Here is a 56,401-nt window from a genome sequence, read left to right on the forward strand (position 1 = left end):
AGCGCCATCGTGTTCGTGCTGTGGCTCGGCGCGCAAGCAGTACTGGCCGGGCGGATGACAGCGGGCCAGTTGTCCCAGTTCATTCTCTACGCGGTGTTCACGGCCGGCGCGGTGGGCGCGGTTGCCGAGGTGTGGGGCGATCTGCAGCGCGCGGCCGGCGCTACCGAACGTCTGCTGCAACTGCTGGCGGCGCGCTCGCCGGTAGTGCAGGCCGAGACCACGGTCGCGCTGCCTGCGCGAGGCGAGGGCATCCGCTTCGACAACGTCAGCTTCTCGTATCCGTCGCGCCCCGGCATTGCAGCGCTTTCCGCACTTTCGCTCGATGTCCGTCCGGGTGAGCATGTCGCCCTGGTCGGACCGTCCGGTGCGGGCAAGACCACGCTGTTCCAATTGCTGCTGCGCTTTTACGATCCGCAGTCCGGCAGCATTCTGATCAACGGCGTCCCGACGCGTGATGTGCCGCTCGTCGAACTGCGCAAGGAAATCGGCGTGGTGCTGCAGGAGTCAGTGATCTTTTCCGGCAGCGTGCTCGACAACATCCGCTACGGCGCACCGGATGCCACGCTCGAGCAAGTGCAACGGGCGGCCGAGATGGCCGCCGCGGCCGGCTTTATCGACGAACTTCCGCAAGGCTACGACACCTTTCTCGGCGAGCGTGGCGTGCGACTGTCTGGCGGACAGCGCCAGCGCATTGCGATTGCTCGCGCGATCCTGAAGAATCCGCCCATTCTGTTGCTGGACGAAGCGACCAGCGCGCTCGACGCCGCCAGCGAACGGCTGGTGCAAAAGGCGCTGGACAATGCCGCGCAGAACCGCACCACACTGGTTATCGCGCACCGTCTTGCGACCGTACAACAGGCTGATCGCATCGTCGTACTGGAACACGGCCGCATCGTCGCGCAGGGCCGTCACGCAGAGCTTCTTTTGAGTTCACCGCTCTATGCGCAGCTTGCCGCTTTGCAGTTCGGCGAGCAGTTGGGGCATACGGTGCAGCGAGGCGCGGTGAGCGATCCGATTGACTCGGTGTGACAAGCCAACCATACGCAACCCTGTTCATTCAGAGAAAAGCGCCGCGCAGCTATCGCGCGCTCGGCCCGGTCGATTGCCTGAGCTGGAATAGCGCACGCACTTCGTGTCCGTGCTGCGGGCGCTTGCCGTCGAGCACATCGAGCAGATACTGCGCGGTAAGACGCCCGATCTCGTACGTGTCGACTCGCATCGTCGTCAGCGCGGGGCGCAGCTCTTTCGCGATCTCGAGATCGTCGAAGCCCGTCACGGATAATTCACCGGGAATCTCGATACCCAGTTCCTCCGCCTCGCGCAGGACGCCCAGCGCGATGTGATCGTTGCCGCAAATGATCGCGGTCGGGTGCTCGCATGGCGCTTGCCAGATCGAGCGCAGGCAGCGTCGGCCGAATTCGATCGTTGATTTGCCTTCGAGCATGTGCTCCGGCCGCACCGCGAGGCCATGGCGTTCGAGTGTCGAGCGGATGCCTGCCACGCGCGCCTGCACGCGATCGTTGTCACGCGTCGGCTGAATGCAGACCGCGAACGAGCGATGCCCGAGGCCGATCAGATGTTCGGTGATCTCCGTGTAGGCCGCGTGATTGTCGAAGCCGACGCAGATATGTGGACTGTCCTTGCGATACGCGTACGTGACCGCATAAGGCACGCGATAACTGCGCAACGCCTCGAACAGTTCGGGCGGATGAGCCTCACCCACCACGGCCATCGCCTCGACACCGCGCGCGAGCATGGCGCGCACCTGCACGAGCGCCTGCGCCGGATCGTAGTTCGAGCAGCCGAGCACGAGTGTGATGCCGCGTGCCGCGAACGCAGCCTGCATGGCGCTCACTTGCGAAGCGAACACCTGGTCGTCCAGCGTTGGAATGATGATGCCGGCAATGTGACTGCGCGTCGACGCAAGCGCGCGGCCCGCTGCATTGGGAAACCAGTTGAGCGTGAGCGCGGCGTGTTCGACACGCTCGCGCACGTTCGCCGAGACCTTGTCCGGCTCGTTGTAGACCCGCGATACGGTCGCCGTCGATACGCCCGCGAGCTTGGCTACATCGGACAGCACGGTGCGGCCCGTGTTGCGGCGGGCGCGGTTCGTCGGAGTTCGGACGGTGGCCGAGGACGCGGGGGAATCGGCGGAATCGGGCATTGGATCAGAAAACGAAGAGTGAATCGGAGAGCGCCCGACATCTTACCGCCGCCTGCGCGCGCGAAGCGCGGGCAAACATGGCAGTGGGGGCTCGCGTTCCGGTCACTGGGTGTCTCTGACGGCTGATGCCCGCGAGCCTAACCGCGTTGACCGAGTGCGGCAATGCGCGAGCGGAAATGCTCGGTGCCGGCGACGATCTTGTCGAGTACCGCGTCGAGCGCCCAGAAACGTTCGCGCACGTCATAGTCGATCGCGCGGCAGCGAATCGAATCGAACGTACCGATGCGCTGGTGATAGATCTTTGCAAGCGCGGGGTAACCGAGCGCTTCGGATACGGCGGAGAGCACGAGAAACGTCGCGAGCTCCTCCGCGAGAGCCGGGTCCTGTGCCGCGTCATTGCGCAGCCAGTCGTACAGATCCGGGTGGAAGTTCGTGAACACGCCGTTGAAGCCTGCGGAGCCGGCCTTCATGGCGTCCCACGCGATGGCCGCGTTGGCGTTCAGAATCTTCAGCGGCGAGCCCTGTGCAAGCGCGACGCGCCGTTTGACGGTCGGGAGATCGCAACTGACGTCCTTCAGCATGATGAAGCGGCCGGTGTCGATGCACAGCTTCAGTTCATCGTCGGACAGCAGCCGGCGGTAGGGCGCCGGGCATTCGTACAAACCGAGCGGCATGTCCGAAGGAAGTCGCGTGAGGAGCCGCTTGAGATTGGCCGCGAAGGCCTCCGTTCCCTGACGATTCGGATCGAGCCGGTTCGTCACGAGCACGACGCCTTGCGCGCCGGTAGACGCGGCGACGTTCAGCTCTTCGGCCTGGGCATCGGCGTCGTCGCTGATGTGGCCCGAGACCACGACAGGAATGCGGCCGGCGACCTTCTCAACGACGAAGCGTCCCAGCGCGCCACGCTCGGCGAGCGTCAGAAACTGCATTTCACTCGATTGGGCGACGGCGAACAGCGCGTCGGATCCGTGCGCGATGTACCACTCGATCAGGCGTTCGAGTCCGGCGTAGTCGATAGCGCCGGAATCGTCGAACGGCGTCAGCATCACGGGAACGATGCCCTCAACTGAGGTCGTGGCTTGCTTGGCGGTAGTCATGTTGTTGATCTCCGGGGAAGAGTTCGATGAGAGGGCGCAGCGGCCGCCTTCAGGCGGGCGCGCGCAGGTTTTCAGTGGAGACGGGCTGGTCGTCGATCGGTTTGCGTACCAGCAGGAGGTAGCTCATGGCGCCGGCAAACGCGATGCCGGCGGCCGTCAGCAAAGCCGGGACGAACGACCAGGTCTGCGCGATATAGCCGGTCAGGATTGGTGCGAGGGCGCCGCCCAGAAAGCCGCCGAAGTTCTGAATCGCGCCGAGCGAGCCGACGCGGTTCGGCGGCGCGGCGGCGGTGGCAAGCGCCCATGAACTGGCGGAGGCGGCATTCGCCAGAAAGATCACCACCGAGATGCATACGATCGCGATCGTGTTGCTCTCGACGAGCGCCGCCGGAATGGTGAACGCGACCATGCCGAGCATCGCGATCACCACCGCATTGCGGCGGCTGGTGACCGGGTTCGAGCTGCCGCTCGTGATGAGATCGGAGAACCAGCCGGCCGTGAGCGAGCCCAGAAAGCCGCAGAAGAACGGTATCGACGCAGCAATGCCCGTATGCATCAGGCTCATGTGCCGCTCCATCGTCAGGTAGCCCGGCAGCCACGTGAGGTACACCCAGTTCAGGTAGACCGAGCCGAAGAAGCCGATCAGCATGCCCCAAGTGGTTCCGTGAGAAAACAGCGAACGCCAGTCGGCGAACGTGACCGCGGGGGCCGGCTTGCGGTCCGCTTCGTCGCCTTCGAGATAGCGCCGCTCTGCTTCGCTCATCGTGGCTTTGACGGGATCGCGATACACCGCGAGCCATACGACAGCGACGACCAGACCCAGCACGCCCGTCACGATGAAGGCCCAGCGCCAGTGAAACTGAACCACGATGATCGACAGGCAAAGCGGCGCGAGCGCCGTGCCGAGCGGGGACGCCGAGTTGAAGATACCGGTCGGCTTGCCACGCCCACGCAGCGGAAACCAGTTGCTGACGACACGCGCTGCCGACGGAAACTGCGGCGCCTCGCCGATGCCCAGTACGATTCGCGCAAGGACGAACCAGCCGAAAGTCGAGACGAATCCGCCGGAGGCCTGCGCGATTGACCAGACGATCAGGCCGATGCCGAGCAGCTTGCGCGGTCCGATCCGGTCGACGAGGCCGCCCACCGGCAACTGGAACAACGCGTAGCTCCAGGAGAACGCGGACAGCAGCAGGCCCATCTGGCCGAGCGAGAGCCCCAGGTCATGACGGATCAACGGATTGGCGACTGCGAGCGTTCCACGGTCCAGATAGTTGACGATGCCGCTCACCATCAGCAGCGTAAGCGCCACGATCTGGGCGCGGCGGATTTTCGGTGGGGCCTGCTCGAGGTTCGGGGTGGCGCTCATGCTGGTTGTCTCCGGTTTAAGTCTTTGTTTGGGGTGGGGCGCGCTGATGCGGTGTCAGGTTGCCGGGAGATCGGGGTTCTCCAATTACCATTACTCGCGCTATGTTAGCGCTTACATATTGGCGTGTTGACCGTGTATTAGGCGGTCATTTCAGCTAGCTAAAGCTGCGTGCTTAAAATGATAGCGCTTACATTTTGAGCCACATTCCGACGAAGTGGCAAGTGTCAGAGTGGGTTTGGCGGGTAAACACCAGTCATTCGCGGCTGAATTCCGGCGTTCGCGGCGGCGCAGGCGCCGCCGCGAAGCCAGGCGCGGTGTTGAAACGCTAAAGCGTCAGAGGCGTCAGAGCGGGCAGGTTGCCCGTTGTCACTTCACGCCGTGCTTCGCCTGCCAGCGTTGCATGAAGGCGATCTCGTCGTGTTGCGCCTTGATGATGTTTCGGGCGAGACGCTTCAAGTCGGGATCTTTGCCGTATTTCAGTTCCACCTGCGCCATTTCGACCGCGCCTTGATGATGCGGAATCATGTGGGCGACGAAGTCCTTGTCGGCATCGCCCGTGTAGGCGGGCGCATCCATGGCCTGCATCATTTTCTCGTCGGCGTCCTTGAACGCCTGGGTCGATGCGCTCGCCCCGGCATCCGCTGAACCGGACATGTCCATGCCGGGCATCGACGCAGCCTGCTGGGCGTAGACGGGCGCCGTGGCGACCGCAAACGCAATGCCGCTGAAAAGACAAAGGGCACGGAATGCACGAAGGTTTTTCATATTGGGTTTTCCGTTGGGGAAACAGTGATAGCGGGTGACCGTGATGCTGCGAACAGGGTGCTTAGCTTAATCGATAGACACATGCTTCATGTGATCCGCTTAGCGCTTGAGCGAGGGGTGAAACCCCGCCGCTTCGATTACCTCGATCACGCGTTCCGGCGGCAAGGTCGATGCGACCTTCACGATTTTAACGGCGACATCGATGTCGAGCTTCGCCTCTGGATCGATGCGAGTGACTGCACGGGTAATGGCGTTGGCGCATCCGCCGCATGACATATCCGGGATCTGGAATTCCATTTCTTGCCTCCGATGAGAAATCAGAATTTAAGCTTGGACCTTCCCACTGAGGGAAGGTCAAGCATATACGTCCATGTTGTTTATTCTGCCGCCAACCGTAGCCCTATCGACGCAAAAAACCGCCACAGACTGTAGCGGTTCCAGCCTTACGTTCCTCTTAAACAGCGTGCTAGACTCCGTACCCATGTCTTACTGGCGCAAACTCTTTCTCGTCGTGCTGCTCGTGATGAGCCTTCCGGTTCAGTCGTTCGCGGCCGTCTCCATGAAATGCGAGTCCTCGCATGTTGGAGGAGGGGTGTCCACGCTCCATGAGAATGCTGGCGAGGCGACTCACCACCATAACCATGCCGCGATGATGGCCGATAGCGCCAATGACATCGCCGGTGATCACTCGCAAAACCACGGTCACCCAGGCGGCGCGCATCATGCGCATGCCTGCTCGACCTGCGCGTCGTGCTGTTTCGGTGGCGGCTTGCCGGCCGCTCCGGTTGCGGCGGTATCCGCTGACGCAGTCCATTTCGCTGTACCTCTTGCTCCCTCTGTTCGTGTCGCGTCATTTCTGACTGACGGCATCGAACGACCTCCTCGAATCTCTTTCGTCTAGTTCCTTCGCAGCGTGATGCTGCGATGTTCAATTTCGCCTTGATGGCCGCACGTTGCACGTCGGCCGTCCGGGTGGCATACGACGAGAAAATCAATGCGAACGTTTATTGCAGCGCTGCTCGGCGCGACGGCAGTATTGCCGGCGCTCGTGCACGCCATATCACCACCTCCTGATCCGGCGGATGCCGCGGCATCGGTTCCGGCGGTCAATGTGCCGTCTGCCTTCGCGGACTATCGGCCGTATCGGGAACAGAAGGCCCCAAGCTGGCAAGCGCTTAATCGCGCGGTGGCGAGTCCATCGGGCAAGCTGCAGATGGACCACGGTCAAGTGCATTCGGGCGATGCGAAAGCGAGTGCCAACGCTGGTGCCAACCGCAACTCCGACCACGGCTCCAACCCTCACGCCAATCACGGCGGCCACGGTGCCCATCAAGAGGGCCCGGCAGAATGAAGCAGCCTCTCTTTCCCACCGGCCGCGTCATTGCTGCCACTACTGCATTGGCGTTCCTCGCCGGCTGCACGACCTTTTCGAAGGACGGCGGCTTCGACACCGTGTCCACCACAGCATCGCAGCGGCTCGGCAAAGACGCTGTACTAGTCAAGACAGACGAAGACCGAAACGCTGTCGTCAAACGCACGCAGGAACTGCTATCCCGACCACTCGGCATGGACGACGCGATCCAGATCGCGCTATTGAATAACCGCGGATTGCAGGCATCGTATAGCGAACTCGGCATTGCCGAGGCGGACCTGGTGCAGGCGGGACGACTGCCGAATCCCGGCTTCACATTCAGCCGCACGCACGGCGGCAACGATCTGAGCATCAGCCGCACATTTACGCTCGGCTTGCTGAACGTGCTGACGCTGCCGTTGGCGACACGCATTGAGAGTCGCCGTTTCGAGCAGACCCGGCTGCTCGCAGCGGACGCCATGCTCAAGGTCGCCGCCGATGCCCGACGCGCCTATATCGGTGCCGTCGCGGCGAAGCAGTCCGCTGTCTACGCAGAGCAGGTGAAGGACTCGGCAGAAGCCGGCGCCGAACTCGCGTTGCGTATGCAGCAAGCCGGCAACTTCAGCAAGCTCGACTATGCACGTGAGCAGGCCTTCTACGCGGAAGCTGTGGCGCAACTAGCGAAAGCGCGGCAGCAGTCGATAGCCGCGCGAGAAAAACTCACTCGCACGATGGGCCTATGGGGCTCGCAAGCGCAGTACGACCTTCCCGAGCGTCTGCCTGACCTGCCTGCAACGAGGCCCGAATTGCAGGACCTCGAACACTTCGCGATGCAGAATCGCCTGGACATCCAGGCAGCAAAACTGCAAACGCAGAGCGTTGCAAGCTCACTGGGCCTAAGCCGGGCAACGCGATTCATCAATGCGCTGGATGTCGGGTATCAGAACAATTTCACGACCTCCGACGGCCGTGAACAGGGCTACGAGATCAGCGTCGAGATTCCGATTTTCGATTGGGGCGCCTCGAAAGTGGCGCGCGCCGAAGCGATCTATCTGCAGTCAGCGAACCGCGTCGCCGAGACCGCGATCAACGCGCGCTCGGAGGTTCGAGAATCGTATTCGGCTTATGTGACCGACTACGACGTTGCGAAGCACTATCGCGACGAGGTCGTGCCGATCCGCAAAACGATTTCGGACGAACTGCTGCTTCGCTATAACGGCATGCTCGCGAGCGTGTTCGAACTGCTCGCCGATTCGCGCGACCAGATCGGCGCGGTGAATAGCTATATCGACGCGCTCAAAGACTACTGGCTCGCGGAAACCGATCTGCAACAGGCGCTCGGTGGCCGTCTGCCGCCTCTCGCGATGGCCGCTGCGCCATTTACATCCATGACGCCGCAAGCGTCATCCACAGATTCCGAAGGTCAATGACATGGTGTCTCGTCGAAATTTTCTGGGCGGCTCTGGAGCCGCGTTGTTGGGCGCGGCGCTCGTCAGCAAGGCCGGCGCCGCGTCATTGCCTGAAGCGCCCACGATGGCCAAGGCCGCGATGCAGGCGCCGCTTGCGCCTCCAAATGGCCGGCCCTATGCACCCGTCGCCACGTTGAACGGCTGGTCACTGCCATGGCGTATGAAGAACGGCTGGAAGGAGTTTCATCTGATTGCCGAGCCGGTAGTGCGCGAACTGGCGCCGGGCATGAGTGCGAACCTGTGGGGCTATAACGGCCAGGCGCCAGGGCCGACCATCGAGGCCGTTGAAGGCGACAAGGTGCGCATCTTCGTGACCAACAAGCTGCCGGAGCACACCACGGTTCACTGGCACGGCATGCTCCTGCCGTGCGGCATGGATGGCGTCGGCGGTCTCACGCAGCCGCACATTCCGCCGGGCAAGACCTTCGTCTACGAGTTTCAACTGGAGAAACACGGCACCTTCATGTATCACCCGCATGCCGACGAGATGGTACAGATGGCAATGGGCATGATGGGGACATTCATTGTTCATCCGGAAGACCCGGGCGTCATGCAGGTGGATCGCGACTTCGTATTCATCATGTCCGCATACGATATCGACCCGGGCAGTTTCACGCCGCGCGTGAACGAGATGACCGACTTCAACATGTGGACGTGGAATGCGCGCGTCTTTCCAGGCATCGATTCCTTGCCGGTACGCGTCGGCGATCGCGTGCGCATCCGTGTCGGCAATCTGACGATGACCAATCATCCGATCCATCTGCACGGCTATCACTTCGAAGTGGTGGGCACGGATGGCGGATGGATTCCGCCGTCCGCCCGCTGGCCCGAGGTGACCGCGGACGTGGCCGTCGGCCAGATGCGCGCCATCGAGTTCACGGCGAACCGTCCGGGCGATTGGGCGTTTCATTGCCACAAGTCCCATCACACCATGAACGCGATGGGTCATCAGGTCCCGAACCTGATCGGTGTGCCGCAGAAGGACCTCGCGCAACGCATCAACAAGCTGGTGCCCGAATACATGGCGATGGGCAGCACGGGCGGCTCGATGGGCGGAATGGAAATGCCGCTGCCCGACAACACGCTGCCGATGATGACCGGCACGGGGCCGTTCGGCGCGCTGGAGATGGGCGGCATGTTCACCGTCGTGAAAGTGCGGGAGGGATTGGGGCACAACGACTACCGCGATCCGGGGTGGTTCAGACATCCCAAGGGGACGGTGGCCTATGAGTACACCGGCGATATGCCGGAGGGTTGAGCCGGCAGTGCGGCGCGGCCATCCAGGGAAAACCTTACCGATCCTTTGTACGCTAGCTCACCAAGATGAGCCAAACTTTACGTGGTCGTGCTTTTGAAATGTTATGCTCAACCGTCCCTTCCTTCGCAGCAAACAGGTCCGTGCCATTTTAAAAAATACCTAATTAATTAGGAGTCAGGCATGTTGAGAAAGGTAGTCGATCGGGCGAAACAGATCCGACGTAGCGAGGGATTCAAGCATAGCGTGGCCACGCCGCGCCGGATTTCCCTCCATGCAACACAGCGTTTGAATAGGGGCATTTTTTCCATCGAGATTCAGGAGAACTCCGGTTTCTTCTCCGTGATGCAGATGGTCCTGTTTATTCTGATGTATTGCGACGAGAAATGTCTCACCCCGTGCATCAGTGCACGCGGCGGGCTGTATGGTGATGCCGAAGGGAAGCTGGACTGGTTCTCGGCCTTCTTCGAGTCCGTGCACACCACCTCCGGAGTCACGATCACTCATAAGATCAGAACGTCGACAGTGCGCGACCTGGTTCAACTCGGCTTTCGTCAGCGTTATGAAGCGCGGCTTCGACTGAGGAGTGCAAGCGAGCTTTTCTTCGCGCACTATCGTCCGGCCGCGCATATCTGCGAAGAAGTCGATGCGATCTGCCAGAAGCTCGGGCTCGGCCCGTCGACCCTTGGCGCGCATTTCAGAGGGACCGACAAGGCGCAGGAAGCCATCCCGGTTTCGTGGGGAAGCTTTTGCCGGCAGGTGGAAGCCTCGCTTGCTGAAAACCCGCGCTTGACCAATATTTTTGTCTCGAGCGATGAACGGGCGTTTATCGATTATTTTGTCGCCTGGCCATTCAGCAAGCCGGTCAGAGTCGCACCGGCAAAACATCTCGCCCGTGGCAGCACGCCCGTTCACTTCAGCGGCTATCCGGGACTCGAAATCGGCCGCGAGGCGCTGGTGTCCTGCCTGCTCCTGGCCAATTGCGGCTTCCTCGTGAAGACGCCGTCCTATCTGTCCGCATGGTCGAAGATATTCAATCCCTCACTTCCGGTGAAGCTCGTCTCGCCGCCGCGCCCGGACGCGTTCTGGTTTCCCGATAGCCGGCTCTGGATCGAACAGGCTGCGCGCGAAGCATCTCAAGCCGCTCAGGTGGCGCAAGCAGTTCAAGCGAGTAAGGCGGCCAAGGCGGCTTGAGCCCTTTAAGTCTCTTAGGCCGCTTAAGCCGCTCAAGCGCCAGCCGTTTTCAAACAGCAGTACGAAAGCCCGAAAGTCCCCCAGCAAGACCATACCGCTGCGTTAACCGAGCGCTCTCCCGCACCACGTCCATCGTTTTTACGAAACCGCGCGAAGTATTAACGCTGCGTTTACGCGGATTTTCCTAAATTTCACGGTGCAGGAGTCCCCTGTGGGAGACCGGACCATGGATCTGCTTTACCTCATCGCCATCATTGCATTCAGCGGCCTCGTCGCGGGCTTCGTGATTGGCTGCGACAAGCTTCACCGCGCCCCCGGAGGCCGTCCATGACCACCTGGATGACCTGGCTCGCGGCGGCCTCGACGCTGATTCTGTTCGCTTACCTCGTGTATGCCTTGCTACGCGCGGAGGCTCTCGAATGAACTTCAACAACCTGTTTCAGCCCGGCCTGTTTATCGTCGTGCTGATCGCGCTCGCCATTCCGCTCGGCCGCTACATGACCGGCGTGGTGGACGGTTCTTCGGTCGTCGTGCGCCGGATAGGACGGCCGATCGAAACCGCGCTCTACAAGCTCGCTGGGGTCGACCCCAGCGCCGAAATGTCGTGGAAGCACTACGCGCTGGCCGTGCTGGTCTTCAACACGCTCGGCGTGCTCGCGGTGTACGGATTTCTGCGTTTGCAGCAATGGCTCCCCGCGAACCCGCAGGGCTTCGGACCGATGACGCCCGACGCCGCGTTCAACACGGCGGTCAGCTTCGTGACCAACACGAACTGGCAGGACTACACGCCGGAATCGACGGTCAGCTATCTGACGCAAATGGCCGCGCTGACGGTGCAGAACTTCCTTTCGGCCGCCACCGGCATTGCTGTCGTGATCGCGCTGATTCGCGGTTTCGCACGCCATACGGCCGCGACGATCGGCAATTTCTGGGTCGATCTGACGCGTATCACGTTGTATATCCTCGCGCCGCTCGCGACGGTCATTGCGCTCGTCCTGATCAGTCAAGGGGTGCTTCAGAACTTCAAGTCATACGAAGACGTGCCGACGCTGCAGGTGACGACGTATCAGACGCCGAAGACCGATGCCCAGGGCAATCCCGTCAAGGACGCCAAGGGTAACCCGGTGATGGTGGACAACAAGGCCGACAAGCAGACCATCGCCATGGGGCCGGTTGCGTCGCAGGAAGCGATCAAGATGCTCGGCACCAACGGCGGCGGCTTCTTCAACGCCAATTCCGCGCATCCGTACGAGAACCCGACGCCGTTCGCCAACTTCGTTCAGATGATAGCGATGCTCGTTATCCCTGCTGCGTTGTGCCTGGTGTTCGGCCGGATGGTGGGCGACAAGCGGCAGGGCTATGCGGTGCTTGCCGCGATGACGATCGCGTTCGCGGTCGCCTGTTGGGGCGAGATTTCGTCTGAGCAGAACGGCAACCCGCTGTATGCGTCGCTGCATGTCGATCAAACGGCATCGGCCACGCAAACGGGCGGCAACATGGAAGGCAAGGAGACCCGCTTCGGCATCGCTCAGTCCGGCATCTTCACCGTGGCGACCACCGCCGCCTCGTGTGGCGCGGTTCTCAACACGCACGATTCGTTGACGCCGATGGGCGGCTTCGTTCCGCTCCTGCTGATCGAACTCGGCGAGGTGATCTTCGGCGGCGTGGGCTCGGGCCTGTACGGCATGCTCGTGTTCGCCTTGCTCGCGGTGTTCGTGGCCGGCCTGATGATCGGGCGAACGCCGGAATACATCGGCAAGAAGATCGAGTCGTACGAGATGAAGATGGTGTCGATCGCCGTGTTGCTCACGCCACTGCTCGTGCTGGTCGGCGCGTCAATCGGCGTGCTGACGGTGGCCGGCGTGGCGGGCGTCTCCAATCCCGGGCCGCACGGGTTCTCCGAGATTCTCTACGCCTACAGTTCGGCCGCCAATAACAACGGCAGCGCTTTCGCGGGCCTCTCGGTCAATACGCCGTTCTACAACAGCACGCTGGCCATCGCCATGTGGTTCGGCCGCTTCGGCTCGATTGTGCCGGTGCTGGCAATCGCCGGATCGCTCGCCGCAAAGAAACGCATCTCCGCGACCGCCGGCACGCTGCCGACGCACGGCCCACTGTTCGTCGTGCTGCTGCTCGGCACGGTGGTGCTGGTCGGCGCGCTGACGTACGTGCCTGCACTGGCGCTCGGCCCGGTCGTTGAACATCTGATCATGGTCGCGGGACATTGACTGAGAGGACAGCATGACTAACGGACTCCAACCGCCGGTTCATCAGCCGGGCAACATCGGTCAGGCGCGCAACGCGGCGCGCTCGATGTTCGACCCGTCGATTGCCCGGCCGGCGCTCGTCGATTCGTTCAGGAAGCTCGCACCACGCCATCAGTTGCGTAACCCGGTGATGTTCTGCGTATACATCGGCAGCATTCTGACGACCATTCTGTGGGTCGCCGCGCTCGCTGGCCAGGCCGAGGCGCCCGCGGGTTTCATTCTGGCGATCGCGCTCTGGCTGTGGTTTACCGTGCTGTTCGCCAACTTCGCGGAGGCGCTCGCTGAGGGGCGCTCGAAAGCGCAGGCGGCTTCGCTGCGTGGTGCGAAGCGCGACGTGATGGCGAAGAAGCTGCAGGAGGCGCATCCCAAGTCGCCGATTCGCATTACGACGGCCACCGATCTGCGCAAGGGCGACGTCGTGCTGGTGGAAACCGGCGACGTGATTCCGGCGGACGGCGAAGTGATCGAAGGCGTCGCGTCGGTCGACGAGTCGGCGATCACAGGTGAATCCGCGCCAGTGATCCGCGAGTCGGGCGGCGACTTTTCGTCGGTGACGGGTGGCACGCGCGTGCTGTCGGACTGGATCGTCGTGCGCGTCAGCGTGAATCCGGGCGAGGCCTTCCTCGACCGGATGATCGCGATGGTGGAAGGGGCGAAGCGTCAGAAAACGCCGAATGAGATCGCCCTGACGATCCTGCTGGTCGCGTTGACGCTCGTGCTGCTGTTCGCAACCGCGACGCTGCTGCCGTTCTCGATGTTCTCGGTCGAAGCCGCGAAAGCAGGGCATGTAGTCACGATTACCGCGCTGGTCGCGCTGCTGGTGTGTCTGATTCCGACCACCATCGGCGGTCTGCTTTCGGCGATCGGCGTAGCGGGTATGAGCCGGATGATGCAGGCGAACGTGATCGCCACCTCGGGCCGTGCTGTTGAAGCCGCAGGCGACGTCGATGTATTGCTGCTCGACAAGACCGGCACGATCACGCTCGGCAATCGCCAGGCGTCGGCTTTCACACCTGCGCCGGGCGTCACGGAGGAACAGCTCGCCGACGCGGCGCAGTTGTCTTCACTCGCGGACGAAACACCGGAAGGGCGCAGTATCGTCGTGCTGGCGAAGCAGCGCTTCAATATCCGCGAACGCGATATGCACGCATTGCAGGCGACCTTCCTCGCCTTTAGCGCACAGTCGCGCATGAGCGGTGTCGATCTGCCCGACCGTGAGATTCGCAAGGGCGCTTCCGATGCGATCAAACACTATGTCGAGGCGCACGGCGGCCGTTTTCCGGCTGAGTTGACGGCGGCGGTGACAGAAATCGCACGGCGCGGCAGCACGCCTTTGGTCGTCGCGCAGCAAGTGCGCGGCGAGAGCGGCGCACGCTGCATGGGCGTGATCGAGTTGAAGGATATCGTCAAGGGTGGCATCAAGGAACGCTTCGCCGAACTGCGCAAGATGGGCATCAAGACCATCATGGTGACGGGCGACAACCGCCTGACCGCAGCAGCGATCGCCGCCGAGGCCGGCGTGGACGATTTCCTCGCCGAGGTGACGCCTGAGGCCAAGCTCGCCACGATTCGCTCGCACCAGTCTGAAGGCCGTCTGGTGGCGATGACCGGCGACGGTACCAACGACGCCCCTGCGCTTGCGCAAGCGGACGTGGCGGTGGCGATGAACACCGGCACGCAGGCGGCGAAGGAAGCCGGCAACATGGTCGACCTCGATTCGAATCCGACCAAGCTGATCGAGATCGTCGAAATTGGCAAACAGATGCTGATGACGCGCGGCTCGCTCACCACGTTCTCGATTGCGAACGACGTGGCCAAATACTTCGCGATCATCCCGGCGGCGTTCGCGACGACTTATCCGCAATTGCGTGTGCTCGACGTGATGCATCTGAGCTCGCCGTCGTCAGCCATTCTCTCGGCGGTGATTTTCAATGCGTTGATTATAGTTGCGCTGATTCCGCTGGCACTCAAGGGCGTGAAGTACCGGCCGCTCGGCGCGGCGTCGCTGCTGCGCCGCAATCTGCTGATCTACGGGCTGGGCGGCATTCTGCTGCCGTTCCCGTTCATCAAGCTGATCGATATGGTGCTGAACGTGTTCGGCTGGGTCTGACCCAATAGAGTGAACATCATGAAAACGCTGATTCGCCCGGTACTTGTTCTGTTCATCCTGATGACGGTGATCACCGGGGTGATCTATCCGATCGTTGTGACCGCAATTGGTCACGCAGCCTTCGCGGCTCAGGCAAACGGCAGCATGCTCGAGAAAGACGGCAAAGTGGCCGGCTCCGCGCTGATCGGTCAGCAGTTCGATGCGCCGTACTATTTCTGGGGACGCCTGTCGGCTACCTCGCCGCAGCCCTACAACGCACAGAACTCGGGTGGTTCGAACCTTGGCCCGACCAATCCCGCGCTCGCTGACGAAATCAAAGGCCGTCTCGATGCGTTGAAGGCAGCAGGCAACGACATGTCGCAACCGGTGCCGGTGGATCTCGTGACGTCGTCGGGCAGCGGCCTCGACCCGGAGATCAGTCCGGCCGCGGCCGCCTATCAGGTGGCGCGCGTGGCGCAGGCCCGCGGCCTGCCGGTCGATCAGGTGACCAATCTTGTTGGGCGCAATACGTCGGGGCGGCAGTTCGGCATTTTCGGCGAGGCACGCGTGAACGTGCTGAAGCTCAACCTGGCTTTGGATGACCTCAAGCCGATGCATTGAGCCTGCGGATGAGCGATCCCACCGTAACAGTCGTTGTGATCGACGCGGACAAAGCTATCCGCCGCTTCATTCGTACTAGCCTCGAAGCAGCCGGCATGAGTGTCTTCGACGCGCAGACCGGCGCACAAGGTTTGGCGCAGGCGGCGACGCGGCTGGCGGACCTTGTGATCATCGATCTGAGTTTGCCGGACATGGACGGCATCGAGGTGATCCGCGAGTTGCGCGGCTGGTCCGCGATGCCGGTGATCGTCCTCTCGGCGCGAAGCCGCGAAGAAGACAAGGTTGCCGCGCTCGATGCCGGTGCCGACGATTACCTCACCAAACCGTTCGGCTTACCCGAACTTAGCGCGCGGATCAGAGCGCATTTGCGCAGGCAGGCCAGCGGCGACAGGGTTGGCGTGCCTCAGGTTCAGTTCGGCCTCGTCACAATCGATCTCGGCGAGCGCAGGGTGGTACGCGGCAGTCGGATCGTCCATCTCAGCCCCACCGAATATCGCCTGCTCTCCGCGCTGGTGCGCCATCCAGGCCGCGTATTGACGCACGAGCAACTGCTCGGCGAGGTATGGGGCCCATTGCAGACCGACAACCACCACTACCTGCGTATCTACATGGGGCATCTGCGGCATAAGCTCGAGCGCGATCCGGCACATCCTGAACACATTGTCACCGAGGCCGGCGTGGGCTACCGGCTGGTCGGCGTGCGGTGATTTTCACAGGATTTTTATATCGCCGGCGGCAATCGATTCTCGGCCTTTACGGCGAGCTCCGTATAGTTCGAGTCTGGCGTTTCGCCGCAAGAAAAATCTGGGTTTTGCTGGAGGGGTGTATGGCAGTCAAACAAACAAAGGGCAACGTGACCGTGGAGGCTTGCGTGTTTTCCGCACCGGGTTTTGACCTGCCATGACGCCCTCAAGACACGCCATGATATTCAGGGGAATGTGCAAGGTCGTCGCCATTGCCTTCGTCACCAATCAGGTTCTCACAACGATTTTTACGTACGTCGCGCAGCAACTCGATGCGACGCTGCCTCACGAAACGATCTGGCTGTTCAGTTGCGTGACATGCGGGCTGCTGACGCTGTGGCTGCAATCCGATGCACGGCGCGCGTTCGGCTTCGCGCGGGCGAAAGGTTTTGTGAAGACGGGCGGTGACAGGAAACAGGAATTGCAGATTGCAGAGGATTGTCCGAAGCGGTGGCTGGTGATCTTGCATATCGAGCTGAATCCGGCTGCGATACAGGCATCGTGAAGATGCCTTTCGTCGCCGTGTAATTTGCGCGCGTGCGTGCTGCAAAAACAGCAGTTTTTTTACACGACATTAATGCCGCTTTCGCTAAGCTCAAAGTACAAAGTACCCGCCAGGAGTTCTCGATGATACGAATGCTGATCCCTGTTCTCGACCACGGCGGCGCGATAGAAGCCGCGCGCTATGCGGCGTTCATGTTTCTGGAGCGCGGCGTAACTGAAGTCGAACTGCTTGAAGTGCTCGAGCCTGTCGATCAGGGGCGCGCTGCAGCCTTCCATACTCGAAGCTCGCTGGTGCGGATGGAAAAACACGCCATGCTCAAGGCGCTGATCGATGCCCGAACGATTCTCGAAGAAGCGGGCGTGCCGTACCACTGGAAGCGGGTATTCGGCCACCGCACGAAAGCGATTGCCGACTATGCGGCAACGACCCAGCCGGATGTCATGGTGATCGACGCGAGCCATATGGGCTTCTTTAGAAGACTGGCCATGTTGGCGTCGCTGTCAAGGCGCACGGTTACTCCAGTAACGATGGTCCACTGAGTCATCCCACGTTCATCGGCAGCAGCACCATCTGTTTGCCATGCTGGTGCAGACGTGTCTGGATTTCCAGCGGTGTGTGATTGTGAAGCCACCGCGTCAGGATATTCACCCGTTTGAAAATCAGTTTGCTGGCGAAGCACACGCTGTTCGGGAACTCCTCCATGGCGGTCCCGGTCAGTCCGACGAATTCTTCCACAGGATCGGTGCCGAAAGCGATCCTGTATTCGGCGGCCATTCCGTGCCGGCGGCACTGCGCCACATAGTATTCGAGCGCTGCTGAAATCGTTTGCCGCAACTGCTCAAGGTGCTCCGCACCTTCGTAGCTTTGCGCGTCCACTTCGCCGACTGCGAGAAATATCACGTTCCTGAAGTGGTCCGGGAACAACCGGTTCACCCATAGCAGGGCATGCATGCTGGCGCCGCGGTGTTTGCCGACGAGCAGAATAGCAGTCGGCAGGGATGGGTCCGGTTTGAGCGCCGCCGCCGCTTCGCTGACTTCGGGCGGAGCGCCGGTGAAGAGGGCATCTTCCTTCGCAATCAGTGCGCGGGTTTCGCTGTAGTGCCGTTTGATGGCGAAACACAGCGCCACCACAGCGCCGGTCACCAGGACCGTCAGCCAGCCACCCTCCGTGAACTTCTCGATCAGCGTGATCACCAGCACGGTGCTGGTGACCGAAAGCCCCAATGCGGATAGCGCGAAGTGCGTCAGCCAGTTTTCGCCTTCATGGCGATGGCCCCACCAGTAAATGCACAGTCCCAGCAGGGAGAGGCTGAAAGTCAGGAACACGTTGATGCTGTACAGCACCACCAGGATCGACACGTCACCGTGCGTCCAGATCAGGATGGCGAGGCTCGCCAGCCCCATCACGACGATGCCGTTCTGTCTGACCAGCCGCGCGGACAGATCACGGAAATGGCGCGGCACCCACGAATCCGACGCCATGTTCGACAGCACAGCCGGCCCATCCAGGAAGCCGGTTTGTGCGCCGACCAGCAGCAGACCGGCTTCGAAGGCCAGCACCGCGGCAAGCAGCGCATGCCGTGCGAACGCGGAGCCGAGCCCGAGATGGTCGATGACACTGCCGAATACCACCGCGTTGAGCGTTTGACCTTCTACCGCCTGAGCATGCCACAACATGTACAGCAGAATGATGCCGCCGGCCGTGAATGCGAGCGACGTGGACATGTAGAACATCGTCGTCCTTCCGTTCGGCACGCGCGGTTCGGCCAGCATGTTGACGTTGTTCGACACGGCTTCGAGGCCCGTATACGTGCCGCCGCCTAACGAGAACGCGCGCATGAGCAAGGCCACCACCACGAGGGGGCCGACCGCGTGCGACATGCTGTGCGCCTCGCCGATCGCGCCCGGCACGACGGCGGCCAGATGATCGCCGTGCACCGCGATGCCGTACACGATGAGGCCGAGATGCAGCACCACGAAGCCAAGGAAGATCGGCAGCAGCACCATGATCGACTCGCGCATGCCGCGAAAGTTGAGGCCCGTCATCAGGACGATGAGGATGAGCTCGGTGGCGAGCTTGAACGCCTGTGCGCTCACCGGCAGCAAGCTGAAGAAGGCATCGACGCCGCTTGCAAGCGAGGTCGCGACGGTCAGGACGTAGTCGACCAGCAGCGCGGCGCCTGACACCAGCCCTGGATGCGGGCCCAGTAATGCGGTCGCAACGCGATAGCCGCCGCCACCGGTGGGGAACAACTGGATGACCTGGTTATAGCCGAGCGCGATGATGAAAACTGTCGCTGCGGTAGCCAGTGCGAGAAACACGGCAAGCGAGGTGTGCTGGCCGAGCGCGAGGAAGGCTTCTTCAGGCCCATAGCATGACGACGACAACCCGTCGGCACCGAGACCCACCCAGGCTAGCAGCGGCGTGACAGCGATCGCGTGACGAGTCCGGGGATCGAGCGGATCCAGCGGCTTGCCGACTATCAGGCGCCAGAAGTTAGCGAAGACGGCCATGTCCCCTCCAGGCCCGGTCAGGCGTGCCGGTGTGACTGCTGTTGTCTATGGTTCGACGCCCGAATGGTTCGGGCGTAAGGAGAATGACAAGTAGCGACCGCGGCTGCGGTCATCGGCGATCGACAACGAAAATGTAGGGCAGTTTCGCGCGGTGTGCCAGTGGACTATACCCGAGAACAGATGTAGTCAGGATATCGAAAGGAAAATGGGCGTGATTTTATCCAGGCGTAATTATTGTCCTGTATAGCCCACGGGTGCTGTGTACTTGCCCTGGATCGCATTGGCGTTCGCGAGCACCACGTAAATCGGCGACTCGGTCAGCGTGAGATTCGCGACGCCGTTCGTGTAGCTCACCGAGCTTACATTGCCCATCATGTCGATGACGCTTACGGTGCCGTTCGTGCCGGTCGAGTTCACGGTCAATGCATACGTGGTGCTATAGGTCGAACTGTAGGTGCCCGATGACGTCGGCCAGTTCGAATTGTTGTGCGTCCAGAGCGCCGCGATCACCGGTCCTGAGTTCAGTTGCTGGAATGCATAGCCATACACCATCGAAGGAAGCCCGTTGAGACGCCCGAGCGTTTGCGTGCCGTCGAGGACGCGCGTTAGTGCGGCGAACGCGAGCGCTTCTGGTTTGGGACTCAGATTCGTCGCGCCATATTGCCCTTGCGGATCAGCGAGATCGAAGAACGTGCCGATGCCCACGTCAGCCGGATAGTCCGAGCCGTAGAAGAAGTAAGTGACCTGTGCACCTTCGCCAAGAATGATGAGGTGCGCGCGCAATGCAACTGCAGCTTGCCCATATAGCTGGTTCGCCGGCGGATAACTCGGCCCATAAGCGGCACCGGAGTCGTAGGTGATGCCGAGCTCGGTCATCCACAAGCGCATGTTCGGCTTGACCAACTGCATCTGCGAACGCAACGACCTCATCTGCTGATCGAGGGCGTTCGCGACGTTCGCGGGATTCGGATCGGTATCGTATTGTTCGGGCGGGTGTCCCGCAAACGTGCCGGCGTTGTAATAGCCGTGCGTCGTCACACCGTCGATGTAATTGCCGAGCCCTAGCGATGCGTAGGTGGCGAGATATCCCTGCGTACATTGCGTCGAGCAGTTGGCGGGAAAGACGTTGGTCGTGCCCATCACGACCGCGTTCGGATCAGTCGAATGCAAGCCTTTATAGGCCGCCGCGTACATCGCGACGAAATTGGCGGTCGAATCGACCCATTGGGGCTCCCACGTCACCTGATAATAGTTGTATTGCTGATTGGGAAAATACTGTTGACGGATCGCAGCGCTGTCGGTGCCCACGCGCGCCATGTAGTTCTGGTAGTAGGTTTCGTTTGACGGTGCGTTGGTGTCGTCCTGAAACGCGCCAGTCGGACTCGCCCACCCGGGAATGCCGTCCAGCCTGATGAGCCGCATGATCTTGCCATTCGTATAGAACGGATCGAGATCCGATAAGGAAGGCGTCCACGTATTCGCCGCATTGGGCTCCATGGCGGACAGTTCACGGTCGTCGATCGTTTGGGAGATGCCGAGCGCTGTGAGCATCGCGCCATTGTCGTTGAAGCCCTGCATGCCGAAGCGGTGCTGCTCCTGATGCGCGTAGCTGACTGCCGGTATGGTGCTGGACAGGTTCGGCAAGATGCCGAACGTGGCGATGCCGGTTGGACGTGTGCCGAATTGCGGCAGCGTGCCGCCTGAGTGCGACAGCGTCGCCGTGATCGCGAAGTAACCCGCCGAGCTGCTCTGGCACGACAGCGTGCTGGTCCGTGTCCCGCTCGCAACGGCAAACGAACCGCTGCCCTTGATGTTGCCTAGTTGATCCTGCATCGACCAGACGACGGTGTCCGCTGATGTCGCCGCGGTGACGAACGACACCTGGAAGCTGCTGCCTTGATTGAAAAGGCGTGTGCCGTTGCTGCTTGGCGTGTCGGTGACGATCAGGCCATTGGCGGTGCCTCCGGCTGCTGACGTCGGTGCTGCGCAGGCGATGGCGGATACCGGCGTAGGCGTCGGTGTTGGAGTCGGTGTTGGAGTCGGTGTTGGAGTCGGCGTCGGTGTGGGCGTAGGCGTAGGCGTAGGTGTAGGTGTAGGTGTAGGTGTAGGTGTAGGTGTAGGTGTAGGTGTAGGCGTCGGTGTTGGAGTCGGTGTTGGAGTCGGCGTGGGTGTGGGCGTAGGTGTTGGCGTTGGCGTCGGCGTAGGTGTTGGTGTAGGCGCCGGTGCAGGTGTCTTCGGAATCCAGCAGAACTTCGAAACCCCGTACGCCGGGTCGGTACCAAAAGCCGTATTGCTGCAAGTCACACCATTGGTGAAAACTTTGCTCACGTTATTGGAAGTCGTACTCGCGCCATAAAGCACGGTCATCTTGCCGCTGAACGAACAGCGCGCGTTCTCGACGGCACACTGCGTCCACGCACCAGAGGGACTCGGCGTCGGAGCAGGGGTGGGGGTTGGCGTCGGAGTAGGAGTCGGCGTGGGCGTGGGTGCCGAAGTGCTTTTGTACCAGCAACTCTTCCCATACCCGAACGCTGGGTCCGTACTCGACACCGCTCCCGTCGAGCACTGCACCCCGCCCGTGAACGGCCCATTGATATCGTATTGAAGCGTAGGCGACGTGGTGCCGTAGACGACGTTCGCCGTGCCTGTGAATGAACAGAATTGACCCTCGGCCGCACAGTACGTGTACGTTGTTCCGCTGATCGTCAACGAGCTTTGCGCGTGGGCAGCGCCAACCAGCATCCCGCCGACCGGCGCAAGCATCATGAGCGCGCGTTTCATTTCGGACTCCGCGAATAGATGTCGTCGGAGATGCCCGCGCGTCAATTGAATGCGTCGAGGCACTCCGAGGCGTGATCACTGCTGGGGAGCGAAGACAACGAGCTTCAGTTAAGGCGATTTGACAGTCCGGTAACGGACAACAAAAAGCTCTTTCCGGCAAAATCGACTTGCACTCACGTTTTAAACGTAGATTTTTCTCGATTAAGTCCTATTCGTATGAATAAATCCGGTAGATAGACGCACTTTTCGGCCACAAAAGCAGCCACGCAAGTAGCTCTTACTTCCAGAAAACGTTCGTTTTGACACTGCTTCAACCTTCTCCCGTCCAGCTTGACAGTGCTTGACTGTCCCTTTTTGCCATCGTCCCGATAATTGCCCCCGGCGCGGTCGGTTTGAGCGCAACGCCATCGCTGAACCCGCCACACACACGGTCTTTCAATACGACGCATTACTTATCAATGGGGATAACCATGAAATTCACGCGCTCAGGCGTTCTCGCTACGGCCATCGCTGCAGCAGCCGCCATGCCGGCCGTTTCGCACGCAGCCGACGGCACCATCACATTCAACGGCCAGATCACCAGCCAGACCTGCACGATCAGCGGTAACGGCGGCGGCAAGAACTTCACCGTTACGCTGCCGACTGTCTCGACCTCGGCGCTCGCCACTGCGGGCACGACCGCGGGCCGCACGCCGTTCAACATCGCACTGTCGAACTGCACGCCGAACTCGGGCAACGTGTCGACTTATTTCGAACCGGGCGCCACGGTCGATACGACCACGGGCCAACTGATCAACGCTTCGGGCACGGCGACCAACGTCGAAATCGGCCTGCTCAACGGCGACAGCAGCGTGATCACGCTGGGTGCGGCGCAGGCCTCGCAGAACTCGAAGGCAGTCGCGCTGGCAAGCGGTGCGGCCACGCTCAAGTACTTTGCGCAATACGTGGCAACCAATGGCGCATCGACGGCAGGTACCGTCAATACGACCGTCATGTACTCGATCGTCTACCAGTAAAAGCAGGACGCTACGGGGCGGTAGCCGGCGCCCGCGAGAGGCGCCGGCTGTCGAGGAGAACAGAGCGAACCACGAGTTCGCCACGAAATCAGGATAACGAAATGGCAATGCGAAAGAATTTATCAAGGGCGATGACGGTTTTCGCATTGTCGTGGTTGGTGAGCAGCGCGCATGCGGGTGTCGTGATCAGCGGCACGCGCGTGATCTATCAGGCAAGAGAGCGTGAAGTAACCGTCAAGCTCAGTAACGAAGGTGACGCACCGGCGCTGGTTCAGGTGTGGCTCGACACCGGCAATCCGAACGCGATGCCGGACGAATCGAAGGTGCCGTTCACCTTGTCGCCGCCGCTTTTTCGCCTCGATCCGAAGAAAGGGCAGAGCCTGCGCCTGATCTACACGCAGGAACCGTTGCCGCAAGACAAGGAGTCCCTGTTCTGGCTCAACGTGCTTGAAGTGCCGCCGCGCGCGGCAGCGAGCACCACAGCGGACGATCCGAATTCGCTGCAGCTGGCGTTCCGTTCGCGCATCAAGTTGTTCTTCCGTCCGGCGGGGCTGCCGGGCAATGCGGACGAAGCGGCCGCGAAAGTCAGCTGGAAATTCGTGCGCAAGGACAACGGCGCCTACGCGCTCGAGGCGACCAATCCGACGCCGTATCACGTGACGTTCAGCAAGATCGTCGCGAGCGAGAGCACGACGAGCTGGGCCAGCGACAAGGGCGGCATGGTCGACCCGGGCGCGAGCGCGGACTTCGACATTGGCAACGTTGCACCGCTCGCCGACGTGCCGGCGCAAGTCGACTACACCTTCATCAACGACTACGGCGCCGGCGTCACCGGCAAAACGCTGCGCGACGGGACCCGCAAGTAATCATGCGCACCCGGGAATATTCTTCGCGGCCGCGAGCCGGAAACTGGTTCGCGCTCAGGCGCAGCCATGCCGTGATGCTCGGCGCGCTGGCCGCATGGGGCGCAACGCCCGCGTTCGCCGACTCCACGATGCTTGCCGATGTGCAGTTCAACAGCGAATTTCTGATGAAGCCGAAAGGCCAAAGCGTCGACGTGTCGCGTTTCGAGCGCGGCAATCCGGTGCAGCCCGGCGAGTACACCGTCGACCTCTACGTCAACGGAAACTGGGTCGGCCACGACACGCTGCGTTTCGTGGCACGGGACGGCGCGGGGAACGCCGTGCCGTGTTTCAGCAAGGCGCTGATCGAGCGCCTCGGTCTGGACTTTTCGACGCTGCCGGACAAGGGCCGCGGCGAACTCGCGAAAGCCCAGGCGGGCGAGTGCGCGAACGTTGCCAATCTCGTCGACGGTGCGTCGCAATCCTTCGACCTGTCCGATCTGCGGCTCGACCTGAGCATCCCGCAGGCGGCGCTGCTGCGCAATCCGCAAGGCTACGTGAGTCCCGAGTTCTGGGACGAAGGCGTGACCTCGGCCACTTTGGGCTACAACCTGAATTCGTTTCGCGTGACGGGTTCGGGCTCCGCGGGGTTGTCCAACACACAGACCTATCTCGGCCTGAATAGCGGCGTCAATGTAGGCAGCTGGCACTTCAGGCAAAATTCCGCGCTGACGTGGCAATCGAACGGACCGCGCACGTATCAGAACATCGCGACCTACGTGCAGCACGATCTGCCGTCGATTCGCAGCCAGTTGACGCTCGGCGATGCCTTTACCGATGGAGCAGTGTTCGACAGCATCGGCATTCGCGGCGTCGAACTCGCGAGCGACGACCGCATGTTGCCCGACTCGCTGCGCGGTTATGCACCGCTGATTCGCGGTGTGGCGATGACCAATGCGCGCGTGAGCGTCACGCAGAACGGCAACAAACTGTACGAAACGACCGTCGCACCGGGCGCATTCGAGATCAACGATCTGTACGCCACCGGCTACGGCGGCAACCTGCTCGTCACGGTCACTGAAGCCGACGGCAGTCAGCATAGTTTCTCCGTGCCCTATGCGTCGGTCGCGCAGTTGCTGCGTCCGGGCATCACGCGTTTCAATGTCGCCGCGGGCCAGCTTCGCGATGCGCAGGTCAATCAGCACGACAACCTCCTACAGGGGACGGTGCAGCACGGTTTCAACAACGTCATCACCGGCTACGCGGGGACGATTGTTGCGGACGGCTATCTCGCCGGGCTGCTCGGCGCGGCGGTCAACACGCCATTGGGCGCGGTTGCGTTGGACGTAACCGAGGCGCGCGCCAACATTCGCGGCGTGACCAACACCACCGGCCAGAGCGTGCGAATCAGCTACAGCAAGCTGGTGCCGGCCACCAACACGAACTTCACTGTCGCCGCCTATCGCTATTCGTCGAGCGGTTTCTGGGCGTTGCGCGACGCCATGCTGGCGCGCAGCGCGGTTGCCGCGGGACAGGATCCGACCTCGGTCGATCGCCAGCGCAATCAGGTCCAACTGACGATGAACCAGAGCTTCGGCAACGGCTGGGGTAATGCCTACGTGGTCGGCTCGACGCTCGACTACTGGAATCGCAGCGGCACCACCACGCAATTCCAGATCGGCTACAACAACGTGTTGCGCGCGCTCGGCACCAACTTCAGCTACAACGTGTCGCTGTCGAGGCAGCGCGACGGCCTGACCGGGCAGATGAACAATCAGATCTTCGCAAGCGTCTCGATTCCGCTCGGCAACGGTCAGCATGCGCCGACCCTCTCGACCAGCTTCACGCACAACAGTCAGAGCGGTTCGTCCGAACAGGCGATGCTGAACGGCTCCGCCGGCGTCGACAACGAATTCACCTATGGCGTGACGGCAAACCATGCGCCGGGCTCGAGTGCAGGCGGCGTGAACGGCCAGTACCGCAGCCCGTACGCGACGCTGGCGGCGAGCGCAAGCGGCGGCTCCGGCTACTCGCAAGTGTCGGCCGGCGTGACCGGCGCGATCGTCGCGCATCCGGGCGGCGTGACCTTCGCGAACGATCTGGGCGACACGATCGGTGTGGTCGAGGCGAAAGACGCGAAGGGCGCCCGCATCACCAACTCGTCCGGCGTGCGCGTCGACAACTTCGGTTATGCAGTGATTCCGTATCTGACGCCGTATAGCCTGAACACGGTCGAAATCGATCCGAAGGGAATCCCGCTCGACGTCGAATTCAGGTCGACCAGCCAGCAGGTGGCGCCACGTGCCAACTCGGTGGTGATGATTCACTTCGGCACGGTGACGGGCAGGGCAGCGGTGATCTCCGCGCGCTTGCCGAACGGCGCACCGTTGCCTTTCGGCGCGACGGTGTACGACGCGAAGGGGCAAGGTGTCGGCGCGATCGGCCAGAACAGTCGCATCTTTGTGCGCGGCGTGGCCGATGAGGGGGCGCTCACGGTGAAGTGGGGGGATGCAGCGGATGAACAGTGTGCCTTCGGTTATCACTTGCCGCCGAAAGGCGAAGACCGCGGCGCGTACGCGCATATCGATGCCGTGTGCGGCGCGGCGGCCGGCATGACGAACCAGGCAGCGGCGGGCTCGTCCGCTGGAGGAAAAGCACAATGAAGATGTCTCTCTCGTACGGTGCCTTGCGCCGATGCTTCGGTATCCTGATGCTATTCGCTGCTGCATCCGCCGGTCTGATCGCCAGCGTACCCGCTCACGCAGCGCTGCAATGCACGATTAGCGGATCGGCGGCGATCAGCTTCGGCACGCTCACCGTGCCACGTGATACGCCAGTCGGCACGGCAATCGGGCCGGTGCAATCGTCGACCGTTTCTGTTAACTGCCCGTCGAATCCCGGGACGGTGCCACCATACAACAACGGCTGGTATATCCAGTACTACCCGCAACTGACGAGCAGCCCGGTAGCGGGCGTGTGGAACACCGGTATTGCCGGCATCGGCATCAAGGTCGTGGACGTGACCTACGGCAATACGACTTTGTCCTCACTGGCTGTCGGCAAGTGGGGTGATTTCGGCGCGCCGATTACGAACACGGCGGCGTTCCAGGGCAGCTTCACGTTCACCTACCAACTGGTCAAAACGGCCGCGCAGGTGACAACGGGTGGCGCGGTGAACATCCCGCAGTTGCTCACGCTGGTCAGCCACAATATCCCCGCCAACATAACGTCGCCGGCTCTCGTGACGATCTCGGTCAACAACACCTCGATTGTCGCGACCACGTGCACGGTGACCACGCCGTCGGTGAGCGTCACGCTGCCTACCGTCAATGCCAGCGCATTGAGCCCCGTCGGCACGACACTCGGTAACACGAACCTCAGCATCGGACTATCGTGTCAGGCCGGCGCGAATGTCTATGTGACGCTGACCGACGCCACTACTCCCGGCAATACGACCAGCAATCTGACGCTGGCGAGCGGGTCGACCGCGACGGGTGTCGCGTTACGCGTGCTCAATAGCGGTGGAACGGCAGTGAGCTACGGGCCGGATTCGGCGGTAGCGGGCAATCGGAATCAATGGCTGGTAGGTGCGTCGTCGAGCACGACTCGCATTCCGCTGACCGCGCAGTACATTTCCACTGGCACGGTAGGGCCGGGCATCGTGAAGGGGCTCGCCACCTTCACGATGAGCTATCAGTGAGGCCTGAAGCTACGGCGCGTTGACTCGCTAATAGAGTGCGGAATCTTTCTAGCCGCGCATACCCAGGTCCGCAAAACTGACGGTTCTCGCTTCGCATGCTTGCGTAAAAGCGGTGTCGTAGCTCGAGAAAAAGACCGTGCGGGTTTCGGCCAGCGTTTTAAACAGATCGACCAGAACGCCACGCGCCGATGCGTCGAGTCCGCCGACCGGTTCATCCGCGATCACGACTTTAGTCTCGCCGAGTACGGCCCCGGTCAGGAAGAATTTCTTGCGCGTGCCAAACGACATCTGCTCGAAGCGCTTGTCGAGATGCGGCTCGAGTCCGAAGCGCAGGGCAAGGTCGAGCGTGTGGCTATCGACTGCTGTCTTTCTCTCCGACGCCACACGCGCCAGATAGTCACGACCGGTCTGCTCCGGATACGTCATGCAGTCTTCGGGCACGTACGTGAGCACGGATTTCGCCTCGCGCGGCGCGGTGCGCAGCGAATGGCCGCCGAGCCACACGTCGCCGGCGTCGGGCTCGATCGTGCCGGCGAGGATGCCCAGCAACGTCGACTTGCCGCTGCCGGATTCATCGTTGAGCGCCACGCATCCTGCCGCCGTGTCGTAATGCAGCCCCTGAAAGATGATGCGTTCGCTATAGCGTTTGCTGAGGTTCTCGAATCGAAGCATGACGTGCGGAGTGGGTCAGCCGAAGAATGTGCCGGACGACGGCAGCGAGGGTTCTTCGGGAAGTTAGCGGTTTGCAAGTGTAGCAGTGCGCTCAGATGCTTTCGCGGCATCCGACAATGACACCACCCGTTGGTGAGGTAAGCGAGGCGACATCCGCGCGCGCGGTGTAAAGTTGCGTCTTTTTGCGCCGTTAAAAAAGGCTTCACCGCAATTCTGCCCATCTCCTGAACACCTCGACGCTTCCCCCGTCGACCGCAATCCATGCAAACAGCTGCCCGCAAAGCGGCCCGACCGTCCCGCGCCGAACTCAGGCGTATCGTCACGGCAATTGTTATCGGTAACGGCTTCGTGGCGTACGACTTCACCGTCTACAGCTTTTCAGCGGTCATTATCGGCAATCTGTTCTTTCCATCGAGCAATCCCGCGTCGTCGCTCTTGCTCTCGCTCGCCACCTTCGGCGCGGGCTTCGTGATGCGCCCGCTCGGCGCGATCATGATCGGCTACATTGCCGACAGCCGTGGCCGCAAAGCCGGCCTCACGGTATCGCTCACGCTGATGACCCTTGGCACGTGGCTGATCGCGTGCTTGCCAGGCTATGCGTCGATCGGTCCGGCCGCGACGGTGTTGATGGTGCTCGCGCGCCTGATGCAGGGGCTCGCCGCAGGCGGTGAGATCGGGCCGGCGTCGGCTTCGCTGATGGAGTCGGTCGCCTACCGGCACCGCTGTTTCATGGTGAGCTGGCGCGGCGCGAGCCAGGGCGCGGCGGCCTTCGCCGCCGCGCTGGTTGGGGCCTGCACGACGGCGCTGCTGTCGCCCGCCGCCGTGCATGACTGGGGATGGCGCGTTCCATTCGTGCTGGGTGGGCTGATCGGACCGGTCGGCTGGTACCTGCGTCGCCGCATGCCGGTGGCCGCGCCGCTGCCGCGTACGCGGCTCAGTCCGAGGCGCATGTTCACGGAGTACCCGCGTCCCTTCGTCTGCGGCCTCCTGATGATGGCGGCGCCTTCGGTGGGCATCTACCTCACTGTTTTCTATATGCCGGCCTACCTGGTTCGTACGCTGCATCGGCCGGCGGCAATCAGTCTCCTGACGGCCTGCCTGTCGGGCCTCGTGATCATGGTGGTGACGCCGCTCGTGGCGCGCGCGGCCGACCGTTTCGTAAGCCGCAAGACGTTGCAGTACGCGGCACTCGTGGCGTCGCTGGTGGCCGCGTGGCCGGCATTCAGGGCGCTGACCCACGGCGTGAGCGACGTTGCCGCGCTCGTCATCATCACGGCGTACGTCGCGCTTGCGGTCAACAATGCCGGTCCGAGTTCCGTGCTGATGATGGAGGCGTTTCCGGTGCATCGGCGCGCGGCGGGAGTTGCGATGATTTACAGCTTCGGCGTCGTCCTGTTCGGCGGATTTTCGCCGTTCCTCGTGACGTGGCTGATCAACCGCACGGGCGATCCGATGGTTCCGGCGTGGTATCTGATGGCCGCGACCCTGCTCACGCTTGCGGCGTTAAGGGCCTTTCCCGAGGCAGAGGCGCCGGATACGAGCCTTGCCGGTGCTTCGCAGCCGCCGGCTTAAACCGGCTTAAATCGGCTTAAGCGCGCTCCCCCAGCGCTCCCTCGTGCCGCGGTGCTGCAGGTCCACGGCGCGCGCCCGCATGTCTTGCGGGCTCATGTCGAAGGCGCGGCGAAACGCGCGTGTGAAATCGGACGCGCTCTGAAAGCCGAGTCCATAGGCGATTTCCGTTACCTGAAGATGCGGGAAACGAACCAGTTCGTCCGCCGCTTCCCGCAAGCGGCGATTGCGGATGTAGGCGCCGAGTCCGCCGTCGTGCTCGAACCAGCGATAGATGGTGGCGCGTTTCAGCTGTAAGGCCTGAACCACGCTGGTCGGTGTGAGGTCGCCCTGATGAAGATTGGCTTCGACGTAACGCCGTACCTGTCCCATCACGGCGGCCTGCATCGCCGCCCGGCTCGCGCCGGTCAGTCGCGCCTCCTTGCGGAAGGCGGCGATCAGCAGTTGGGCGCCGGCATGTAGTGCCTCTGCCGCGCTGGCTGGATCGAGCCTGGGGATTTCCCGGGCGACTGCCGTCATGTGGTCCAGCACAAGACTGGTCAGCGGCGCACCCTGCTGGACGACGCGGCCGTGAATCGCTGTGGCGTCGCGCAGTTCCTCATCCACGATCGCAGCGGGTACGAACAGGCTCAGAAGCCGGCATTCGGGTCGCTCGGCCCGAAACGGTTGATTCAGGTCGAACGCGACGATGCCCTGCACCGAGCCCTGCTCGCTGCGTTTCTTGCGCATGCCCGTGACGTGGCCGACTTCGCCTTCCACGAACAGTTGAAAGGCGTAATCGCGCCGCGAGTCTGTGGAAACCCGCGCGACCGATCGTTCCAGCAGCACCGCGTCCGTGCTGCAGTCCGTAAACACCATGCCGCCGACCGCATAAAGATCGATTTCGCCGCGAAATCCGCCGGCGACCTGTTCCTTCGACGGTGGCACGTCGACCACATGCCCCACGCGCTGGCGCCAGGCCAGAAATTGTTCGTCGGCTGTGAGCGCGTGCGTGCTGAAGCGGCTCGTGGAAATGGCGGAGCGCGATTCGGCTGCGGCGGCAGCAGCCAGGTGCGGCGGTAAGGTGCGCTGGTTCATGGATCGGTTGCTGCGAACAATGCGTGTGATTCCGGCGGGCAGCGGCGGTAACCAGATATTTAACACGCCGTCGTCCAATATTGAGACGGATGGTAAAGCCTAACAAAAAAGCTGCGGTATCGTCGGATGATTAGATGCAGATCGGTTTCATCGACGGCGCCACCATGCGTTTATAACAGGCTCCGCGTTGGAACACGCAAAGCACGCAGAAAGCGCGCCGATTGGCATTCTCGGCGCAATGGGTGCGAGGCCCAGGCTTTTCCGGCGGCCAATTTACGGGGAATCGAAAGATGAGCGGCACGAACAGGCAACCGACCGCCCAACGCGGCGGGCGGCGTCCGTCCAGTCTGGTGGATAGCCAGCTGGAGCATCTTGAGAACATGGTTCAGTACGTGACACGTGGCGACGCGGCTGGCATGCTGGTGCCGCTAGACCATGAGTACTGGGAAAAGCGCATTCGCGTGCTGGAAGAGACTCATGAGCTACTTGCCAGCCAGCGCAAACGCGTCATCAAGCTTCTCGACCTGCTCGGAAGTGATGCGCAGATGAAGCTGAGGCGGCGTACCGCTGCCTGAGTTCAGATTTACTGAAGGGAAAGGTTGCGAGGATCGGGGGTAGTTGCAGGAGAGAAGATCGGTGCCACAAGGTACCGGCAATAAAAAAGAAGGACCTGAGAGTGCGGTAATGATGCGGATGGGCTCACAGAGGTTCGCCGCTCAGTTGTGAAACCGATGGGCGTCTTGCCCATCGGACGTTTGGGGGTGTTGCAACACGCACCTCCGGACTTGGCCGAGCAACCGGCGGGGGATCGCCACGAAAGTGTCGTCCTCGCCGGGCGCTCGCTCGGCTCATCCCTGCGTCATACCAACACCTGCCTATATAGCCGCCAGCCTGTTTGGAAGTGCGCCTCTAATATTCCGCGCTTTACTGCAATATTGACCGCTTTTAAATAGGGCGCGGTTACTTTCAGGTATGCAGAATACGCAGTGAATATAGCGCTGATAAACTGTGCGCCGGAACAACAGGTCATCGCTTTCAAGGCGCCGATCGCTCCCCCAAATTCGACGATTTAAATCGCCGGACTACCCACCGCTACCACCTGTATTTGACCAGTATCAGGGCTCCCTTTGGCCCGTTTTTGGAAGTGACTCATGAAGCCGGGAAAGAACTCGCTTGGGAAAAGACGCGCACGCAAGATCGCCATTGGGGTCAGTGCGGTATTAATCGCGGCATTGCTCGCACTCAGCGTTTGGATTTATCAGCAGCGCGACGTGCAGACAACTCCGGCGCTTACCGGCATCGCGAATCAGATGCGTCACGATCCCTCGGCGTGGACACATGACGAGAAAGACGCGTCGCAAATGCTGCGCGATATTCACGACGCCAACGTGGCCGCGATCGGCGTGAGCCCCAACGCGATTCTCGTGTCGAAGCGCGATGGCGCGAAATACTTCGTCACCGACCATAACGCGACGTTTTCGCACGCACTGCTGCTCGGTGAACCCAAAGCTGGCCAGGCCGCGTCCTACCAGCTCGTCTGGCTGCCCGACGCCGATATTCGCACCGGCGCGTCGCGCTGGGTGCCGGTGTTCAATCAGGTGCGCGACGCGATCAGTTTGCTGTTGCCGCTATTGCTGATCGGCGGCATGGTGTGGTTCATGCGCCGCGAGATGAGAGGCGGCGCGTCGCTTCTCAGCAAGGCGCCTACGCTGCGTTTCGACGACGTGATCGGCGCGGGTGAAGCGAAGGCGGCGCTCGCAGACATCCGCGGCTACCTGTCCGATCCGAAGCAGTTCACCTCGATGGGCGTGCGCGCACCATGCGGCATTCTGATGGTCGGCGGCCCTGGCGTTGGCAAGACGCGGCTTGCCCAGGCGCTCGCCGGCGAATGCGGCGCGAACTTCATTTCGATCACCGGCAGCTACTTCAGTGCGAAGTACTACGGTGTCGGTATCCAGAAGGTCAAACACCTGTTCGAACTCGCGCGCAAGAATGCCCCCACGGTCATCTTCATCGACGAAGCCGATGGCCTCGCCAAGCGTACGGATACCGGCGGCGGTCCCGTCGAAGCCGAGAGCAATCGCATCATCAACCAGCTGCTGGCGGAAATGGATGGCTTCGCTTCGAATGAAGGCGTCATCATCGTCGCGGCCACGAACCATCCCGACAATCTGGACGAGGCGTTGCGCCGACCGGGCCGTTTCGATCGCACAGTGCAGGTCCGTTTGCCCGATCGCGAAGACCGCGCGAAAATTTTCCGCTTCTACGCGGAGAAGCTGAAGTCGAAGGCCGCCGACATCGACTACGACCAGCTCGCTCGCCTGACTACCGGTCTGTCTCCGGCAACGGTCGCGATGGTCGTGAATCAGGCGGGACTGGTCGCGCGCAAAGCCGGTGAGACGGAAATCGCCGCGAAGCATTTCATGGAAGCGATCAAGATTGCGCGCATCGGCGACGTGAGCGGGGCAGAGCGGGCACTGAGCGAAGACGAGCGTACGCGTATCGCGGTGCACGAAGCGGGACACGGTCTCGTCGCCGCGCTGCTCGGCACCGGTGTGCTGGAAGAAGTCACGATCTTGCCGCGTGGCGGAGCATTGGGTGTGGCGCTCATCACCAAGGCGCAAGACAAGCACCTGTACCGCGAAACCGAGATCCGCAACGAGATTCAGGTCCTGCTCGGCGGTCGCAACGCCGAAATTCTCACGTTCTCCGAAGCGTCAAGCGGCGCCGCGTCGGATCTGCAGGAAGCGTCGCGCATCAGTCTCGACATGGTGTCGAAGTTCGGCTTCAACCGCGATGGCGATCTGTTCAGCCTCGCGGCGCTGCCGTCGCAATACGCGGGGCTGCAAATGAAGGGCGCCATCGAGCACGCCAACGTGCTGCTCAAGGAGTTGAACGAGTTGTGCTATGGGCTGCTGCATGCTTATGAGCCCGTGCTGCGCGCCATTGCCGACGAACTGCTCGAGCGGGAGACGGTTCCGGGCGAAGCGGTTTACCGGCTGATCAAAGAGCACAAGAGCGCGCTGAAGATCGTCCACGAGCCGGCTGCCGCTTGATCCGCGTTTGTTCCGTTTTGCCGCCACGAGAGCGGGAACGTCATTTCTTGGGTGGTGGCGTGTCGCCCTTTTGCGGCAGAGGCTGATCGAGACCCGGTTCGACTGGGGTAGGAATGGCGTCGCCGATAGGCTTGGAAACCTCGGTAGGCGGGCTGCCGGGGTCTTCATCCGGCTTGTTTTCGTGCTCGTTCGGGGGATTGGGCAGGTTTGCCATGCTGGCTCTCCGGTGGATTGCTATGAGCAATGAGCAGCAATACGCGTTCCACGGCTGGTGCGCACAGCCCACACCCTTATAAAACCCCGGATTTCCAGACCATTTGCGCAGCGGCTGCCAGAACGAACACCAGAACCAGAACGCGAAACGCTCCCGGCGGCAATCTGTCTCTAAGCGGCCGTACCAACAGTATTCCCGCGATCACCGGCACACTCGCGCAGACCGAAATGACCAGATCGCTCCAGCTGGCATGCGCACCGCCGCTAAACGTGGCAACCAGCGTGATGATCGACACCACCAGAATAATTGCGATCTGCTTGGTAAAGACTTTTCCCGTCGCGCCCGTGGCGATCAGATACATCGCCAGCAAAGGCCCCGGCACCGAAGCGATGCTCTCCATCACCGCCGCCCCGAATCCCAATACGAAGCCCGCCGGTTTCGCCCATCTCGGTGACAGCGTGAGCCGCGGTGAAAGCAACAGGAGCAGCGCCGCAACGATCAGCAATACGCCCGCAGCAGCCTGCGCGCGATGGGGCGCAAGCGAAATCAGTACGCTCACGCCGACGATGTTGCCGATCACCGTACCGATCAAGGGCGCGGCAATGCGCCGGACCGTCGGCAGCATGTCGCCGCCTTCCAGTGCCTGTGGAATATTGCCGAGAATGATCGGCATCGAGAGCAACAGAACGGCCTCCTTGATCGGCATGAACTGGCTGAGAATCGGCATCGCCACCAGCGGCACGCCGATACTCACCACGCCCTTGACCATTCCGCCCAGCAATAGCGCCGCAACAATGCCGACCAGCGCATAAAGGCTGAGCGTCTGCAGGCTCGCGCCAAGCACGCCGTTGGCGAAACTGAAATGAAACATCGTTGAAGTCCGCGAGCCCACCGCGCGGACCAGATGGACCGGAGTTCGCGCGGGCAGTGGCTTGTTTTTATCGTTCGGCCTGTTCAGTGCCTGCGTGTCGCGCAAGGGTCGAAGCAGCCGGCCAGGTGAGGCCGCATGATACCGCGCCCTTACTCATGTCGCATGAAAGCAGAACGTAATGGGTGAGTCCTTCAGGCGGCATCTGAAGCGGTGCTTTTTTCTCTCAATGCATGCCCGTTGCGGGCAGCAAAAGAGGCCGGTGTTTGCGTAGTAGTTGGTGTCGTGGTGTCCAACGGCGCACGCCGTGTTTTCAAGCGAAGAATGGGTGCTTCGATCAGGCGCCAGGACAACACGGCCATCGTCAGTGAAATCACGAATGACGCGACAATTCCGGCGACATGCGCCCACAGCGGCACGGTACCGCCGAAGAACGCCGTGGCGTGGTGGTTGCGGGTCAGGTCCGGAATCAGATTGTGATAGAGATAAAAGCCGTAGCTGATGCGCCCGAAGTTCATCAGCCAGCCGGTTTCGAGCAGGCCGATCACGGCGGCGTTGCGGCAGCACGCAATCGAACACACCAGTGCCGCGATACAGAGGCCATACAAGGCGCTGACCGTCGTGAAGGCAAGCGAACTGTCCAGTTGATTCCACATAGGCTCAGTCGCACAAAAGCCCACCAGGCAAACGCTCAATACGAACAGCGTCATGCCATGCCCGAGCACGATGCGCAAACGGCTCTCGTTCCCGGCGATCATCAAGCCGCCAATCCCGCCCAAGGCGAGCAGCCAGAAGTTGGTCAGCGGATGCGTATAAATCGTGATGTCCTGCCACTGTGCCGCACGCATTGCCAGCAGCGAAACGAGTCCCACCGCGATGATCGCGAGGCACACGGCGCGATGCCGCCGCACCGCAACCAGCAGCAATAGCGGCGCAAACACGAGATAAAACTGCTCCTCGATCGCGAGGCTCCAGAGATGCGAGTAACGCCCCGGCCAGTAATGCAGCACCGAGCCGATCCAGAAGTTCGACAGATAGGCGAAATGAAACGGCATGCCGCTCGCGAGCTCTGGGCTCGCCATCCCGAGCGCCATCAGCACGCACATCACCGCCAGCATCAGGTAGTAAATCGGAAAAATGCGCAACGTGCGGCGAAACAGAAAACGCTTCAATTCCACACTGAACCGGCTGCCGTTTGTTTCGATGCGTGCGCGTTGTGCGGACAGAATACCGATGATCAGAAAGCCGCTTAGCGCGAAGAATATCCACACACCAAGATGACCAATTTCGCCGATGTCGCCGAATAAACGGTGCTGAAAAAAGACCATAAGGACTGCGATCGCGCGCAATCCGTCGAAGCCTGCAATTCTGTTATTCATGTGGTTATCTTCCAGTGCGAAGGCGGTGCGCAAAGCGCTGCCGTTCAGGGCGAGAGTGGAAGGACCGGAACGTACCGGTGACGGCAAAGTCAACAACGGCAAAGGGAAAACGTCGCAATGACGCTCAGCAAGCCAGGAGATCGAAGATCAGCCCGGCAGCGTGTCCGGTCCACATGAGTGGCCGCCGTCGAGGGGGGTATCGCGGGAAATGCGCGAGGTCCGACGGGCGTGCATTAACCCATCCTACGATGAAAAAAAGCGAAAAAAATCGCGCATCGCAATCAGTGATTTTTTTCAGTGACCTTTACCGATCGTGTTTGTGCTGGATGGTTTGAAAGTCGCAAAACTTGCTGCAAGACTTTCCGCTAACCATGGCACGACAACTCAGTATTACTGCATGCCGACATCTGATTTTCAGATTGCTGGCACTCCGAATGCATTTAGAGGGCGGTTGTCAGCGCGTGTCGAGTTGGCGCACGGTCTTGCTGGGAACGTTTTATTCTCATGGAGTTCCTACATGGAACTCCCTGTGTATGACCGCTTTTCACGGCGCATTGCACGCACGCGCCATCTTGCGAGAACCAGAATGGACACCCGCCGCGGACGCTCGATCGAAGTGGATTTCTTCCGCGGCGTCGTGTTGATCGTCATCGTGCTGGACCACATTCCCGGCAGCACGCTGTCGCATCTGATGTTGCACACGTATGCCCTGTGCGACTCGGCGGAAGTGTTCGTGTTCCTCGGCGGCTATGCGTCGGCGGCAGCGTTTACAGCGGTACTCGCGGGCCGTGGCGAGAGTGCGGCGAAGATGCGTTTCGTGAGGCGCTGCTGGGAGATCTATCGCGCCTATCTATTGACGGCCGTATTGACGCTGCTGTCCGGCGCCGTCCTCGCGCTATTGCATCTGAATCAGCCGATGGTCGACCTGACCGGCTGGCAGCCGTTCGCGGTTCAACCGTTGCGCGAAGCATTCGATATTGCCGTGCTGCGGCGCCAGCCGTATTTGTCGAGCGTGCTGCCCATGTACGTGATCTTTGCGCTATTCGTGCCATTCGTGGTGCCGTTGGCGCGCCGGTCGTCGCTCGCGGCGCTGGGCCTGAGCGTGACGATCTGGGCGCTTGCCCGGCCGCTGGCCGCGCTATTCAGCATTGACGACGTGGCCGGCTGGGCTTTTAATCCGTTTGCATGGCAATTGATGTTCGTGCTCGGTATTCTGTGCCGGGTGCAGCCCGTCAGCGAGCGCTTTCACGCCACCCGCACGGCGCATTGGTTCACGCGTGCCGCCGTGATCGCGGTGCTGGGGTTCGCCATTGTTAAACTCTTTGTATTGACGCAGCCGCTGCCCGGCTTGAATAAACAGAACCTTTCCGTGGAACGCGTGATCAACTTTCTCGTCATCGCCTGGCTCGCTGCGCAGTTCGTGCGCACGGGCAGCATTGCGTGGCTCGCGCAGCGCTTGCCGGCCGTGGTGACGGTCGGTCGTACCGGGCTTGTGTGTTTTGTCGCCGGCACGCTGGTGTCGTTGATCGTCGATACGGCAACGCCGCATACGTTCCACGGCTTTCGCGGCACGCTGATCGGACTCGGCGGCGATCTGGTCGCCATCGGCGCGGTGCTGATGATCGCGCGCGGCTGGAACGACTGGAGAGGGCCGCGCTCGCGCGCGGCTGTCAACGGCGCGGGTTACGGATGAGGGCGCGGGTGCGCCATGTCCGCCATAGGCTTTCTAAGGGGCGTTCACGCACGGCCGTCACGGTGGCCAGCGCCGTGCTATGGCTGACGAACGCCTCACAGGCATTCGCCGCGCCCAAGGATGCGCCGCTCGCCATGCGTTGCGCGGAATTCGCGGGCGCGGTGTTGCCCCCGGAACTGATCGCTTTGCCGACTGCTGGCGTGCAAATCGAAAGTGCGGCGATGGTGGCGGCCACCGCGCTCGGCAATCAGCAAGGCGGCGAATATTGCCGTATCACCGGGCGCATCAAGGCGCTCAAAGCCACCACGCCGGATATCCGCTTCGACCTGAATCTGCCGCGCCGCTGGAACGGCCGCGCGTTGCAGATCGGCGGCGGTGGTTATAACGGCGTGGTGGTGAGCGGGACGGGCGTGATGCCGTTCTCTCCGGATCGCGCACCACTCGCGCAAGGCTATGCGACCTTCGGCGACGACTCGGGGCATGTGGGTGATTCATCGCTCGCGGTGTTCGGCCTCGTGGATGAAGCGGTGACGAATTTCGGCTACGCGCATCTGAAGAAAACGCACGACGCCGCGCTCGCATTGATTGCACGCGCTTACGGCCGGCCGCCGCAACGGATGTATTTCGCCGGCGGCTCGACGGGCGGCCGCGAAGGCTACACGGTGATGCAGCGCTATCCCGACGACTACGACGGCGTGATCGCCAATTCGCCCGCGCTCAATTTCTCCGGTGTGCGTTTGATGGGCGTGAAGCTCGGTCAGGCGGAATACGCGACGCCCGGCGGTTTCGTTTCACCAGTATTGCTCGAGCACGTGTATCAACGCACGCTCGCGGTCTGCGACCGGCTCGATGGCGCGGCGGACGGTGTGGTCAGCGACGTCGACGGGTGCAAGGAACACGAAGCGGAAATCATCGCCTCGTTGCGCTGCGCCGGACGCGCTCCCTCGCATGACGAGTGCCTCACCGACACGCAGCTCTCCACCTTGCTGCTGATGCGCGACGGCCTGTCGTTGCCCTACAAGCTGGCGTGGAATGTCAGCGGCTACAGCGGCTATAACATCTTTCAGGGCACGCGTCTGACCGGCATGCTCGGTCTCGGACATCAAGCCGGGCGACTGCCGGTGCCGACCTTCTTCGCCAACGGCTATCTGTTCGCGCAGGGCGACGGCTACGTCCGCTACTTCGTGGCCCACGATGCGGAGTTCGACTCGCTCAGGTTCGACCCGCTTCATCCCGGCAAATATCGCGGACAGCTCATCGCGCTCTCACAGACGATCGGCGCGATGAACCCCGACCTGGCTCGCTACATCGCGAAGGGCGGCAAGCTCATCACACTGCAAGGCCTCGCCGACGAAGTCATCAGCCCGAACCAGACGATCGCTTACTACGATGCGCTGATCGATCGGTTCGGCATCGACCAGGTCGATGCATTCATGCGGCTCTACATGGTGCCGGGTTTCCAGCATGGCAGCGGCGTGTTCATTCCGTCGGTGGATCTGCTGGGCGCGCTCGACAATTGGGTGACGCGTGGCGTATCGCCCGAAACGCTGACCGCTACAGATATCGCGGCCGCGACCAACGGACGCTCGCGTCCGTTGTGCCGTTACCCGCTGTTTCCCCGCTATAGCGGCAAGGGCAATGTGAATCTCGCCAGCAGTTTCACGTGCGCCGAACCGTGACGGGCACCGGCCTGTCTGGCAAGAACTCGGCCGGCCCTGAAAGGCTGACACGCTTACCGGCGGTATCCGCTCCTCCGAAATCTCGCGGTTACGCTGCAGGCTTTCCCACTTTCAATTACATTGCGGGTGCGGCGGCGTATTCGTCCCGCCCCCTTTTAATCCAATACCGGTGTCTGCCATCGTCGAATCCATGCAGCCTATCGTTTCGGTTACGAATCTGTCGAAAACCTATGCCACGGGTTTTCATGCACTCAAAAACATCAATCTGGCGATCAATCGCGGAGAAATCTTCGCCCTGCTAGGGCCCAATGGGGCGGGCAAAACCACCCTCATCAGCATCATTTGCGGCATTGTCAATGCGAGCGTTGGCAGCGTGATGGTGGACGGCCGCGACATCGCGACGGACTATCGCGGCGCACGCTCGCTGATCGGCCTCGTGCCGCAGGAGCTCACCACCGACTCGTTCGAAACGGTCTGGGCGACCGTCTCGTTCAGCCGCGGGCTGTTCGGCAAGCCGAAAAACCCCGCTTACATCGAGAAGGTCTTGCGTGATCTGTCTCTGTGGGAAAAGCGCGATAACAAGATCATTACGCTGTCGGGCGGCATGAAGCGCCGCGTGCTGATCGCCAAGGCGCTCTCGCACGAACCGCGCGTGCTGTTTCTCGACGAACCCACGGCCGGTGTCGACGTCGAGTTGCGTCGCGATATGTGGAAGCTGGTGCGCTCGCTTACTGCAAGCGGTGTGACGATCATCCTCACCACGCACTACATCGACGAAGCCGAGGAAATGGCCGACCGCATCGGCGTGATCAATGCGGGCGAGATCATGCTGGTGGAAGAGAAGACGGAGTTGATGCGCAAACTCGGCAAGAAGCAGTTGACGCTGCAACTGGAGAGTTCGCTCACTGAAGTGCCGCCGGCGCTGGCCGGATATGGACTGGATGTCGCCAAGGGTGGCAACGAGTTGATCTACACGTATGAGGGCGACGGCGGGCGCACCGACATCATCGCGCTGCTCAAAGCGCTCGACGATGCCGGCATCCGCTTCAAGGATCTGCATACGACGCAAAGTTCGCTCGAAGACATCTTCGTCAGTCTGCTCCGAGGTAATCAATGAATATCTACGCAATTCGCGCGATCTATAAGTTCGAGATGGCGCGCACCTGGCGCACGCTGATGCAGAGCATCATCGCGCCGGTGATTTCGACTTCGCTTTATTTCGTCGTGTTCGGCGCGGCCATCGGTTCGCGTATCAAGGAAGTGGACGGCATCAGTTACGGCGCGTTCATCGTGCCGGGTCTGATCATGCTTTCGCTGCTGTCGCAAAGCATTTCGAATGCGTCGTTCGGAATTTACTTTCCGCGCTTTACCGGCACGATCTATGAGTTGCTATCGGCGCCGGTGTCGTATCTCGAGATCGTGGTGAGCTATGTGGGCGCGGCCGCCACCAAATCGATTCTGCTCGGCTTGATCATTCTGGCGACTGCCGGCCTGTTTGTGCCGCTGCAGGTGCAGCATCCGTTCTGGATGATTCTGTTTCTGGTGCTCACCGCGGTCACGTTCAGTCTGCTCGGTTTCATTATCGGCATCTGGGCGGATAGCTTCGAGAAGCTGCAACTCGTGCCGCTCCTGATCATCACGCCGCTTACCTTCCTCGGCGGGAGTTTCTATGCGGTCAATATGCTGCCGCCGTTCTGGAAGGTCGTGACGCTGTTTAATCCGATCGTTTACCTGGTCAGCGGTTTTCGCTGGAGCTTCTATGGTCTCGCCGATGTGGATGTCGGTGTCAGCCTCGGGATGACCGCGCTGTTTCTGGCGGTGTTTCTCGTGATCGTTGCCTGGATCTTCAAGACCGGGTACCGGCTCAAGAGCTAACGGCGCTCATGATTCAAGCGCACGCGGCCGGCTCGACATGCGCGCCGGCCGCAGTGCTCTTTAGTCCCTTCCTTAAGTCACATACCCCTGCGCCACATTGATCAGCTGCACGCGATTGCGCACGTTGAACAACTGCCGCAAGCGCCGCAAGTGGTAGTCGACGTTATGCGGCGACAGCCCGAGGAAGTAGGCGATTTCTTTGTCGCGCTGTCCCTGCACAACCGCCTTCAGCACTGCATGCTGCAATTCGCTCAGCGAGACGCGCTGCTGCTGCTCGGGTGCGATCCCGATCACGCTTTTCGCGTGCATCCAGATGAATTCATGGATCGTGTGCGCGAACATCAGCGTTTCGGCCACGATCGATTCCGTCATCCAGCGCGGGTTGCCGATCTCCGAGTTGAAGCACAAGCTCGCGCTCAGCTCCGGCTCAGGCAGCGGCATCTGCGTGAGAATCCCGCTTTTGCGGCCGTTGGCCTCCAGCATGTCGATCAGCCCGCCGAGCCGCTCGCTGCGCATCTGCGCGCGCGGCAGGTCGGCGCGCATGTCGGCGGTGTTCCAGAGGAACGGCATGCCGGTCGGCGACGCCAGCGCAACGCGCGGATCGAGCTCGAAATAACGCTCGCGGAAATAGCGCGTGAGCCATGTCTGCGACTCGTAGCTGGTCAGCACGAACATCGACTTGTGATGCGCGGTGGTGCGCGTGGCCGAATAGCTGAACGAGTCGAAGCCGAGTTGTTTGATGCGCCGCCGCACGAATTCGATGCGGTCCTGCGCACTGCCAAAACGCACCAGCGGACTGATGACTGGCGCTGCACGTCGTGCGGCAGGCGAGGGCGTGCCGATCTCCTCTTCGGTGAAGAGAGTCAGGAAACCGCCAGCCGATATGCCTGACGCCATGCGGGTTGATGTCCTGGATGCTTCAGCCGCGTGGGCTGAATTCTCGAGTTGCCGCGTGCCGGCCGGGTAAGCCGGTTGTGCGGTAACCGCTGAGTTGTATGCCGCCGACACGTGGCTGGCCTCGCCTTGCGGCGAGCCCGTCAGCCAATGCGGCAACGTATCGCATTCGTGTTCCATGAAACGGTAGCTCCGGCGTTCGAAACGCGTGAAAGACGACAACCTGGATGATTAACTATTTCCAAATATTACGGTAGCCGGTTCCTTGCTATCATTTTTGAGATCTTGCGCTGACCTCTAACCGGCGACGCGGGTGCGGCAGGGTTTGCTCATGTGCATATAGGACCTCCCTGAAAGAGATGTGATGGCAAAAATTCCAAAGCTGACAACGACGCTTGCCTACGACCGCTATATGGCGGGCCAGAAACTGGTGTCGAGCGTGGATCGCCCGTGGCGGCACCTGGTGCTGCGCTCGTATCTCGAACCTGACGAGCAGGAACTGCTGGAGGCGCCCGGCCTGCAGGACGTCACGCTGATGACGCTCGGCAGCGGCGCCGAACACCTCGAGCGCAACCTGGACGGACGCTGGGAGAGCGCCGACCTGCGTATGGGCGACGTCTGGTTCGTGCCGCCCGTGCCGATCTCGTGGCGCTGGCGTTCGATCAGCGATGAGCCGCTGTCGACCGTTCATTTGCACCTGGAGCGCAGCCTGATCGACAGCGTCGCCGACCAGATGGAGCTGGGTGGTTCACGCGAGCTGACGCTAGGCGACGCAATGCAGTTTCACGATCCACTGATCGCCGAGATGCTTCGCGCATTGCATCGCGCCGCGGGCGATCCCGCCGACTCGCGGCTGTATGTCGACGCGCTGACCCACGCGCTCGCCGCCCATTTGTTGCAACATTATTCGCGTGGCCGTCACGCTCAGGCCGGCCTGCCGCCGCATCCGGAGCGTTTGGTGCCACGCCGCATCCGCCGTGTAACCGATTACATTCGCGCCAATCTTGCCGCCGATCTCGCCATCAGCGAACTGGCCGCGCAGGCCGGGTTAAGCACCTTCCACTTTGCACGTGTGTTCCGCCGCGAGACCGGTGAAACACCCCACCAGTTCGTCACGCGCTTGCGTCTCGAGGAAGCCGCGAGGCTGCTGCGCGCCACCGATCATCCGGTGCTGCAAATCGCGCTTGCGGTTGGTTTCGAGAATGCCAGTCATTTCTCCGTGCAGTTCAAGCGTGGCTACGGCGTAACGCCGCTTGCCTACCGGCTGCGCGGCTGAGCGTCAGGTTGCGCGGCTGGATCGTGTGGGCGGCTCGCCAATATGCGATGCCCGAGTTGCATGCCGACGGTTGACGGCACGCGGGATTCGTCGGTCGCGACACGCTATGCTGCTGTGCAGAGCGGGAACGCCTGATCGCCGCGTGGCACCGTGTATCGAGGCCGGTCGCGGCGGGTTGTCGAGGGCAAGATTTGATGAAGCGCCGGAAACGGCAATCACGCACTTTTCGCAGTTTGCTGCGCATTGCGCGGCTTGCAAACTACGAAGTTTCGTGGCGCGATTGAGGATGAAGCTGGCATGGATGCGCCCCGATGCTGTTCCGGCCAATTTTGAAGCCCTGTGATTTCATGCGCGGTGAACGATAGAACCGCTTGCATCCTTTGCGCTTGTTGGTTTGCGGTAGCACGCGGTGGAGCGCTATGAACGCGCGATGGCCTGTGCAATGCGCGTTCGCCGCGGCCATTGGGCTAACTGGCCTGACCAGTTGCTCGGCAACTGTATCTGTCGAAGCCTTGCACCAGCCGACAGAATGTTGTGCCGTCGGCTTGGCCTCAGCCGGCGTCTGACCGACCCTTCCACTCAACCCTTCACACCGGATACCTTAGCGATGACCCGACTCCGAATCACCTCCTGCGGCCACGTCTTTACCGCCGAAACGCATCCAGACGCGCCGCAAACGGTGGCCGCCTTTCTGAAGCTTCTGCCATATCGTCAGAAGATCATTCACGTGCGCTGGAGCGGCGAGGGCTGCTGGGTTCCGCTTGGCGACTTCAAGCTCGAAAACGACGGCGTGGCAGTCGGCTTCGAAAATCACACGAGCCATCCGTCGGTGGGCGACATCCTGTTCTATCCGGGCGGCTACAGCGAAACGGAGATCATTCTTGCGTACGGCTCGTGCTGCTTCGCAAGCAAGCTCGGCCAGCTCGCGGGCAATCACTTCCTGACCATCGTCGAAGGCAAGGAAAAGCTGCGCGAACTCGGCACCAAGGTGCTGTGGGAAGGCGCGCAAGAAGTACTGTTCGAGAAGATCTGAAGCGGCGGCAGTGCGGTGTGTCCGCAGTAGCCGGAGGCGGAGGGTAGGAGACCGCGCGCAACTCGTGCGCGCGTTGTGACGCTTTGCTGGCGCCCCGCACGTTCGATCGTGCGGGGCGCGTGCAACACTTAACTCACTTGAACAGCTTCATCGCTTGCGAGAGCGTATTGAACACGCCCCATGCGAGCGGCAGCGTCACATACAGCCAGAAGACGGCGAGCTTGACCTTGTTGGTCGGATGAACGGCTTGAACGGTCGACATACGAGTCTCCTTAGGCGCCTTTGGCGAGTTGTGCGTCAGTCATGTGGTGCTTGTCGTCGACACGCTTGACCAGCAGGTTGCAGACGAAACCGATCACCAGCAGCACCACCATGATGTGGATCGTCATCGTGTAGGCGTCCGCCTTGGCCACGCCGTGCGCCACCTGATAGGCACGGATGTAATTCACCAGCACCGGACCGGCGACACCCGCTGCGGCCCAAGCCGTCAGCAGACGGCCGTGAATGCCGCCGACGAAGGCGGTGCCGAACATGTCCGCGAGATACGCGGGCACCGTCGCGAAGCCACCGCCGTACATCGACAGGATCACGCAGTACGCGAGCACGAACAGAGCGATCTGGCCGGAAGCCGCGAAGCCGGGCACGAGGTAGTACAGCACGGCGCCGAGCGCGAAGAAGATGAAGTAGGTGTTCTTGCGGCCGATCCAGTCCGAAGCCGAGGCCCACACGAAACGGCCGCCCATGTTGAACAGCGAGAGCAGGCCGACGAAACCAGCCGCCGCGGCAGCCGTCACGGTGTCCTTGAAGCTCTCCTGAATCATCACCGACGCCTGGCCGAGAATGCCGATGCCGGCCGTCACGTTCAGGAACAGCACGAGCCAGATCAGGTAGAACTGCGGCGTCTTCAACGCCTGATCGATGTGCACGTGGTTACGCGAGATCATCTTCTTCTGGGTGGTCTCGGGCGGCGTCCAGCCGGCCGGCTTCCAGTCAGCCGGCGGCACGCGAATCGCGAGTGCGCCGATCGACATCGAGATGAAGTACGCAATGCCGAGCACGACGAAGGTCTCGGCCACGCCGATGCTGGTCGCGCTGCGGAAGTGGTTCATCAACGCTACTGACAACGGCGCGGCAATCATCGCGCCGCCGCCGAAGCCCATGATCGCCATGCCCGTCGCCATGCCGCGACGGTCCGGGAACCAGCGGATCAAGGTCGACACCGGCGACACATAACCGAGGCCGAGTCCAATCCCGCCGATCACGCCGTAGCCGAGATAGAGCAGCGCGATCTGATGCAGGTGCACGCCGAGCGCCGAGACGAGGAAGCCGCCGCCGAAGCAGCACGCAGCGGTAAACATCGTGCGGCGCGGGCCGACATGTTCGAGCCACTTGCCGGCAAACGCCGCCGACAAACCCAGGAACACGATCGCCAGCGAAAAGATCCAGCCGAGCGAGGTCAGCGACCAGTCGTCAGCGGTGGATTGCGTAATGCCGATGACTTTGGTCAGCGGGCCGTTGAATACGGAGAAGGCGTACGCCTGACCGATACAAAGGTGAACGGCGAGCGCTGCAGGCGGAACCATCCAGCGCGAAAACCCGGGCTTCGCAACGGTGGCCTGTTTGGAAAAGAATGGGGCAGAGCCTGAATTCCCGCTCGGCTCGGTGATACTGCTCATGGTCGGTCTCCGGTGTGACGAATGCTTTGTTATCGGCGCTTCATACGCAAAGCTTTAGGTCGCGGCGTAAAAATTGCAGATTCATGTGGCTTACATATATGTATTTTTATTTCATATGACGGTCGTCAAATTCAGACAAAACTCGTTCCGTCGAACGATAGGGCGCGAACCTGGCGTTTGCAATATGAGATGTAAATGCATAAGGCATTAGCCTGGTGAAATACGACCGTAATCTGCGGCGATGCGGCACGAAGGCCGGGAACGAGCTACTGAATGCAGGGCAATCAGTGCCCGGAATCGGCAAAAAGCGGAGTGTTGGGGGGAGGTGCGCGAGGGGCATGAAGTAGCGCTACTCGCGAGAAATCCAGTATTCATTCAAAAGCCAACGGGCCGGTCGTAGCACCTCTGCCACGCCGGCCCGCCGCAATCCTCATCGGTAGGAATCAGGCGACCGTGCGCCCCGTCTTCATCTTCGCAGCCACCAATACTGAGATCAGACAGCCGATTGCCAGATACGCCGCCACCGGATGCCAGGAGCCGCCGGCAAAGCTGACCAGCGCCACCGCGATAAACGGCGTGAAGCCGCCGCCGACCACGCTCGCCACCTGATAACCGACGCCCGCACCGCTATAGCGGTACTCGGTGCCGAACAGTTCGGTGAACATCGGCTGCTGGACGCTCACGACCATGTCGTGGGCGACGTTGGCGAGCATGACCGCGAAGATCACGATCCACACCGTCGAGCGGGCTTCGAGCGCGAGGAAGAACGGCACCGCGCTGAACATGCCGACCAGCGCGCCGATGATATACACACGCCGGCGGCCGAAACGGTCCGCAAGCCACGCGAAGCACGGAATCGTCACGCAGCTCACCGCGCCGACCAGCAGACCGATCGAGAGGAAGAACTCACGCGGCATGTGCAGATTCGCCGTCGAGTAGTTCAGTGCGAACGCGGTCACGATATACATCGTGAACAACTCGGCAAGGCGCAGCGCGATGATCAGCAGGAAAGCCTTGGGGTGCTTCAGCAAGGCCTCGACGATCGGCAGCCGCACGCTGCGTTCGCCCCGTTCGCCGACCTTCTCGACGAACTCCTTCGATTCTTCCATGCTCGAGCGGATCCACAGCGCGACCAGCACCAGCACCACACTGAACAGGAAGGGCAGGCGCCAGCCCCAGCTCAGGAACGACGCGTTGTCCATCGAGCGGCTGATGATCGCGACCAATCCGGTCGCGAGCACCAGACCCACGCCATAGCCGACCTGCACGCCGCTGCTGTAGAACGCCTTCTTCTTCTCCGGCGCGCTTTCGACCGCCATCAAGGCGGCGCCGCCCCATTCGCCGCCGACCGCGAAGCCCTGGATCGCGCGCAACGTGACGAGCAGCACCGGCGCCCACCAGCCGATGCTGGAGAAAGCCGGCAGCAGACCGATTGCCGCGGTGGAGAGGCCCATCATCATCACTGTGAGGACCAGCATGCGCTTGCGTCCAAGCCGGTCGCCGTAGTGGCCGAACACGAAGCCGCCGAGCGGCCGGAACAGAAAGCCGACGCCGAAAGTTGCGAATGCGGCGAGCGTGCCCATCGCCGGGCTGACCTTCGGGAAGAACTCGGCGTTGAAGACGAGCGCGGCGACGATGCCGTACAGCAGAAAGTCATACCAGTCGACTACTGCGCCGACAAAGCTGCCAAGCGCCGCCTTGCGTGCCTGGCTGCGCGCCGCGCGGTTGTCGGTGATGGACGTTTTCGGCGCGCTCGGGATAGTGGTACTCATATGACGGTGTCTCCTTCGAATTCTCGGATGCTGTCTGGAAGCGCGCGGCAGATGCAGGGCAGGGGACGCTGCGGCCCATCACAGGATTCCCCGAAGATTAATGATGCGTAGCGGTTCCCACAATCCGCATTCGGGTGAATTTGCGCGATCATCGAACGCGACTGCGCGCATAGCGCGCGTTTTGCGCGTTTACACCGAGCGTCGTGTGTTGGGACAAGCAGGAGAAGCGCCCGCGGGTTGCCCGTGCTACCTTGAACATCTAATCCTAAAAACAACAGTGACTGATATACTACATACGGAATATTGATTTTTGCGGCGCTGCAGCATATGATTGAGTCATCTATTCACTCAATCATTCGGAGTTACAAATGGAATTTGTTCCTCTCTCGCTGCTCGCCGTTGGTTTCGTAGGTTTGGGCGCTGCCGCCACCGTTCTGCTGACCCGCTGGATCCCGCAGCCGGTTGCGCAACTTGCAGCGCAACATGGCCGGTTCGTCGGCCTGGGCGAGCAGGATGGCAGAATGGCCGCAGTGGCGCCCGCAGTGGCGCCCGCAGTGGTGCCCTACCGTGCGCATGTTCAACAAGAGGCGATGAATGTCGTCAGAACTTCAAACTGAAGCAGTGGCCCCACCCCTGACGTTGTCGTTGCAGCCGATCAGCGCGAGCGTGAGCTTGCGCGATCAGGCGTATGCCATGCTCCGCCAGGCCATTGCCGACGCGGATATCTACCGGACTCACGAAGAAATCCGCCTCGACGAGCGCGTGCTGAGCGAATCGCTGGGCGTGAGCCGCACGCCGGTGCGCGAGGCGATGACGCTGCTCGAACAGGAAGGTTTTTTGCGCATGGTGCCGCGGCGCGGCATCTATATCGTGCGCAAGAGCAAGCGTGAAATCGTCGAAATGATCCAGATGTGGGCCGCGCTGGAAAGCATGGCGGCGCGTCTTGCCACGCTGCACGCCACGGACGAGGAAATTGCCCGCCTGCGCCACATGTTCGACAATTTCCGCGACGCCACGCCGGCCGAGCACATTGCCGAGTATTCCGACGCCAACATCGCGTTTCATCAGGCGATCGTCGAGCTGTCGAAATCGCAGATCATTCTCGACACGATCAAGAACATCTTCATCCATGTGCGGGCGATTCGCCGCATGACCATTTCGCAAAGCGACCGCGCGTCGCGTTCGATCGTCGACCACCTGCGCATTATCGAGGCGTTGGAGCAGCGCGATACCGAACTGGCTGAGCGTCTTACGCGCCAGCATTCGCTCGATCTGGCGGCGTTCGTCGAAGCGAATTGCGATTTTCTGGATTGATGGTGGCTTAAGCGCCTGCTTGGCGCAACGAATGAGAATGAAAAGCCCGGGGTGACGACGTCACCCCGGGCCTTTTGCGTTTCCGATCCATTTCTTTCCTCTCTAGTCGTCGCCTCGCACTGGGTGGGGTTAAGCCCGGCTTGACGGTGACTGAAATGTAGTATGTGATATATCAAAGGCGATCGAGGCAAGCGACATCTCGGTGTTTTCCCTCGAATCGAGCAGACCGGCGCGGCTTCATCTCGTTGAAACGTAGGCCTGACAAGCATTCAGAGCAGAAATTCCGAAGCAGCCGCATTTTCAGATCGCGCTTGATCGAATGTGATATATCACATACCGTATGTACCGGGGCTAACCGGACATCCGCTGGAGCGGACGTTATCGAAGCAGGCGCGTCGGTCGATAACCGTTGCACACAACTGAGACTGATCAGGACAGGAGACTTGACATGAGCAAAGCACTCGACGGCGTGCGCATTCTCGATTTCACGCATGTGCAATCGGGTCCGACTTGCACGCAGTTGCTCGCGTGGTTCGGCGCGGACGTGATCAAGGTGGAGCGGGCCGGCGCCGGCGACATCACGCGCGAGCAACTACGGGACATTCCCGACGTGGACAGCTTGTACTTCACGATGCTCAATCACAACAAGCGCTCGGTCACGATCGATACCAAGAACCCGGAAGGCAAGCTGGTGCTCGAGGCGCTGATCCAGAAGTGCGACGTGCTGGTGGAGAATTTCGCCCCGGGCGCGCTGGACCGGATGGGCTTCACGTGGGAGCGGATTCAGGAGTTGAACCCGCGCATGATCGTGGCCTCCGTGAAGGGCTTTGGCCCGGGCCCTTACGAGGACTGCAAAGTCTACGAGAACGTCGCGCAATGCGCGGGCGGCGCGGCCTCGACCACCGGTTTCGACGATGGCCCGCCGGTGGTGAGCGGCGCGCAGATCGGCGACAGCGGCACCGGTTTGCATCTGGCGCTCGGCATTGTCACGGCGCTGTATCAGCGCACGCTAACCGGGCGCGGTCAGAAGGTGCTCGCCGCGATGCAGGACGGCGTGCTCAACCTGTGCCGCGTGAAGCTGCGCGACCAGCAGCGGCTCGAACGCACCGGCACGATGAAAGAGTATCCGCAGTATCCGAACGGGACGTTCGGTGAAGCGGTGCCGCGCGCGGGGAATGCTTCGGGCGGTGGTCAGCCGGGCTGGATTCTGAAGTGCAAGGGCTGGGAGACGGATCCGAATGCATATATCTACTTCATCACGCAGGCCCCGGTGTGGGCCAAGATCTGCAACGTGATCGGCAAGGAAGAGTGGGCCACCGATCCGAACTACGCGACGCCTGCCGCGCGCTTGCCGCATCTGAAGGATATCTTTGCCGAGATCGAGCGCTGGACCATGACCAAGACCAAGTTCGAGGCCATGCAGATCCTCAACAAATACGACATTCCTTGCGGGCCGATTCTCTCGATGAAGGAAATCGCCGAAGAGCCGTCGCTGCGCAAGACCGGCACGATTGTCGAAGTGGATCATCCGACCCGCGGTAAATATCTGACGGTTGGTAATCCTATCAAACTGTCGGACAGTCCGACCGAAGTTACGCGCTCGCCGCTGCTGGGCGAGCATACCGACGAGGTGATGACTGAACTCGGCTACTCGCCCGAGCAGATCAGCGCATTGCGGACCGCCGGCGCGATTTGAGAGTTCAAGGAGCGATGTATGGATACGTGGATGCGTTTCATGTCGAGCGACGGTGGTGTCGTGTTCGGCCGGGTGGAAGGCGGTTATTTACACGAGTACGAAAGTCTCGATCAACCGGTGCCGACCGGTGCGGTGTTGTCGACACGTGCGCTTACGCCGCTCGCGCCTTGTGCGCCCGGCAAGATCGTCGCGTTGTGGAATAACTTTCACGCGCTCGCGGCGAAGCTCGACAAGCCCGTGCCGGCGCACCCGCTATTTTTGTTGAAGCCGGCGGGGTCGGTGATCGGTTCAGGTGAATCGATCCGTCGGCCGCTCAGTTACGCTGGCAAGATCGTCTACGAAGGCGAACTCGGTATCGTGATTGGGCGGCGCTGCCGCGACGCGAGTATCGAAGAGGCTGCGGAATCGATCTTCGGCTACACGCTGGTCAACGATGTGACCGCCGCCGATCTGCTGAACGAGAATCCGCACTTCCCGCAATGGTGCCGTGCGAAGGGCTTCGATACGTTCTGCTGTATTGGACCCTCGATCGTCTCCGGTTTCGACTGGCACGCGGCACGCCTCGTGACGATGCTCGACGGGGTGGAGCGGCAGAACTATCCGCTTGCCGATATGGTGTTTTCACCTGCCGAGCAGGTGAGTCTGATTTCACAGGACCTGACGCTCGAACCGGGTGATGTGATTGCGTGCGGCACGTCGGTCGGCGTCGGCTCGATCAAGGACGGCGCGACCGTGACGATCTCAATCGAAGGGATCGGTACATTGAGCAATACCTTGACCACTGTGTGTGAGCTAGCGCTATGACGCGACGGCCGCGGCTCGTTGCGTTGCTCGGCAGTGGCACGGGGCTCGCCGTTATGGTGGGCGGGTTTGCGTGCTACCTGTCGGCGGCGGCGCAGGCGAATGTCGAGCGTATCGAGCTCTATGCCGCGGTCTTTATCGGTGCGCTGGTTTTCGCCACCTCCGCCATCGCATTCTGCAAACTGCGTGGCGTGCTGGACCCGAGTACAGTCGCGCTTCCGGGGCATGGCATTGTCAACGTCCTGGCGCTTTTACTGTGTGGCTGGCTCGGCTACGGCTTCGTCACGGAACAGGCGCAGCCATTCGGACTCGCCGCGCTGCTTGCGATGAGCGTGCTGGCCGTTGCGCTAGGCACGCATCTGATGACCAGCCGCGAGTACTCGACGAACGTTCGCGATTCACACTGTCATGCGTTTGCCGGACGTTGCGATGGATTTGCACTGGAGCGGCGCGGGTTGTTGGCGCGCATCGAATGGCACGGCGGCGAAGAGCAGGTGTGGGCGCTGCGCGAGATAACGCCCGGCATGGTGCGCGCGGCAGCATACCGGCATCGTCGTGGCTGGCATAACACTGGGACGGTGGGCGTACAAAAGCGCGGGTCTGTCCGCCAACGCGCCACCCACCGTGCAATGTGCCGTCAAAGATGAATACACCGATGCGCCGGACGGCGAGCAGGGCGAACGGCGGAATCGTCCCGCCGAAGCCCTTATTCGCCTGCCGCCGCGAATTCGCTGTAGTACCTGGCTTTCTTGCTCAGAATCATCTGGGCAAGAAAATCGGCGTCGTACGCGCTGTGAAGATGCGCGTGAAACCGCTCGATGTAGGCGGTGATGCGCGCCGCTTCGCTGTTGAATTCCTTCAGCACATCGAGTGTGGCCTGGTCCCAGCGGAACCGCAGGCCAAGGTCGCTGAAGGCCGCGTTGAACGCGCTCAGATGGGCGTCGTCCGGATTGTTCGCGGTGGCGCGTGCAGTACGTGTGCTGGCGTGAGACTCAACCGCAGCGTGGTTCATGATCGGCCTCCTAGGCTGACAAGTAAGGGAACTCACTTGCAGCATAGGGATACTGATCAATCCGCAATAGTTAAAGTTTCATTGGCTTTCCATAGCCTACTGCTTATAGACGCTCAATTCCTTCACGCGCGTAATCTTCTCGATGAGACCCGCGCCTTCCTCCATCAGGAAGCGTTTGAAGGCGACCGCAACCGGCGGCAGGCGCTTGTTCTTGCGATGCACGACGTACCAGTTGAGCATGACGGGAAAGCTTTCCACATCGAGCACGACCAGATGGCCGAGCTGCAACTCGAGACTGATCGTATGCGCGGACAGGAACGCGATGCCCATGCCGGCGATCACCGCCTGCTTGATCGTTTCGGTGCTCTTGATCTCCATCGCGATCTTCAGGTTGGCGAGACGGCCGGCGAAGCCTTCTTCCATCGAATTCCAGGTATCCGAGCCGCGTTCGCGCACGATGAAGGCCTCACTCGCCAACTGGCTCATCTTGATGTTGCGTTTGTGCGCGAGCGGATGCGTGGGCGCCGCCACGATCACGTAAGGGTGCGGCGCGAACGGTTCGTTGGTCGCGTCGGTCTCGTGCGGCGGCCGCACCATCACGGCGAGATCGGTCTGGTTGGTCGCGAGCTGATGCAGCAGTTCTGCGCGATTGTGCACGGCGAGATTGAGCACGACGCCCGCGTAACGCCGCGTGAATTCGGCCAGCAGGCGCGGGAAAAAGTAGTCGCCGGCGCTGATCACCGCGACGTTCAGCTTGCCGCCGGAGACACCCTTCAGCTGACTCATCGCCTCGTCGACTTCGTGGAACTGCTGAATGATCGCGCGGCTGTAGTGAAGCATCTCGGTGCCGGCCGGCGTCAGATAGATTTTTTTGCCGAGCTGTTCGAACAGCGGCAGCCCTGCGTGCTCCTCGAGTTGCCTCACCTGAGTGGAGACGGCGGGCTGCGTCAGATGCAATTCTTCCGCGGCGCGCGAGAAGCTGAGGTGGCGCGCTACCGTTTCAAAGACCTTCAATTGCCGCAGAGTGGCATTGCGCATCGTCATGGCCGATGTATAAGCAAATATGAATCGACATAATAACAAACTTTAATTATTAGTTATTCAGCAATGACCCTAGCATGGGGCTGTATAAGAAGCGGAATTGTCGGCGTTGTGCTTGATGCGGTACTCGGGTTAACGCTTGTATTTGAGGCGTAGCAAGGGAAGCGGCGAAGCGCCGATGCAGTGTCGATACTTAATTGATCGGAATAAAGAAATCGTCTGAAAAACGGTGATTCAGGCAGCAACAGGCCTTAAAGAATTTGAATTAAAGACGCAAATATTAAATATTCCCGAATGGCAAGGCTGTCCGGGTCATAAGCATAAGGTGAGACGCATACAGTGCGGCGTGATGGCCGGCCGCACTCAATAAATAGCGGAGACAAGGCTCATGGACGATATCACTCGACAGACCACGACTCGCGTATTCTGGGCGAACCGCTGGTGGCAGCTCGTCATCGGCATGATGTGCATGGCATTGGTAGCCAATCTGCAATACGCATGGACGTTGTTCGTCACGCCGATGAATTCGCGGCATCACTGGGGTGAAGCATCCATTCAGCTCGCATTCGCTATTTTCATTCTCACAGAAACGTGGCTCGTGCCGGTGGAGGGCTGGCTGGTCGACAAATTCGGACCACGCCCGGTGGTCGCAGGCGGCGCGGTATGCGCCGGCATCGCGTGGGTGATGAATTCGTATGCGACGACCTTGCCGATGCTGTATGTGTCAGCGGTCATTGCCGGGATCGGCGCAGGCGGCGTGTACGGTACCTGTGTCGGCAACGCGTTGAAATGGTTTCCGGATCGCCGGGGTCTTGCGGCCGGTTTGACGGCTGCAGGTTTTGGCGCGGGTGCTGCCGTCACGGTCATTCCGATCGCCAACATGATCACGCGCTCGGGCTACGAGCACACCTTCTTTTTCTTCGGCATCCTGCAGGGCGTCAGCATACTTTTGCTTGCGCTGCTGTTGAAGAAACCGAACTTGCGCCAGCAAGCCGCACCGAAGAAGAAGTTCGCGGTCACCAAGGTCGACTACACGCCGGGCCAGATGATCAAGACGCCGGTGTTCTGGGTGATCTACGTATCGTTTGTCGCGGTGGCGGCGGGCGGCCTGATGGCGACCGCGCAAATCGGTCCGATCGCCAAAGACTGGGGGCTCGCACGCATTCCGATGACGATCTTCGGTATGACCCTGCCGCTGCTCACGGCCACGCTTTCCATCGACAATATCTGCAACGGCTTTACCCGTCCGCTGTGTGGTTTCATCTCCGACAAACTCGGCCGTGAGAACACGATGTTCGTGATCTTCATCGGCGAGGGCCTCGCCTTGCTCGGTCTCATGCAGTACGGCACCAACCCGTATGCGTTCATGACGTTCGCCGCGTTGATCTTCCTGTTCTGGGGCGAAATTTTCTCGATCTTCCCCGCGATTTGCGCCGATACCTTCGGCAGCAAATATGCGGCGGCCAATGCGGGCACGCTGTACACCGCGAAGGGCACCGCCTCGCTGCTGGTGCCGATTGCTTCGGTGCTGTCGGCGACAGGTGGCTGGAGTCTCGTCTTTATTGTGTCCGCCGTCGTCACGATTGCCGCGGGCATCTCGGCGAAGTTCATTCTTGCGCCCATGCGTTCACGCTGGATCGAAGCGCACAATGAGCCCCAGGGCGTGCTGGCCGTTGCCGGCAGCAAGGCCTCGCGGCTTAGCCACTGGCCTGAGCAATCGGGGGAATAGGGTGACCCATCTACACCCGGCAGTAACGTTATGAATGTTTCGTTGCAGCAACTCAAGGTGTTTGTCGCCGTCGCGCGTGAACGGAGCTTTACACGCGCGGCGCGCGAGTTCGATCTGACGCAGTCGGCGGTGAGCCGTTGTGTGCGCGAACTTGAAGACGCCGTTGAATTGAAGCTCTTCGACCGCACCACGCGGCAAGTAGAACTGACTCATGCCGGCGCGAGTCTCGAGCGCAGAATCGGCCGCCTGCTCGATGAAATCGAATTGACGCTGCGCGAGGAGCGGGCCGCTTACGACGGACACACTGGCGTGGTCGTGCTGGCGAGCAATCCC

52 protein-coding genes (2 of these 52 running past the window's edge) are annotated in these 56,401 nt (G+C 61.3%); 33 read left to right on the forward strand and 19 right to left on the reverse strand.

Annotated elements, in window-relative coordinates; all coding sequences use genetic code 11:
- Window positions 1-1,029: the 3' portion of an ABC transporter transmembrane domain-containing protein gene (locus M0D68_RS10900; protein WP_200620469.1), read on the forward strand. The gene continues 801 nt to the left of window position 1, outside the view; the window shows 1,029 of its 1,830 coding nt (coding positions 802-1,830); the start codon falls outside the window, past its left edge; its stop codon occupies window positions 1,027-1,029.
- Window positions 1,030-1,078: 49 nt separating this feature from the next.
- On the opposite strand, the gene M0D68_RS10905 is transcribed toward M0D68_RS10900, so the two are convergent.
- The 6 genes from M0D68_RS10905 to M0D68_RS10930 all read right to left on the reverse strand — a co-directional run bounded on the left by M0D68_RS10905 (window position 1,079) and on the right by M0D68_RS10930 (window position 6,119).
- The gene (locus M0D68_RS10905) at window positions 1,079-2,164 is read right to left on the reverse strand and encodes a LacI family DNA-binding transcriptional regulator (RefSeq protein WP_200620468.1); all 1,086 of its coding nucleotides are present in this window, start codon (window positions 2,162-2,164) and stop codon (window positions 1,079-1,081) included.
- Window positions 2,165-2,301: 137 nt separating this feature from the next.
- Window positions 2,302-3,261 carry a dihydrodipicolinate synthase family protein gene (locus M0D68_RS10910; protein WP_200620467.1) on the reverse strand — a complete coding sequence of 320 codons (960 nt, stop codon included), beginning with the start codon at window positions 3,259-3,261 and terminating at the stop codon, window positions 2,302-2,304.
- Window positions 3,262-3,310: 49 nt separating this feature from the next.
- Entirely contained in the window at window positions 3,311-4,630 is a 1,320-nt protein-coding gene (locus tag M0D68_RS10915) for an MFS transporter (RefSeq protein WP_200620466.1), read from the reverse strand.
- Between the two features lie 366 nt (window positions 4,631-4,996).
- Entirely contained in the window at window positions 4,997-5,395 is a 399-nt protein-coding gene (locus M0D68_RS10920) for a DUF305 domain-containing protein (RefSeq protein ID WP_200620465.1), read from the reverse strand.
- 99 nt (window positions 5,396-5,494) lie between these two features.
- Entirely contained in the window at window positions 5,495-5,692 is a 198-nt protein-coding gene (locus M0D68_RS10925; RefSeq protein ID WP_266224233.1) for a heavy-metal-associated domain-containing protein, read from the reverse strand.
- Window positions 5,693-5,861: 169 nt separating this feature from the next.
- The gene (locus M0D68_RS10930) at window positions 5,862-6,119 is read right to left on the reverse strand and encodes a hypothetical protein (protein WP_200620463.1); all 258 of its coding nucleotides are present in this window, start codon (window positions 6,117-6,119) and stop codon (window positions 5,862-5,864) included.
- Window positions 6,120-6,389: 270 nt separating this feature from the next.
- Here M0D68_RS10930 and M0D68_RS10935 point away from each other — a divergent pair, with 270 nt between their 5' ends.
- From M0D68_RS10935 to M0D68_RS10985, 11 genes are all read left to right on the forward strand, one after another.
- Window positions 6,390-6,746, forward strand: a complete 357-nt coding sequence (locus tag M0D68_RS10935) for a hypothetical protein (protein WP_200620462.1) — start codon at window positions 6,390-6,392, stop codon at window positions 6,744-6,746.
- A complete protein-coding gene (locus tag M0D68_RS10940) occupies window positions 6,743-8,176 on the forward strand; it encodes a TolC family protein (protein ID WP_200620461.1) in 1,434 nt (477 codons plus the stop codon). Before M0D68_RS10935 ends, M0D68_RS10940 begins: the two co-directional genes overlap by 4 nt.
- A 1-nt stretch (window position 8,177) precedes the next feature.
- Entirely contained in the window at window positions 8,178-9,473 is a 1,296-nt protein-coding gene (locus M0D68_RS10945; protein WP_266224234.1) for a copper oxidase, read from the forward strand.
- 180 nt (window positions 9,474-9,653) lie between these two features.
- Complete coding sequence (locus M0D68_RS10950) at window positions 9,654-10,664, forward strand: hypothetical protein (protein ID WP_266224235.1); 1,011 nt, start codon at window positions 9,654-9,656, stop codon at window positions 10,662-10,664.
- Between the two features lie 327 nt (window positions 10,665-10,991).
- Window positions 10,992-11,087, forward strand: coding sequence for a K(+)-transporting ATPase subunit F (gene kdpF / locus M0D68_RS10955; protein ID WP_028193906.1), 96 nt, complete (start codon window positions 10,992-10,994; stop codon window positions 11,085-11,087).
- Entirely contained in the window at window positions 11,084-12,892 is a 1,809-nt protein-coding gene (gene kdpA, locus M0D68_RS10960) for a potassium-transporting ATPase subunit KdpA (RefSeq protein ID WP_200620458.1), read from the forward strand. Before kdpF ends, kdpA begins: the two co-directional genes overlap by 4 nt.
- Window positions 12,893-12,977: 85 nt before the next feature.
- Complete coding sequence (kdpB, locus tag M0D68_RS10965) at window positions 12,978-15,041, forward strand: potassium-transporting ATPase subunit KdpB (RefSeq protein WP_093633250.1); 2,064 nt, start codon at window positions 12,978-12,980, stop codon at window positions 15,039-15,041.
- A gap of 18 nt (window positions 15,042-15,059) precedes the next feature.
- Entirely contained in the window at window positions 15,060-15,641 is a 582-nt protein-coding gene (gene kdpC / locus M0D68_RS10970; protein WP_200620457.1) for a potassium-transporting ATPase subunit KdpC, read from the forward strand.
- An 8-nt stretch (window positions 15,642-15,649) separates the two neighbouring features.
- On the forward strand, window positions 15,650-16,348 hold the full coding sequence (locus M0D68_RS10975; protein ID WP_093633064.1) for a response regulator: 699 nt from the start codon (window positions 15,650-15,652) through the stop codon (window positions 16,346-16,348).
- A gap of 214 nt (window positions 16,349-16,562) precedes the next feature.
- Entirely contained in the window at window positions 16,563-16,889 is a 327-nt protein-coding gene (locus M0D68_RS10980) for a hypothetical protein (protein WP_234486876.1), read from the forward strand.
- 122 nt (window positions 16,890-17,011) lie between these two features.
- Window positions 17,012-17,428, forward strand: coding sequence for a universal stress protein (locus M0D68_RS10985; RefSeq protein ID WP_093633062.1), 417 nt, complete (start codon window positions 17,012-17,014; stop codon window positions 17,426-17,428).
- 1 nt (window position 17,429) lies between these two features.
- Here the strand turns inward: M0D68_RS10985 and M0D68_RS10990 are convergent, their stop codons facing one another.
- Together M0D68_RS10990 and M0D68_RS10995 are read right to left on the reverse strand one after the other, a co-directional pair.
- Entirely contained in the window at window positions 17,430-19,403 is a 1,974-nt protein-coding gene (locus M0D68_RS10990) for an APC family permease (RefSeq protein ID WP_093633061.1), read from the reverse strand.
- Between the two features lie 231 nt (window positions 19,404-19,634).
- A complete protein-coding gene (locus M0D68_RS10995) occupies window positions 19,635-21,236 on the reverse strand; it encodes a hypothetical protein (protein ID WP_234486882.1) in 1,602 nt (533 codons plus the stop codon).
- Window positions 21,237-21,303: 67 nt separating this feature from the next.
- Here M0D68_RS10995 and M0D68_RS11000 point away from each other — a divergent pair, with 67 nt between their 5' ends.
- The 5 genes from M0D68_RS11000 (at window position 21,304) to M0D68_RS11020 (ending at window position 27,742) form a co-directional block, all read left to right on the forward strand.
- Window positions 21,304-21,759, forward strand: coding sequence for a hypothetical protein (locus tag M0D68_RS11000; RefSeq protein ID WP_266224236.1), 456 nt, complete (start codon window positions 21,304-21,306; stop codon window positions 21,757-21,759).
- Between the two features lie 895 nt (window positions 21,760-22,654).
- The gene (locus tag M0D68_RS11005; RefSeq protein WP_200620455.1) at window positions 22,655-23,200 is read left to right on the forward strand and encodes a fimbrial protein; all 546 of its coding nucleotides are present in this window, start codon (window positions 22,655-22,657) and stop codon (window positions 23,198-23,200) included.
- A gap of 107 nt (window positions 23,201-23,307) precedes the next feature.
- A complete protein-coding gene (locus M0D68_RS11010; protein WP_234486875.1) occupies window positions 23,308-24,066 on the forward strand; it encodes a molecular chaperone in 759 nt (252 codons plus the stop codon).
- A 2-nt stretch (window positions 24,067-24,068) separates the two neighbouring features.
- The gene (locus M0D68_RS11015) at window positions 24,069-26,705 is read left to right on the forward strand and encodes a fimbria/pilus outer membrane usher protein (protein WP_266224237.1); all 2,637 of its coding nucleotides are present in this window, start codon (window positions 24,069-24,071) and stop codon (window positions 26,703-26,705) included.
- On the forward strand, window positions 26,702-27,742 hold the full coding sequence (locus tag M0D68_RS11020) for a fimbrial protein (protein WP_200620452.1): 1,041 nt from the start codon (window positions 26,702-26,704) through the stop codon (window positions 27,740-27,742). The genes M0D68_RS11015 and M0D68_RS11020 overlap by 4 nt, the downstream gene beginning before the upstream one ends.
- A 48-nt stretch (window positions 27,743-27,790) precedes the next feature.
- On the opposite strand, the gene M0D68_RS11025 is transcribed toward M0D68_RS11020, so the two are convergent.
- Window positions 27,791-28,414 carry an ATP-binding cassette domain-containing protein gene (locus M0D68_RS11025; protein WP_200620451.1) on the reverse strand — a complete coding sequence of 208 codons (624 nt, stop codon included), beginning with the start codon at window positions 28,412-28,414 and terminating at the stop codon, window positions 27,791-27,793.
- A 261-nt stretch (window positions 28,415-28,675) separates the two neighbouring features.
- On the opposite strand from M0D68_RS11025, the gene M0D68_RS11030 reads away from it, so the two are divergent.
- Window positions 28,676-29,986 (forward strand): MFS transporter, encoded by a 1,311-nt coding sequence (locus M0D68_RS11030; protein WP_093633056.1) that lies wholly within the window; start codon window positions 28,676-28,678, stop codon window positions 29,984-29,986.
- Window positions 29,987-29,992: 6 nt separating this feature from the next.
- Here the strand turns inward: M0D68_RS11030 and M0D68_RS11035 are convergent, their stop codons facing one another.
- On the reverse strand, window positions 29,993-31,060 hold the full coding sequence (locus M0D68_RS11035) for an AraC family transcriptional regulator (RefSeq protein ID WP_093633055.1): 1,068 nt from the start codon (window positions 31,058-31,060) through the stop codon (window positions 29,993-29,995).
- Between the two features lie 290 nt (window positions 31,061-31,350).
- On the opposite strand from M0D68_RS11035, the gene M0D68_RS11040 reads away from it, so the two are divergent.
- The gene (locus tag M0D68_RS11040; RefSeq protein ID WP_266224238.1) at window positions 31,351-31,635 is read left to right on the forward strand and encodes a hypothetical protein; all 285 of its coding nucleotides are present in this window, start codon (window positions 31,351-31,353) and stop codon (window positions 31,633-31,635) included.
- Between the two features lie 576 nt (window positions 31,636-32,211).
- Complete coding sequence (locus tag M0D68_RS11045) at window positions 32,212-34,116, forward strand: AAA family ATPase (RefSeq protein ID WP_266224239.1); 1,905 nt, start codon at window positions 32,212-32,214, stop codon at window positions 34,114-34,116.
- Window positions 34,117-34,156: 40 nt separating this feature from the next.
- Here M0D68_RS11045 and M0D68_RS11050 read toward each other — a convergent pair whose 3' ends face one another.
- The 3 genes from M0D68_RS11050 to M0D68_RS11060 all read right to left on the reverse strand — a co-directional run bounded on the left by M0D68_RS11050 (window position 34,157) and on the right by M0D68_RS11060 (window position 36,577).
- A complete protein-coding gene (locus M0D68_RS11050; protein WP_167378287.1) occupies window positions 34,157-34,330 on the reverse strand; it encodes a hypothetical protein in 174 nt (57 codons plus the stop codon).
- A 76-nt stretch (window positions 34,331-34,406) separates the two neighbouring features.
- Complete coding sequence (locus M0D68_RS11055) at window positions 34,407-35,201, reverse strand: sulfite exporter TauE/SafE family protein (RefSeq protein WP_093633247.1); 795 nt, start codon at window positions 35,199-35,201, stop codon at window positions 34,407-34,409.
- 191 nt (window positions 35,202-35,392) lie between these two features.
- Window positions 35,393-36,577 (reverse strand): acyltransferase, encoded by a 1,185-nt coding sequence (locus M0D68_RS11060; RefSeq protein ID WP_266224240.1) that lies wholly within the window; start codon window positions 36,575-36,577, stop codon window positions 35,393-35,395.
- A 586-nt stretch (window positions 36,578-37,163) separates the two neighbouring features.
- On the opposite strand from M0D68_RS11060, the gene M0D68_RS11065 reads away from it, so the two are divergent.
- From M0D68_RS11065 to M0D68_RS11080, 4 genes are all read left to right on the forward strand, one after another.
- On the forward strand, window positions 37,164-38,270 hold the full coding sequence (locus M0D68_RS11065) for an OpgC domain-containing protein (RefSeq protein ID WP_200621705.1): 1,107 nt from the start codon (window positions 37,164-37,166) through the stop codon (window positions 38,268-38,270).
- Window positions 38,267-39,949: a tannase/feruloyl esterase family alpha/beta hydrolase gene (locus M0D68_RS11070; protein WP_200621703.1), complete on the forward strand. Its 1,683-nt coding sequence runs from the start codon at window positions 38,267-38,269 to the stop codon at window positions 39,947-39,949. The genes M0D68_RS11065 and M0D68_RS11070 overlap by 4 nt, the downstream gene beginning before the upstream one ends.
- Window positions 39,950-40,139: 190 nt before the next feature.
- A complete protein-coding gene (locus M0D68_RS11075) occupies window positions 40,140-41,066 on the forward strand; it encodes an ABC transporter ATP-binding protein (RefSeq protein ID WP_093633050.1) in 927 nt (308 codons plus the stop codon).
- Window positions 41,063-41,824, forward strand: coding sequence for an ABC transporter permease (locus M0D68_RS11080; protein WP_093633049.1), 762 nt, complete (start codon window positions 41,063-41,065; stop codon window positions 41,822-41,824). The genes M0D68_RS11075 and M0D68_RS11080 overlap by 4 nt, the downstream gene beginning before the upstream one ends.
- 72 nt (window positions 41,825-41,896) lie before the next feature.
- Here M0D68_RS11080 and M0D68_RS11085 read toward each other — a convergent pair whose 3' ends face one another.
- Complete coding sequence (locus tag M0D68_RS11085) at window positions 41,897-42,898, reverse strand: LuxR family transcriptional regulator (RefSeq protein WP_093633006.1); 1,002 nt, start codon at window positions 42,896-42,898, stop codon at window positions 41,897-41,899.
- Window positions 42,899-43,082: 184 nt separating this feature from the next.
- Here M0D68_RS11085 and M0D68_RS11090 point away from each other — a divergent pair, with 184 nt between their 5' ends.
- Together M0D68_RS11090 and M0D68_RS11095 are read left to right on the forward strand one after the other, a co-directional pair.
- Entirely contained in the window at window positions 43,083-43,994 is a 912-nt protein-coding gene (locus tag M0D68_RS11090; RefSeq protein WP_200621702.1) for a helix-turn-helix domain-containing protein, read from the forward strand.
- Between the two features lie 607 nt (window positions 43,995-44,601).
- Entirely contained in the window at window positions 44,602-45,027 is a 426-nt protein-coding gene (locus M0D68_RS11095) for a DUF3830 family protein (RefSeq protein WP_054042606.1), read from the forward strand.
- 133 nt (window positions 45,028-45,160) lie between these two features.
- Here M0D68_RS11095 and M0D68_RS11100 read toward each other — a convergent pair whose 3' ends face one another.
- The 3 genes from M0D68_RS11100 to shiA form a co-directional block, all read right to left on the reverse strand.
- Complete coding sequence (locus M0D68_RS11100) at window positions 45,161-45,289, reverse strand: oxalate:formate antiporter (RefSeq protein WP_093633004.1); 129 nt, start codon at window positions 45,287-45,289, stop codon at window positions 45,161-45,163.
- A 10-nt stretch (window positions 45,290-45,299) separates the two neighbouring features.
- Complete coding sequence (locus M0D68_RS11105) at window positions 45,300-46,703, reverse strand: OFA family MFS transporter (protein WP_093633003.1); 1,404 nt, start codon at window positions 46,701-46,703, stop codon at window positions 45,300-45,302.
- A 443-nt stretch (window positions 46,704-47,146) separates the two neighbouring features.
- Window positions 47,147-48,475 (reverse strand): shikimate transporter, encoded by a 1,329-nt coding sequence (gene shiA, locus M0D68_RS11110; RefSeq protein WP_266224241.1) that lies wholly within the window; start codon window positions 48,473-48,475, stop codon window positions 47,147-47,149.
- A 368-nt stretch (window positions 48,476-48,843) separates the two neighbouring features.
- Here shiA and M0D68_RS11115 point away from each other — a divergent pair, with 368 nt between their 5' ends.
- The 5 genes from M0D68_RS11115 (at window position 48,844) to M0D68_RS11135 (ending at window position 52,933) form a co-directional block, all read left to right on the forward strand.
- Complete coding sequence (locus M0D68_RS11115) at window positions 48,844-49,092, forward strand: hypothetical protein (protein WP_266224242.1); 249 nt, start codon at window positions 48,844-48,846, stop codon at window positions 49,090-49,092.
- Complete coding sequence (locus tag M0D68_RS11120) at window positions 49,070-49,789, forward strand: GntR family transcriptional regulator (RefSeq protein ID WP_200654292.1); 720 nt, start codon at window positions 49,070-49,072, stop codon at window positions 49,787-49,789. Before M0D68_RS11115 ends, M0D68_RS11120 begins: the two co-directional genes overlap by 23 nt.
- A 448-nt stretch (window positions 49,790-50,237) precedes the next feature.
- Entirely contained in the window at window positions 50,238-51,485 is a 1,248-nt protein-coding gene (frc, locus tag M0D68_RS11125) for a formyl-CoA transferase (protein WP_093633000.1), read from the forward strand.
- Between the two features lie 18 nt (window positions 51,486-51,503).
- Complete coding sequence (locus tag M0D68_RS11130; protein ID WP_200621701.1) at window positions 51,504-52,289, forward strand: fumarylacetoacetate hydrolase family protein; 786 nt, start codon at window positions 51,504-51,506, stop codon at window positions 52,287-52,289.
- The gene (locus M0D68_RS11135; RefSeq protein WP_308187582.1) at window positions 52,286-52,933 is read left to right on the forward strand and encodes an NAD(P)(+) transhydrogenase (Re/Si-specific) subunit beta; all 648 of its coding nucleotides are present in this window, start codon (window positions 52,286-52,288) and stop codon (window positions 52,931-52,933) included. Before M0D68_RS11130 ends, M0D68_RS11135 begins: the two co-directional genes overlap by 4 nt.
- A 59-nt stretch (window positions 52,934-52,992) precedes the next feature.
- Here M0D68_RS11135 and M0D68_RS11140 read toward each other — a convergent pair whose 3' ends face one another.
- Window positions 52,993-53,298, reverse strand: a complete 306-nt coding sequence (locus M0D68_RS11140; RefSeq protein WP_256457749.1) for a hypothetical protein — start codon at window positions 53,296-53,298, stop codon at window positions 52,993-52,995.
- A gap of 96 nt (window positions 53,299-53,394) precedes the next feature.
- Entirely contained in the window at window positions 53,395-54,342 is a 948-nt protein-coding gene (locus M0D68_RS11145) for a LysR family transcriptional regulator (RefSeq protein WP_093632996.1), read from the reverse strand.
- Between the two features lie 385 nt (window positions 54,343-54,727).
- Between M0D68_RS11145 and oxlT the strand changes: the two genes are divergently transcribed.
- Together oxlT and M0D68_RS11155 are read left to right on the forward strand one after the other, a co-directional pair.
- Entirely contained in the window at window positions 54,728-56,068 is a 1,341-nt protein-coding gene (gene oxlT / locus M0D68_RS11150; protein ID WP_093632995.1) for an oxalate/formate MFS antiporter, read from the forward strand.
- A gap of 30 nt (window positions 56,069-56,098) precedes the next feature.
- Window positions 56,099-56,401 carry the beginning of a LysR family transcriptional regulator gene (locus M0D68_RS11155; protein ID WP_093632994.1) on the forward strand. 699 nt of this gene lie beyond the right edge of the window, so only the first 303 of its 1,002 coding nucleotides appear in the window; the start codon lies at window positions 56,099-56,101; the stop codon falls past the right edge of the window.

It is taken from the genome of Paraburkholderia sp. SEWSISQ10-3 4 (genome assembly GCF_030464785.1).
GTDB lineage: Bacteria > Pseudomonadota > Gammaproteobacteria > Burkholderiales > Burkholderiaceae > Paraburkholderia > Paraburkholderia aspalathi.

What these genes read in the sequence shown, in the direction of transcription:
- M0D68_RS10905 (WP_200620468.1), bottom strand. Translation starts at nt 2,164, where the DNA reads ATGCCCGATTCCGCCGATTCCCCCGCGTCCTCGGCCACCGTCCGAACT.
- M0D68_RS10910 (WP_200620467.1), bottom strand. Translation starts at nt 3,261, where the DNA reads ATGACTACCGCCAAGCAAGCCACGACCTCAGTTGAGGGCATCGTTCCC.
- M0D68_RS10915 (WP_200620466.1), bottom strand. Translation starts at nt 4,630, where the DNA reads ATGAGCGCCACCCCGAACCTCGAGCAGGCCCCACCGAAAATCCGCCGC.
- M0D68_RS10920 (WP_200620465.1), bottom strand. Translation starts at nt 5,395, where the DNA reads ATGAAAAACCTTCGTGCATTCCGTGCCCTTTGTCTTTTCAGCGGCATT.
- M0D68_RS10925 (WP_266224233.1), bottom strand. Translation starts at nt 5,692, where the DNA reads ATGGAATTCCAGATCCCGGATATGTCATGCGGCGGATGCGCCAACGCC.
- M0D68_RS10930 (WP_200620463.1), bottom strand. Translation starts at nt 6,119, where the DNA reads ATGATGCGCGCCGCCTGGGTGACCGTGGTTTTGCGAGTGATCACCGGC.
- M0D68_RS10935 (WP_200620462.1), top strand. Translation starts at nt 6,390, where the DNA reads ATGCGAACGTTTATTGCAGCGCTGCTCGGCGCGACGGCAGTATTGCCG.
- M0D68_RS10940 (WP_200620461.1), top strand. Translation starts at nt 6,743, where the DNA reads ATGAAGCAGCCTCTCTTTCCCACCGGCCGCGTCATTGCTGCCACTACT.
- M0D68_RS10945 (WP_266224234.1), top strand. Translation starts at nt 8,178, where the DNA reads ATGGTGTCTCGTCGAAATTTTCTGGGCGGCTCTGGAGCCGCGTTGTTG.
- M0D68_RS10950 (WP_266224235.1), top strand. Translation starts at nt 9,654, where the DNA reads ATGTTGAGAAAGGTAGTCGATCGGGCGAAACAGATCCGACGTAGCGAG.
- kdpF (WP_028193906.1), top strand. Translation starts at nt 10,992, where the DNA reads ATGACCACCTGGATGACCTGGCTCGCGGCGGCCTCGACGCTGATTCTG.
- kdpA (WP_200620458.1), top strand. Translation starts at nt 11,084, where the DNA reads ATGAACTTCAACAACCTGTTTCAGCCCGGCCTGTTTATCGTCGTGCTG.
- kdpB (WP_093633250.1), top strand. Translation starts at nt 12,978, where the DNA reads ATGTTCGACCCGTCGATTGCCCGGCCGGCGCTCGTCGATTCGTTCAGG.
- kdpC (WP_200620457.1), top strand. Translation starts at nt 15,060, where the DNA reads ATGAAAACGCTGATTCGCCCGGTACTTGTTCTGTTCATCCTGATGACG.
- M0D68_RS10975 (WP_093633064.1), top strand. Translation starts at nt 15,650, where the DNA reads ATGAGCGATCCCACCGTAACAGTCGTTGTGATCGACGCGGACAAAGCT.
- M0D68_RS10980 (WP_234486876.1), top strand. Translation starts at nt 16,563, where the DNA reads ATGATATTCAGGGGAATGTGCAAGGTCGTCGCCATTGCCTTCGTCACC.
- M0D68_RS10985 (WP_093633062.1), top strand. Translation starts at nt 17,012, where the DNA reads ATGATACGAATGCTGATCCCTGTTCTCGACCACGGCGGCGCGATAGAA.
- M0D68_RS10990 (WP_093633061.1), bottom strand. Translation starts at nt 19,403, where the DNA reads ATGGCCGTCTTCGCTAACTTCTGGCGCCTGATAGTCGGCAAGCCGCTG.
- M0D68_RS10995 (WP_234486882.1), bottom strand. Translation starts at nt 21,236, where the DNA reads ATGCAGGATCAACTAGGCAACATCAAGGGCAGCGGTTCGTTTGCCGTT.
- M0D68_RS11005 (WP_200620455.1), top strand. Translation starts at nt 22,655, where the DNA reads ATGAAATTCACGCGCTCAGGCGTTCTCGCTACGGCCATCGCTGCAGCA.
- M0D68_RS11010 (WP_234486875.1), top strand. Translation starts at nt 23,308, where the DNA reads ATGCGAAAGAATTTATCAAGGGCGATGACGGTTTTCGCATTGTCGTGG.
- M0D68_RS11015 (WP_266224237.1), top strand. Translation starts at nt 24,069, where the DNA reads ATGCGCACCCGGGAATATTCTTCGCGGCCGCGAGCCGGAAACTGGTTC.
- M0D68_RS11020 (WP_200620452.1), top strand. Translation starts at nt 26,702, where the DNA reads ATGAAGATGTCTCTCTCGTACGGTGCCTTGCGCCGATGCTTCGGTATC.
- M0D68_RS11025 (WP_200620451.1), bottom strand. Translation starts at nt 28,414, where the DNA reads ATGCTTCGATTCGAGAACCTCAGCAAACGCTATAGCGAACGCATCATC.
- M0D68_RS11030 (WP_093633056.1), top strand. Translation starts at nt 28,676, where the DNA reads ATGCAAACAGCTGCCCGCAAAGCGGCCCGACCGTCCCGCGCCGAACTC.
- M0D68_RS11035 (WP_093633055.1), bottom strand. Translation starts at nt 31,060, where the DNA reads ATGAACCAGCGCACCTTACCGCCGCACCTGGCTGCTGCCGCCGCAGCC.
- M0D68_RS11040 (WP_266224238.1), top strand. Translation starts at nt 31,351, where the DNA reads ATGAGCGGCACGAACAGGCAACCGACCGCCCAACGCGGCGGGCGGCGT.
- M0D68_RS11045 (WP_266224239.1), top strand. Translation starts at nt 32,212, where the DNA reads ATGAAGCCGGGAAAGAACTCGCTTGGGAAAAGACGCGCACGCAAGATC.
- M0D68_RS11050 (WP_167378287.1), bottom strand. Translation starts at nt 34,330, where the DNA reads ATGGCAAACCTGCCCAATCCCCCGAACGAGCACGAAAACAAGCCGGAT.
- M0D68_RS11055 (WP_093633247.1), bottom strand. Translation starts at nt 35,201, where the DNA reads ATGTTTCATTTCAGTTTCGCCAACGGCGTGCTTGGCGCGAGCCTGCAG.
- M0D68_RS11060 (WP_266224240.1), bottom strand. Translation starts at nt 36,577, where the DNA reads ATGAATAACAGAATTGCAGGCTTCGACGGATTGCGCGCGATCGCAGTC.
- M0D68_RS11065 (WP_200621705.1), top strand. Translation starts at nt 37,164, where the DNA reads ATGGACACCCGCCGCGGACGCTCGATCGAAGTGGATTTCTTCCGCGGC.
- M0D68_RS11070 (WP_200621703.1), top strand. Translation starts at nt 38,267, where the DNA reads ATGAGGGCGCGGGTGCGCCATGTCCGCCATAGGCTTTCTAAGGGGCGT.
- M0D68_RS11075 (WP_093633050.1), top strand. Translation starts at nt 40,140, where the DNA reads ATGCAGCCTATCGTTTCGGTTACGAATCTGTCGAAAACCTATGCCACG.
- M0D68_RS11080 (WP_093633049.1), top strand. Translation starts at nt 41,063, where the DNA reads ATGAATATCTACGCAATTCGCGCGATCTATAAGTTCGAGATGGCGCGC.
- M0D68_RS11085 (WP_093633006.1), bottom strand. Translation starts at nt 42,898, where the DNA reads ATGGAACACGAATGCGATACGTTGCCGCATTGGCTGACGGGCTCGCCG.
- M0D68_RS11090 (WP_200621702.1), top strand. Translation starts at nt 43,083, where the DNA reads ATGGCAAAAATTCCAAAGCTGACAACGACGCTTGCCTACGACCGCTAT.
- M0D68_RS11095 (WP_054042606.1), top strand. Translation starts at nt 44,602, where the DNA reads ATGACCCGACTCCGAATCACCTCCTGCGGCCACGTCTTTACCGCCGAA.
- M0D68_RS11100 (WP_093633004.1), bottom strand. Translation starts at nt 45,289, where the DNA reads ATGTCGACCGTTCAAGCCGTTCATCCGACCAACAAGGTCAAGCTCGCC.
- M0D68_RS11105 (WP_093633003.1), bottom strand. Translation starts at nt 46,703, where the DNA reads ATGAGCAGTATCACCGAGCCGAGCGGGAATTCAGGCTCTGCCCCATTC.
- shiA (WP_266224241.1), bottom strand. Translation starts at nt 48,475, where the DNA reads ATGAGTACCACTATCCCGAGCGCGCCGAAAACGTCCATCACCGACAAC.
- M0D68_RS11115 (WP_266224242.1), top strand. Translation starts at nt 48,844, where the DNA reads ATGGAATTTGTTCCTCTCTCGCTGCTCGCCGTTGGTTTCGTAGGTTTG.
- M0D68_RS11120 (WP_200654292.1), top strand. Translation starts at nt 49,070, where the DNA reads ATGTCGTCAGAACTTCAAACTGAAGCAGTGGCCCCACCCCTGACGTTG.
- frc (WP_093633000.1), top strand. Translation starts at nt 50,238, where the DNA reads ATGAGCAAAGCACTCGACGGCGTGCGCATTCTCGATTTCACGCATGTG.
- M0D68_RS11130 (WP_200621701.1), top strand. Translation starts at nt 51,504, where the DNA reads ATGGATACGTGGATGCGTTTCATGTCGAGCGACGGTGGTGTCGTGTTC.
- M0D68_RS11135 (WP_308187582.1), top strand. Translation starts at nt 52,286, where the DNA reads ATGACGCGACGGCCGCGGCTCGTTGCGTTGCTCGGCAGTGGCACGGGG.
- M0D68_RS11140 (WP_256457749.1), bottom strand. Translation starts at nt 53,298, where the DNA reads ATGAACCACGCTGCGGTTGAGTCTCACGCCAGCACACGTACTGCACGC.
- M0D68_RS11145 (WP_093632996.1), bottom strand. Translation starts at nt 54,342, where the DNA reads ATGACGATGCGCAATGCCACTCTGCGGCAATTGAAGGTCTTTGAAACG.
- oxlT (WP_093632995.1), top strand. Translation starts at nt 54,728, where the DNA reads ATGGACGATATCACTCGACAGACCACGACTCGCGTATTCTGGGCGAAC.